Origin of the sequence: Paenibacillus sp. UASWS1643, from assembly GCF_008693195.1 — a bacterium.
Lineage (GTDB): Bacteria > Bacillota > Bacilli > Paenibacillales > Paenibacillaceae > Paenibacillus > Paenibacillus amylolyticus_B.
Genome location: NZ_VXKZ01000114.1, coordinates 1 through 54,536, shown reverse-complemented (window position 1 = coordinate 54,536; position 54,536 = coordinate 1). Strand labels below are relative to the sequence as shown.

Annotated in this window: 74 protein-coding genes and 1 pseudogene (1 of these 75 running past the window's edge); 68 read left to right on the top strand and 7 right to left on the bottom strand. The window is 44.0% G+C overall.

From position 1 onward, the window contains the following. From FE296_RS22390 to FE296_RS22380, 3 genes are all read left to right on the top strand, one after another. Positions 1 to 316, top strand: partial view of a DUF4085 family protein gene (locus FE296_RS22390; protein WP_223868998.1) — the end only. Its footprint begins 548 nt before the window's first position; 316 of the gene's 864 nt are visible here — the last part of the coding sequence; its start codon lies beyond the left edge, outside the window; the stop codon is at positions 314 to 316. 602 nt (positions 317 to 918) lie between these two features. Next, positions 919 to 1,473: an HAD-IIIA family hydrolase gene (locus FE296_RS22385; protein ID WP_150366385.1), complete on the top strand. Its 555-nt coding sequence runs from the start codon at positions 919 to 921 to the stop codon at positions 1,471 to 1,473. A gap of 60 nt (positions 1,474 to 1,533) precedes the next feature. Continuing rightward, the gene (locus FE296_RS22380) at positions 1,534 to 2,397 is read left to right on the top strand and encodes an aminoglycoside phosphotransferase family protein (RefSeq protein ID WP_150366384.1); all 864 of its coding nucleotides are present in this window, start codon (positions 1,534 to 1,536) and stop codon (positions 2,395 to 2,397) included. Between the two features lie 64 nt (positions 2,398 to 2,461). Here the strand turns inward: FE296_RS22380 and FE296_RS33515 are convergent, their stop codons facing one another. Then, positions 2,462 to 2,641: a hypothetical protein gene (locus FE296_RS33515; RefSeq protein ID WP_223868997.1), complete on the bottom strand. Its 180-nt coding sequence runs from the start codon at positions 2,639 to 2,641 to the stop codon at positions 2,462 to 2,464. A 177-nt stretch (positions 2,642 to 2,818) separates the two neighbouring features. Between FE296_RS33515 and FE296_RS22370 the strand changes: the two genes are divergently transcribed. From FE296_RS22370 to FE296_RS22355, 4 genes are all read left to right on the top strand, one after another. Then, entirely contained in the window at positions 2,819 to 3,235 is a 417-nt protein-coding gene (locus FE296_RS22370) for a MerR family transcriptional regulator (RefSeq protein ID WP_124113558.1), read from the top strand. 30 nt (positions 3,236 to 3,265) lie between these two features. Further along, a complete protein-coding gene (locus tag FE296_RS22365) occupies positions 3,266 to 4,237 on the top strand; it encodes an aldo/keto reductase (protein ID WP_150366383.1) in 972 nt (323 codons plus the stop codon). A gap of 401 nt (positions 4,238 to 4,638) precedes the next feature. Continuing rightward, positions 4,639 to 5,028 (top strand): hypothetical protein, encoded by a 390-nt coding sequence (locus FE296_RS22360; RefSeq protein ID WP_223868996.1) that lies wholly within the window; start codon positions 4,639 to 4,641, stop codon positions 5,026 to 5,028. 142 nt (positions 5,029 to 5,170) lie between these two features. Next, on the top strand, positions 5,171 to 6,211 hold the full coding sequence (locus tag FE296_RS22355) for a glycine-rich domain-containing protein (protein WP_150366382.1): 1,041 nt from the start codon (positions 5,171 to 5,173) through the stop codon (positions 6,209 to 6,211). Between the two features lie 136 nt (positions 6,212 to 6,347). Here the strand turns inward: FE296_RS22355 and FE296_RS22350 are convergent, their stop codons facing one another. Beyond that, positions 6,348 to 7,331, bottom strand: coding sequence for a cation diffusion facilitator family transporter (locus tag FE296_RS22350; protein WP_150366381.1), 984 nt, complete (start codon positions 7,329 to 7,331; stop codon positions 6,348 to 6,350). A gap of 291 nt (positions 7,332 to 7,622) precedes the next feature. On the opposite strand from FE296_RS22350, the gene FE296_RS22345 reads away from it, so the two are divergent. From FE296_RS22345 to FE296_RS22305, 9 genes are all read left to right on the top strand, one after another. Then, positions 7,623 to 8,300: a response regulator transcription factor gene (locus tag FE296_RS22345; RefSeq protein ID WP_150366380.1), complete on the top strand. Its 678-nt coding sequence runs from the start codon at positions 7,623 to 7,625 to the stop codon at positions 8,298 to 8,300. Beyond that, the gene (locus tag FE296_RS22340) at positions 8,297 to 9,673 is read left to right on the top strand and encodes a sensor histidine kinase (protein ID WP_150366379.1); all 1,377 of its coding nucleotides are present in this window, start codon (positions 8,297 to 8,299) and stop codon (positions 9,671 to 9,673) included. Before FE296_RS22345 ends, FE296_RS22340 begins: the two co-directional genes overlap by 4 nt. A 67-nt stretch (positions 9,674 to 9,740) precedes the next feature. Continuing rightward, on the top strand, positions 9,741 to 10,871 hold the full coding sequence (locus FE296_RS22335) for an ABC transporter permease (RefSeq protein ID WP_150366378.1): 1,131 nt from the start codon (positions 9,741 to 9,743) through the stop codon (positions 10,869 to 10,871). Continuing rightward, positions 10,868 to 11,545, top strand: a complete 678-nt coding sequence (locus FE296_RS22330) for an ABC transporter ATP-binding protein (RefSeq protein ID WP_150366377.1) — start codon at positions 10,868 to 10,870, stop codon at positions 11,543 to 11,545. The genes FE296_RS22335 and FE296_RS22330 overlap by 4 nt, the downstream gene beginning before the upstream one ends. A gap of 171 nt (positions 11,546 to 11,716) precedes the next feature. Continuing rightward, complete coding sequence (locus FE296_RS22325; RefSeq protein WP_150366376.1) at positions 11,717 to 12,253, top strand: NUDIX domain-containing protein; 537 nt, start codon at positions 11,717 to 11,719, stop codon at positions 12,251 to 12,253. 51 nt (positions 12,254 to 12,304) lie between these two features. Further along, positions 12,305 to 12,805, top strand: a complete 501-nt coding sequence (locus FE296_RS22320; RefSeq protein ID WP_150366651.1) for a DUF4275 family protein — start codon at positions 12,305 to 12,307, stop codon at positions 12,803 to 12,805. 69 nt (positions 12,806 to 12,874) lie between these two features. Further along, a complete protein-coding gene (locus tag FE296_RS22315) occupies positions 12,875 to 13,468 on the top strand; it encodes a DUF4304 domain-containing protein (RefSeq protein WP_150366375.1) in 594 nt (197 codons plus the stop codon). An 80-nt stretch (positions 13,469 to 13,548) separates the two neighbouring features. Then, the gene (locus FE296_RS22310) at positions 13,549 to 14,556 is read left to right on the top strand and encodes a phosphotransferase (RefSeq protein ID WP_150366374.1); all 1,008 of its coding nucleotides are present in this window, start codon (positions 13,549 to 13,551) and stop codon (positions 14,554 to 14,556) included. 18 nt (positions 14,557 to 14,574) lie between these two features. After that, entirely contained in the window at positions 14,575 to 14,868 is a 294-nt protein-coding gene (locus FE296_RS22305) for an RNA polymerase alpha subunit C-terminal domain-containing protein (protein ID WP_150366373.1), read from the top strand. A gap of 19 nt (positions 14,869 to 14,887) precedes the next feature. Here the strand turns inward: FE296_RS22305 and FE296_RS22300 are convergent, their stop codons facing one another. Beyond that, positions 14,888 to 15,832 (bottom strand): hypothetical protein, encoded by a 945-nt coding sequence (locus FE296_RS22300; protein ID WP_150366372.1) that lies wholly within the window; start codon positions 15,830 to 15,832, stop codon positions 14,888 to 14,890. Positions 15,833 to 16,163: 331 nt separating this feature from the next. Here FE296_RS22300 and FE296_RS22295 point away from each other — a divergent pair, with 331 nt between their 5' ends. The 8 genes from FE296_RS22295 to FE296_RS22265 all read left to right on the top strand — a co-directional run bounded on the left by FE296_RS22295 (position 16,164) and on the right by FE296_RS22265 (position 22,639). Beyond that, positions 16,164 to 16,670 (top strand): DUF2569 domain-containing protein, encoded by a 507-nt coding sequence (locus tag FE296_RS22295; RefSeq protein WP_167483513.1) that lies wholly within the window; start codon positions 16,164 to 16,166, stop codon positions 16,668 to 16,670. Positions 16,671 to 16,798: 128 nt separating this feature from the next. After that, positions 16,799 to 17,413 carry a histidine phosphatase family protein gene (locus FE296_RS22290; RefSeq protein WP_150366371.1) on the top strand — a complete coding sequence of 205 codons (615 nt, stop codon included), beginning with the start codon at positions 16,799 to 16,801 and terminating at the stop codon, positions 17,411 to 17,413. A gap of 146 nt (positions 17,414 to 17,559) precedes the next feature. Beyond that, positions 17,560 to 18,216: a pyridoxine/pyridoxamine 5'-phosphate oxidase gene (locus FE296_RS22285; RefSeq protein ID WP_150366370.1), complete on the top strand. Its 657-nt coding sequence runs from the start codon at positions 17,560 to 17,562 to the stop codon at positions 18,214 to 18,216. A gap of 79 nt (positions 18,217 to 18,295) precedes the next feature. Beyond that, positions 18,296 to 18,871 (top strand): GNAT family N-acetyltransferase, encoded by a 576-nt coding sequence (locus FE296_RS22280; RefSeq protein ID WP_150366369.1) that lies wholly within the window; start codon positions 18,296 to 18,298, stop codon positions 18,869 to 18,871. A gap of 5 nt (positions 18,872 to 18,876) precedes the next feature. After that, entirely contained in the window at positions 18,877 to 19,227 is a 351-nt protein-coding gene (locus tag FE296_RS32920; protein WP_190945446.1) for a hypothetical protein, read from the top strand. Positions 19,228 to 19,368: 141 nt separating this feature from the next. After that, positions 19,369 to 20,325: a radical SAM protein gene (locus FE296_RS22275; protein ID WP_150366368.1), complete on the top strand. Its 957-nt coding sequence runs from the start codon at positions 19,369 to 19,371 to the stop codon at positions 20,323 to 20,325. Positions 20,326 to 20,615: 290 nt separating this feature from the next. Continuing rightward, on the top strand, positions 20,616 to 21,629 hold the full coding sequence (locus tag FE296_RS22270) for a phosphodiester glycosidase family protein (RefSeq protein WP_150366367.1): 1,014 nt from the start codon (positions 20,616 to 20,618) through the stop codon (positions 21,627 to 21,629). Continuing rightward, positions 21,626 to 22,639, top strand: a complete 1,014-nt coding sequence (locus FE296_RS22265) for a bifunctional glycosyltransferase family 2/GtrA family protein (protein WP_150366366.1) — start codon at positions 21,626 to 21,628, stop codon at positions 22,637 to 22,639. The genes FE296_RS22270 and FE296_RS22265 overlap by 4 nt, the downstream gene beginning before the upstream one ends. Before the next feature lie 152 nt (positions 22,640 to 22,791). On the opposite strand, the gene FE296_RS22260 is transcribed toward FE296_RS22265, so the two are convergent. The 3 genes from FE296_RS22260 to FE296_RS22250 are packed head-to-tail and all read right to left on the bottom strand — an operon-like array spanning position 22,792 to position 25,664. Beyond that, entirely contained in the window at positions 22,792 to 24,246 is a 1,455-nt protein-coding gene (locus FE296_RS22260; RefSeq protein WP_124113579.1) for a PTS transporter subunit EIIC, read from the bottom strand. 30 nt (positions 24,247 to 24,276) lie between these two features. Continuing rightward, positions 24,277 to 24,783, bottom strand: a complete 507-nt coding sequence (locus FE296_RS22255) for a PTS sugar transporter subunit IIA (RefSeq protein WP_150366365.1) — start codon at positions 24,781 to 24,783, stop codon at positions 24,277 to 24,279. Continuing rightward, entirely contained in the window at positions 24,780 to 25,664 is an 885-nt protein-coding gene (locus tag FE296_RS22250) for a PRD domain-containing protein (RefSeq protein ID WP_223868995.1), read from the bottom strand. The genes FE296_RS22255 and FE296_RS22250 overlap by 4 nt, the downstream gene beginning before the upstream one ends. Before the next feature lie 296 nt (positions 25,665 to 25,960). On the opposite strand from FE296_RS22250, the gene FE296_RS22245 reads away from it, so the two are divergent. The 43 genes from FE296_RS22245 to FE296_RS22035 all read left to right on the top strand — a co-directional run bounded on the left by FE296_RS22245 (position 25,961) and on the right by FE296_RS22035 (position 52,612). Further along, positions 25,961 to 26,671 carry an AAA family ATPase gene (locus FE296_RS22245; RefSeq protein ID WP_150366364.1) on the top strand — a complete coding sequence of 237 codons (711 nt, stop codon included), beginning with the start codon at positions 25,961 to 25,963 and terminating at the stop codon, positions 26,669 to 26,671. Positions 26,672 to 26,744: 73 nt separating this feature from the next. Continuing rightward, positions 26,745 to 27,233 (top strand): cysteine hydrolase family protein, encoded by a 489-nt coding sequence (locus tag FE296_RS22240; protein WP_124113582.1) that lies wholly within the window; start codon positions 26,745 to 26,747, stop codon positions 27,231 to 27,233. A gap of 263 nt (positions 27,234 to 27,496) precedes the next feature. Beyond that, positions 27,497 to 28,018: a GNAT family N-acetyltransferase gene (locus FE296_RS22235; RefSeq protein ID WP_223868994.1), complete on the top strand. Its 522-nt coding sequence runs from the start codon at positions 27,497 to 27,499 to the stop codon at positions 28,016 to 28,018. A 24-nt stretch (positions 28,019 to 28,042) separates the two neighbouring features. Continuing rightward, positions 28,043 to 28,453, top strand: a complete 411-nt coding sequence (locus tag FE296_RS22230) for a hypothetical protein (RefSeq protein WP_150366363.1) — start codon at positions 28,043 to 28,045, stop codon at positions 28,451 to 28,453. Between the two features lie 150 nt (positions 28,454 to 28,603). Next, complete coding sequence (locus tag FE296_RS22225) at positions 28,604 to 29,086, top strand: hypothetical protein (protein ID WP_150366362.1); 483 nt, start codon at positions 28,604 to 28,606, stop codon at positions 29,084 to 29,086. Between the two features lie 48 nt (positions 29,087 to 29,134). After that, on the top strand, positions 29,135 to 29,770 hold the full coding sequence (locus FE296_RS22220; protein WP_150366361.1) for a hypothetical protein: 636 nt from the start codon (positions 29,135 to 29,137) through the stop codon (positions 29,768 to 29,770). 50 nt (positions 29,771 to 29,820) lie between these two features. Further along, positions 29,821 to 30,096, top strand: a complete 276-nt coding sequence (locus FE296_RS32915; RefSeq protein WP_190945444.1) for a hypothetical protein — start codon at positions 29,821 to 29,823, stop codon at positions 30,094 to 30,096. A 139-nt stretch (positions 30,097 to 30,235) separates the two neighbouring features. Beyond that, positions 30,236 to 30,688 (top strand): hypothetical protein, encoded by a 453-nt coding sequence (locus FE296_RS22215; RefSeq protein WP_150366360.1) that lies wholly within the window; start codon positions 30,236 to 30,238, stop codon positions 30,686 to 30,688. A gap of 33 nt (positions 30,689 to 30,721) precedes the next feature. Continuing rightward, a complete protein-coding gene (locus tag FE296_RS22210; RefSeq protein ID WP_411860599.1) occupies positions 30,722 to 31,225 on the top strand; it encodes a DUF4188 domain-containing protein in 504 nt (167 codons plus the stop codon). Between the two features lie 25 nt (positions 31,226 to 31,250). Then, positions 31,251 to 31,763: a hypothetical protein gene (locus FE296_RS22205; RefSeq protein ID WP_124113590.1), complete on the top strand. Its 513-nt coding sequence runs from the start codon at positions 31,251 to 31,253 to the stop codon at positions 31,761 to 31,763. A gap of 201 nt (positions 31,764 to 31,964) precedes the next feature. Further along, complete coding sequence (locus FE296_RS22200; protein WP_124113591.1) at positions 31,965 to 32,411, top strand: LytTR family DNA-binding domain-containing protein; 447 nt, start codon at positions 31,965 to 31,967, stop codon at positions 32,409 to 32,411. Continuing rightward, a complete protein-coding gene (locus FE296_RS22195) occupies positions 32,408 to 32,818 on the top strand; it encodes a hypothetical protein (protein WP_124113592.1) in 411 nt (136 codons plus the stop codon). Before FE296_RS22200 ends, FE296_RS22195 begins: the two co-directional genes overlap by 4 nt. Before the next feature lie 15 nt (positions 32,819 to 32,833). Then, entirely contained in the window at positions 32,834 to 33,232 is a 399-nt protein-coding gene (locus FE296_RS22190; protein WP_150366358.1) for a hypothetical protein, read from the top strand. A gap of 38 nt (positions 33,233 to 33,270) precedes the next feature. After that, positions 33,271 to 33,678: a hypothetical protein gene (locus FE296_RS22185; RefSeq protein ID WP_150366357.1), complete on the top strand. Its 408-nt coding sequence runs from the start codon at positions 33,271 to 33,273 to the stop codon at positions 33,676 to 33,678. After that, positions 33,668 to 34,015: a hypothetical protein gene (locus tag FE296_RS22180; RefSeq protein ID WP_124113595.1), complete on the top strand. Its 348-nt coding sequence runs from the start codon at positions 33,668 to 33,670 to the stop codon at positions 34,013 to 34,015. Before FE296_RS22185 ends, FE296_RS22180 begins: the two co-directional genes overlap by 11 nt. 244 nt (positions 34,016 to 34,259) lie before the next feature. Continuing rightward, positions 34,260 to 34,769, top strand: a complete 510-nt coding sequence (locus FE296_RS22175; RefSeq protein WP_150366356.1) for a hypothetical protein — start codon at positions 34,260 to 34,262, stop codon at positions 34,767 to 34,769. 62 nt (positions 34,770 to 34,831) lie between these two features. Beyond that, positions 34,832 to 35,671 carry a P-loop NTPase family protein gene (locus FE296_RS22170; protein ID WP_124113597.1) on the top strand — a complete coding sequence of 280 codons (840 nt, stop codon included), beginning with the start codon at positions 34,832 to 34,834 and terminating at the stop codon, positions 35,669 to 35,671. Positions 35,672 to 35,710: 39 nt separating this feature from the next. Next, positions 35,711 to 35,896 (top strand): hypothetical protein, encoded by a 186-nt coding sequence (locus tag FE296_RS22165; RefSeq protein ID WP_036610391.1) that lies wholly within the window; start codon positions 35,711 to 35,713, stop codon positions 35,894 to 35,896. Next, complete coding sequence (locus FE296_RS22160; RefSeq protein ID WP_223868993.1) at positions 35,881 to 36,384, top strand: NUDIX hydrolase; 504 nt, start codon at positions 35,881 to 35,883, stop codon at positions 36,382 to 36,384. The genes FE296_RS22165 and FE296_RS22160 overlap by 16 nt, the downstream gene beginning before the upstream one ends. 15 nt (positions 36,385 to 36,399) lie before the next feature. Next, positions 36,400 to 36,969: a phosphoglycerate mutase family protein gene (locus FE296_RS22155; protein ID WP_150366354.1), complete on the top strand. Its 570-nt coding sequence runs from the start codon at positions 36,400 to 36,402 to the stop codon at positions 36,967 to 36,969. A 20-nt stretch (positions 36,970 to 36,989) separates the two neighbouring features. Further along, positions 36,990 to 37,127, top strand: coding sequence for a hypothetical protein (locus FE296_RS22150; RefSeq protein ID WP_190945442.1), 138 nt, complete (start codon positions 36,990 to 36,992; stop codon positions 37,125 to 37,127). Between the two features lie 26 nt (positions 37,128 to 37,153). Next, positions 37,154 to 37,666 carry a nucleoside deaminase gene (locus tag FE296_RS22145; protein WP_150366353.1) on the top strand — a complete coding sequence of 171 codons (513 nt, stop codon included), beginning with the start codon at positions 37,154 to 37,156 and terminating at the stop codon, positions 37,664 to 37,666. Then, positions 37,663 to 38,037 (top strand): hypothetical protein, encoded by a 375-nt coding sequence (locus tag FE296_RS22140; protein ID WP_150366352.1) that lies wholly within the window; start codon positions 37,663 to 37,665, stop codon positions 38,035 to 38,037. The genes FE296_RS22145 and FE296_RS22140 overlap by 4 nt, the downstream gene beginning before the upstream one ends. Before the next feature lie 51 nt (positions 38,038 to 38,088). After that, entirely contained in the window at positions 38,089 to 38,622 is a 534-nt protein-coding gene (locus FE296_RS22135; protein ID WP_223868992.1) for a GNAT family N-acetyltransferase, read from the top strand. A 20-nt stretch (positions 38,623 to 38,642) separates the two neighbouring features. Beyond that, complete coding sequence (locus tag FE296_RS22130; protein WP_190945439.1) at positions 38,643 to 39,308, top strand: Type 1 glutamine amidotransferase-like domain-containing protein; 666 nt, start codon at positions 38,643 to 38,645, stop codon at positions 39,306 to 39,308. Then, complete coding sequence (locus FE296_RS22125) at positions 39,301 to 40,194, top strand: PhzF family phenazine biosynthesis protein (protein ID WP_150366350.1); 894 nt, start codon at positions 39,301 to 39,303, stop codon at positions 40,192 to 40,194. Before FE296_RS22130 ends, FE296_RS22125 begins: the two co-directional genes overlap by 8 nt. Before the next feature lie 25 nt (positions 40,195 to 40,219). After that, positions 40,220 to 40,981: an aminoglycoside adenylyltransferase domain-containing protein gene (locus FE296_RS22120; protein ID WP_223868991.1), complete on the top strand. Its 762-nt coding sequence runs from the start codon at positions 40,220 to 40,222 to the stop codon at positions 40,979 to 40,981. A gap of 1 nt (position 40,982) precedes the next feature. Continuing rightward, entirely contained in the window at positions 40,983 to 41,438 is a 456-nt protein-coding gene (locus FE296_RS22115; protein ID WP_150366348.1) for a GNAT family N-acetyltransferase, read from the top strand. After that, positions 41,422 to 42,420 carry a phosphotransferase gene (locus tag FE296_RS22110; protein WP_190945437.1) on the top strand — a complete coding sequence of 333 codons (999 nt, stop codon included), beginning with the start codon at positions 41,422 to 41,424 and terminating at the stop codon, positions 42,418 to 42,420. The genes FE296_RS22115 and FE296_RS22110 overlap by 17 nt, the downstream gene beginning before the upstream one ends. A gap of 53 nt (positions 42,421 to 42,473) precedes the next feature. Beyond that, positions 42,474 to 43,313: a GNAT family N-acetyltransferase gene (locus FE296_RS22105; RefSeq protein WP_150366346.1), complete on the top strand. Its 840-nt coding sequence runs from the start codon at positions 42,474 to 42,476 to the stop codon at positions 43,311 to 43,313. Positions 43,314 to 43,343: 30 nt separating this feature from the next. Beyond that, complete coding sequence (locus FE296_RS22100) at positions 43,344 to 43,934, top strand: HD domain-containing protein (protein ID WP_150366345.1); 591 nt, start codon at positions 43,344 to 43,346, stop codon at positions 43,932 to 43,934. Between the two features lie 42 nt (positions 43,935 to 43,976). Continuing rightward, positions 43,977 to 44,309, top strand: a complete 333-nt coding sequence (locus FE296_RS22095; protein WP_150366344.1) for an HIT domain-containing protein — start codon at positions 43,977 to 43,979, stop codon at positions 44,307 to 44,309. 147 nt (positions 44,310 to 44,456) lie between these two features. Continuing rightward, positions 44,457 to 45,236 carry a hypothetical protein gene (locus FE296_RS22090; protein WP_150366343.1) on the top strand — a complete coding sequence of 260 codons (780 nt, stop codon included), beginning with the start codon at positions 44,457 to 44,459 and terminating at the stop codon, positions 45,234 to 45,236. Positions 45,237 to 45,367: 131 nt separating this feature from the next. After that, positions 45,368 to 46,048: a zinc dependent phospholipase C family protein gene (locus FE296_RS22085; RefSeq protein WP_150366342.1), complete on the top strand. Its 681-nt coding sequence runs from the start codon at positions 45,368 to 45,370 to the stop codon at positions 46,046 to 46,048. 102 nt (positions 46,049 to 46,150) lie between these two features. Then, positions 46,151 to 46,495, top strand: coding sequence for a hypothetical protein (locus FE296_RS22080; RefSeq protein WP_150366341.1), 345 nt, complete (start codon positions 46,151 to 46,153; stop codon positions 46,493 to 46,495). 106 nt (positions 46,496 to 46,601) lie between these two features. Beyond that, entirely contained in the window at positions 46,602 to 47,087 is a 486-nt protein-coding gene (locus tag FE296_RS22075) for a GNAT family N-acetyltransferase (protein WP_223868990.1), read from the top strand. 340 nt (positions 47,088 to 47,427) lie between these two features. Next, positions 47,428 to 47,793 (top strand): PH domain-containing protein, encoded by a 366-nt coding sequence (locus tag FE296_RS22070; RefSeq protein WP_317889423.1) that lies wholly within the window; start codon positions 47,428 to 47,430, stop codon positions 47,791 to 47,793. Further along, the gene (locus FE296_RS22065; RefSeq protein ID WP_150366340.1) at positions 47,790 to 49,352 is read left to right on the top strand and encodes a PH domain-containing protein; all 1,563 of its coding nucleotides are present in this window, start codon (positions 47,790 to 47,792) and stop codon (positions 49,350 to 49,352) included. The genes FE296_RS22070 and FE296_RS22065 overlap by 4 nt, the downstream gene beginning before the upstream one ends. Before the next feature lie 82 nt (positions 49,353 to 49,434). Next, positions 49,435 to 50,211: a Cof-type HAD-IIB family hydrolase gene (locus FE296_RS22060; RefSeq protein ID WP_150366339.1), complete on the top strand. Its 777-nt coding sequence runs from the start codon at positions 49,435 to 49,437 to the stop codon at positions 50,209 to 50,211. A gap of 109 nt (positions 50,212 to 50,320) precedes the next feature. Further along, positions 50,321 to 50,491 carry a YHYH domain-containing protein gene (locus FE296_RS22055; protein WP_094030640.1) on the top strand — a complete coding sequence of 57 codons (171 nt, stop codon included), beginning with the start codon at positions 50,321 to 50,323 and terminating at the stop codon, positions 50,489 to 50,491. A 233-nt stretch (positions 50,492 to 50,724) separates the two neighbouring features. Next, entirely contained in the window at positions 50,725 to 51,387 is a 663-nt protein-coding gene (locus tag FE296_RS22045) for an HAD family hydrolase (RefSeq protein ID WP_150366338.1), read from the top strand. Between the two features lie 68 nt (positions 51,388 to 51,455). Continuing rightward, positions 51,456 to 51,974, top strand: coding sequence for an NUDIX domain-containing protein (locus FE296_RS22040; RefSeq protein ID WP_150366337.1), 519 nt, complete (start codon positions 51,456 to 51,458; stop codon positions 51,972 to 51,974). A gap of 59 nt (positions 51,975 to 52,033) precedes the next feature. Beyond that, entirely contained in the window at positions 52,034 to 52,612 is a 579-nt protein-coding gene (locus tag FE296_RS22035; RefSeq protein WP_150366336.1) for a hypothetical protein, read from the top strand. A 178-nt stretch (positions 52,613 to 52,790) separates the two neighbouring features. On the opposite strand, the gene FE296_RS22030 is transcribed toward FE296_RS22035, so the two are convergent. After that, complete coding sequence (locus FE296_RS22030) at positions 52,791 to 53,948, bottom strand: glycosyltransferase family 4 protein (protein ID WP_150366649.1); 1,158 nt, start codon at positions 53,946 to 53,948, stop codon at positions 52,791 to 52,793. A gap of 383 nt (positions 53,949 to 54,331) precedes the next feature. On the opposite strand from FE296_RS22030, the pseudogene FE296_RS22025 reads away from it, so the two are divergent. Beyond that, positions 54,332 to 54,536: pseudogene (locus tag FE296_RS22025) on the top strand (hypothetical protein); the annotation flags it as partial.

Below are 54,536 nucleotides of genomic sequence, written 5' to 3'. Positions count from 1 at the left end.
AGCCATTATAGCACAGGGTATTCCCGATGAAATACATAGACGAGTTCAATTTCATGATTGTACAGTGACGGAGCTACTGACAGGGGATGAAGTGGTCATTCGTTTTGATACCCGCGGGGGCTTTACCGATATAAACAAACTTACGCTGGTTGCACCAGAAATCATCAAGCAAGACGGTGGGATTGTAGGCACTTACTGGTTGTATCAAGAGCTGTACCGGATCGATAACGGATATGAGCTTCATGTTCTATTTGATGGAGAGAATATGCCTGAGCTAATTGTTCGCTGTGCTGACATGCATGTGGAGGAAGAATGAGAGAGAGCCCAAAAGGAGGATGGATGGAATGGACCACCAGCACCTTTGGTTATTTATCTACTCCCGTATTTGCCGTGGGCATCGCGTGTTACTTCTTTCCTGATTTTCTATACAACATATTTGTTCTGATGAGATATCGAGAAATTAAACCGAATTGGGAGTTCGAAGATAACCCACCTCATAGTGATATACCTAAACATATCGAAATAATATTAAGAATCCTAGGCACCATTATGGTGATCCTGGGGTTGATATGGTTTTGGTTTTCAGAAGAGTTTTACGAATTATTATTTTGACGTCAAGGAGTTGAGCACCATTTTCGAATTTATCTGGGCTATAGTGATCTCAATTATAAGTATTATTGTAGTTCTTATCTTTGCGGCAATCATACGGTATGCCGTAGATTCATCCAAAACATCCCAAAAGCTGGATCTACTCATCAAAGAAGTACACTATCTTAAAACTGAAATCAAAAAACAGCAACACCATAAGCAGCAAGATGATAGCAAGCATATTATCGATGAGAAAGTATAGGGAAATAATTTTAGATCAGAGGCGAGAGATCCAATTAATATGTTCTCGGTAAAGGAAAGGAACAGACCATGATGAAGCCAAATGGGAATGTACAAGCTGTTTTTATAGACAGAGATGGAACCATCGGTGGTACAGGACATTTTATTCATCCGAGAGATTTCAGATTATACCCCAATGCTCAAGAAGCAATTACGCTTTTGAAACGAGAAGGAATTATGGTGCTGGCTTTTACGAATCAATATCGAATCTCACGTGGAGAAGCAAGTGTTCAGGATTTTGAAGCGCAATTTCGCGAGTATGGATTCGATCATTCCTATATATGTCCGCATGAGCAAGAATGCAGTTGCCGAAAGCCGAAACCCGGAATGTTATTACAGGCCTCAGAGGAACACGGTCTGGATTTATCCAAATGCGTAGTTATTGGTGATGTGGGAGATACAGACATGCTTGCTGCCCATGCTGTAGGAGCGACCAAGATCATGGTGAGAACAGGCTGGGGGGAATCTTCACTAACCCAATTCAGAGACAAATGGATGGAGACCGAACCTGATTATATCGCAGAAGATATTTGGGATGCCGTACAATGGATCATTCATGGAAGGGAATCCGGAAAATATTTTTAGTGTCAGTCAAGAAGAACAAGCTCATTTTGAAATATAATTCAGCGTGTTGAGGAGAACCATATGTTAATCAATCCAACGATAGAAGAGATCCATAACTTATTCGAGATGCATCATATCAACGAAGAAATATCTGAAATTCAACGTTTGTCAGGTACCACCGCTGGACGTGTTTATCGGTTGAGTACAAGTCTGAATAAGCACTATATTTTAAAATCGGATGAACCTGAACAGATTCATATTGCCCAGGAATTTTTGGATACGTATAAGAATTCTTCGTTATTGCCTGAAGTTTTGTTGACTGATCGGGACAACACTTATCTAATTTACTCCTATATCCAAGGCACAACCCATTTCAACCGGGGGCTGAAGAGAGACTGGTTAACACGTCTGGTGAAAGAGATGTTCAATACCTATGTGCGTTCTACAGATACGGAATCTTGGGGCAGAATAGAGTTCCCGCAGAAGACATGGAAAGAATTCAATCAGATTAGCATTCATGAAGCAAAGATGAATATCGGAAGCATTTTAACGACAGATGATTATCATCTGGTTCAATCCAGAGTGGATCGTCTCTTTCTTGAGGAAGAAGAAAAGTTTCTTTTGCATGGCGATACAGGGGTTCATAATTTTGTATACGATCAAAATGAACTCATCGGCGTTATTGACCCTTCTCCAATGGTTGGACCTATCCTCTATGATTTCTTGTATGCTTTTAGCTCCTCGCCGGATGATATCAACACCGGAACCTTATTTGCTACGTTCGAACTGTTAGAACATGTAGATATGGATAAATACAGGTTGATCGAGGAAGCTCTGGTTCATCTATATTGCCGAATTGGGCTGAGTAACAAACATCATCCAGACGATCTGCCTGAATATTTGAAGGCATGGCAGGAATGGAAACGACTATGTCAGGAAATTTGAACAAGCAAAGTTTCTACAGCTATCACGGAATGCCTTAGTTCAGACTAAACGATATCGTATCGGATCAAAGCAAAGGTGGCAAGCGCGCCATACGTGTATATCCGCCTACAAGGAACAATTGAATTATGATCAAGCCCGGGCACTCTATGACACCCAACGATTGAAGTAAGTGAAACAACCCCAGCATCTCCAGGTTCTTTTTCTCCGTATTTCTGCTTTCACCGATCTTCTCGGCATATCTCATCTAATCGTTACTTCCCAGTACTGAAGCGTGTGTTATGTCCTCCATTTGTTAAAAATAGTAATCAGTTAAATTATTTTTTTGAAATTTGTGCTTGCCTTAATGTGAACATGAAGCCTTAGGATGTAAAAGAACCGGCCAAATGCATCCAAAAATGAACATAAAGGAGGAGTCAGCATTATGGCTTTTTCGATAAAAGAAGCTTCCGAGCGGCTGGGTTGTCCTGCACATAAAATTCGTTATTACGAGAAGGAGGGACTGCTCCCTTACATTAGGCGGGATCAACATGGCAATCGGATGTTCGAGGAAGAACATTTGGATTGGATGAGATTGATGTCCTGTTTCCGGGCAACAGGTATGAAGGTATCTACACTGAAACATATGGTTAGTCTGGCACTGGACGGGGATTCAACGATTCCACAACGGAAAGCGATCCTTCACGAATATAAAGAAGAATTACATCGCCGCCAACTTGAAATTGCCAAAGCACTTGCAGCGGTGAATAACAAATTGACCATCTATGAAGACATAGAGACAGGAAAGCTTCCTTCAGAAAGCAAGTTGCTAGACCAAATGGAAAGCATCGGCAAAGACTAGACTAATACTAACGGACGGAGAGATGGAGAAATGAAGCAAAGAGTGCTGGGAAATAGCGATATCGTCGTATCTTCGATTGGATTGGGAATTATGGGCATGTCTCCAGGGATGTACGGGGAAACCAATGATGAGGAGTCAATGAAGACCATCCGCCACGCGCTGGAGATTGGCGTTACACTGCTAGATACAGCAGATGTGTATGGGAATGGTCATAATGAAGAGCTACTGGGGAAAGCGCTGAAAGGACGTCGGGATCGGGCCATTATTGCTACCAAATTCGCGTATACCCCAAAATATGAGACGTTGAATGGTCATCCGGATTACGTGAAAAAGGCTGTAGAAGCAAGTCTTCGCCGGCTGGACACCGACTATATTGATCTGTACTACCAACACAGGGTAGATCCTCAGATTCCGATTGAGGAAACCGTTGGTGCGATGGCTGACTTGGTTAAAGAGGGAAAAGTCCGCTGCCTTGGCTTGTCGGAAGCATCAGCTTCCACTATGCGCCGGGCACACGCCGTTCATCCGATCTCTGCGTTGCAGAGCGAATATTCTCTGTGGAGCCGGGATATTGAGGACGAGATTCTGCCGACTGCAAGAGAACTGAATATTACACATGTTGCATACAGTCCATTAAGCAGAGGATTTATCTCAGGTGAGCTACGGGGATTCGAAGATTTGCATGTTAATGATCTGCGCAGATATATGCCGAGGTTTCAAGGAGACAATTTTGCAAAAAATATAGAAGTTGTGGATAAAATCAAAGAGATCGCGATGGAGAAGGCGTGTACGCCTGCACAATTGGCTTTAGCTTGGACAATGGCTAATCACGCATTGCCGATTCCGGGAACGAAACGAATCAACTATTTGGAGGAAAATGCGAACGCTGCAACAATTGAACTGACACCTGATGACTTAGCTCGCATTGAAAATGTAAGTCCCCAAAATGAGGTCCATGGAACACGTTATATGTTAGAAATGATGACTCAGCTTAATGGGTAAATAATGTCCGTGTAACTTGTTATTAGTAGTGAAGTAGTCGCTCAGTAAAATACAAATATAGAATACAGATAGAGACTCCCTTTAGTGAAAGTCTCTATTTGTATGTATTAATTCTCAATCGAGAGATGCGATGTTTGAAAGAACGAGTGGATTCCATAGATCATATGAAGATGCTACAATGTTTGCGAGATGGTTAAAGAGTGTAGGACCATACGGACTGTTGTATAGCGGACAGGCTGGGGAGTCTAAAAGGCAAAAAAGGGAGTATGATTTAGTGGGATATCCTGTATAATTTAGAGAACAATCATGTTTGCATTTCTGTAGATAATGTAGGATCTACGATTGGAAATAAAGTATCCCTAATATAGGCTCGATTCCACTGTCACTTTGAATACTGGAGTGTGGTCATAATCGTATTAACGTCAGCAATCGTATTCACCGTCTTGATTCTGATCGTGATTCTCTTTCAGGTTGCGTTGGCTGTAGGTGTGCCCTGGGGAGAGTGCGCCATGGGTGGGAAGTTTCCCGGGAAATACCCCGTATCCATGCGTTATGCCTGCATAGTTCAGATCGCAATATTGGCAATCATGGGGATCGTTGTTCTGAGTAAAGCAGGATTGCTTTGGCCTCAGTGGTCTGTTTTTGCAGAGACAGCGATCTGGTTTATCGTTGGGTATTTGGTGTTGGGGACCATATTAAATCTGATCACGAGAAGTGTATGGGAACGAAGAATTTGGGCGCCCGTAACGTTGTTGATGCTGATAACGAGTGTAATCATTGCCATTTCATAACAATGAGCAACAAAGAAATTTACAAAACTAGAGCCCTGGCATGTATGGCCAAAGGGCTCTATTAATCACTGCCGTTCCTCATTTATAATAATGATAGTTTAACCCTACATAGAGAAGATCAACGGAGAGGAGCGGTTTTGTTATGCCGATCTACTACTACCTTGCAGCAGTTATATTAGTTGTAACAGCCTATTTGGTTCGACGTAAGCTCAAGATTTTCCGTCCAGCAGCAGGAAGACGCAGAAAACAGATGAAAGTTACGTACCGACGAGAAAAAGCACCATTGAATCTTGGACTTCGAGAAGAAGTCTTCTATCAGCAAACCATTCTTCAATTGGAGAAGAGTTACAATAAGCATTTTGCAAACAAACTCAAGATCCGAATTCAACAGGAATATCCTCACATGAAAACGCTGGAGTATCGGTGGAAATTGATAGAGCTTAAGCGATATTTCATTATGGCTTCATTACTTAAGCAGGTGCCCATGTTCAGTGATGAAGTTGATGATTTGTGGCATGAGATGCTGATGTTTACGAAATCTTACGCTGATTTTTGTGCAGAATTCATGGGGTCCACGGTACACCATGAGCCGGCAATCACCCGCCGCGAAACGCCAGGAGCACGTGCATGGTTTGACTGGGTGTACTGTCAATTATTCGAATTCACCCCCTACAGTGCTGCAATCTGGGGTGATTTTTTCGCTTACCCATTATCCAGTGATGTACAGAAGCTGATCGCACAGGGAGATCAATCTGAACTGGTGAATGAACTGTTTCATGCAAGACGCATGCAGGAGGACCCTGAAGTTGCTCAGGTGATTACCTACCTGATTGATCAACTACGAAGATCCGCAACTCTAAGTGAAGAAGAGCTATCTCCAGCATCTTCCGGAAGTAGCGATGTAGCTCTGGTCATGGCTAGCGCCATGGTGTATTACTCCATGAATAGTGAGGCGACATATGGACTACACATGGGCCGACTGGAGCAGGAAATTCTTCCACAGGAAAAGGCAGTCTCTGGTTCCTCGTCAAGCAGTGGTTGCACAAGCAGTTCCAGCTGTTATACGGATCAATGTACGGACAGTAGTAGTTCCTCGGGAGGATCCGAATCATCCTCGGGATCATCTTCTGACTCTTCTTGCAGCTCATCCAGCTGTTCATCTTGTGGTGGTGGCGGAGATTAATGAAGTATGCAAGCCAGGGTGTGTTCATCAAGCCGTAGGACAGGTCATAAAATTATAAAATTAAAAAAAGGGCGTTCCCTTCACCGGGGAATATGCCCTGTTTTCGTTTAGAAACAACTAATATTTATTACCCATCTCAATGGTGATGGTGTACGTGAGCATCAGGTGCGTCGCCTTTGACGGTACATAGTACCGAGGTGTCATGCAGATGTTTCTCAGACTCCACTTGGAGCGTTACATGTTTGATTTCTTTATGCTCGAGCATATGTTCAATCTTCTGCACCAGGATCTCGGATGCATAGACATCCATCGTTCCATCTACGACGATATGAGCAGTCAGCGCGTTCAGGTTACTGGTAATGGACCAGACATGCACATCGTGTACGCCTTTGACGCCATCCACTTGTTTGATGGTCTGCACCAGCTCATTCACATCCACATTGGCCGGTGTACCTTCCATTAAGATATGCAGAGATGATTTGGTGACATAGAACCCACTACGCAATACGAGTGCCGCGACAATTACACTTGCCAGTGGATCGGCCCAACCCCAGCCAAAGAACATCATGAGCAGTGCTGCAGCAATAGCCCCAATCGATCCCAGCATGTCGCTGATGACATGGAGATAAGCACCGCGCATATTCAGGTTGTTTTCCGTATCGCTACCACGCATCATGATCCAGGCCACCAGAATATTGACGAGCAAACCAATGACGCTGATGATCAGCATGCCTACGGTTGCGACTTCTGGAGGGTTAATGAATCGACCAATGGCTTCGTAGAAAATGTAGAGTGCAATGGCGATTAACGTGATTCCGTTTAACGTGGCAGCCAGAATTTCAAATCTTCTGTAGCCGTACGTTTTGCCGGTATTCACTGCTTTTTCACCAAACGTGAACGCCAGCAAAGCGATCCCGAGTGCAATGGAGTCGGACAACATATGGCCTGCATCCGAAATAAGTGCGAGACTGTTGGTAATAAATCCACCAATGGCTTCAACGATCATATAGACGGTAATAATAATGAAGGAAAACAGCAGTACTTTCTTGTTATTGGTGGTGTGAGCGTGGTTGTGTCCATGATCGTGCCCATGGTTATGACTGTGTTGATGTCCAGACATATGAAATCCTCTCCTTTGGAGCGAGGCTCCGTTATGTAATATGAATTCTAGTGTGGCTATAAATGAATCTTTAGCGATGGTTACCCACTAACAAATGAATATATGAGCTCTTGTTCATATGTTATGGTTTTATTATAGTTGCGCCTCATAGTAGTGTCAACCAGATTTAAGGAAATGTAAACATACCAAGGTATCTCCGTGCACGTGCTGGCGAATGAGATTGTTTTTGTGCTACCATCTGTGCAGGATCATAGTGAGATGTTCTCGCTACATAGAAGGGCGGACAACGATATGAAACATCTGCTGCTGGCAGACGATGATGCGAATATTCGAGCACTCCTGCGGCATGTCATGACTAAGGAAGGGTATCGGGTTCATGAAGCGCAGGATGGACTGGAAGCGGTCAGACTGATGCAAGAAACACCGATCGATCTGGCGATCCTTGATGTGATGATGCCAGGCATGGACGGACTGGAGTTATGTGATTACATTCGGCAGCATTACGACATTCCAATTATGTTGCTGACGGCACGAGATCAGCTATCCGACAAGAGAGACGGTTATCTGAAAGGAACGGATGAATATGTGACCAAGCCGTTTGAACCTGAAGAATTGGTCTACCGGGTAAAGGCATTATTTCGCCGCTATCATCGCACGTCCAGCGATATCATCCGTATGAACCGGATCGTGATCGACCGGAACAATGTGGAGGTTACGGACGGGCAATCCATTCTCTTTTTGCCAATGAAGGAATTTGAATTACTCTCACAGCTTGCCCAGTTTCCGGGCCGGTTGTTCTCTCGGGATGAACTCATTCGACTTGTCTGGGGAGCAGATTACGAAGGAGATGACCGTACTGTTGATGTACATATTAAGCGACTCCGTGATCGATTTGCCGATTATACGGATGATTTCGTCATACAAACGGTCCGGGGCATTGGTTACAAGATGGAGGTGAAAGCACCGTGAGGACCTTGTACGTCCGGGTATTCCTCATTACGATTGCGGTGATTATGGTCAGCGGCATGCTCGGGTTTCTTTTGTCCAACATCTACTATCATGCGAAGCTCAAGGAATTCAATGATGAGAAGTTGGTGGGCATTGCGACGCAAATGAAGCAATTTGTGGAGCAGCAACCGGATACAATGGAGCAATATTTGAACAATGCCGCCGATCTTGGATACGAAATCTATGTGACGGATGGGAAAGGCAACGATCAATTCTACGGCCGCGAATTCCGTGAGAAGGACTTGGACAAGCAAGCGGTAGATCAGGTGCTGCGGGGTGAGGTATACCATGGCGTCGCCCAGTTTCCAAGCAAACCGTTTATTACCGGGTTCTTCGATAATCAATTAAGCAATACCGTGGGTGTTCATCTGCAATTGGACAATGCAAACTTTGCCCTCTTTATGCGTCCGGATGTAATTCTGCAGTTCGGTGAGCTGCGTATCTTTTTTGCCCTGATTGGTGCATTTACCATAGGCATTAGTATCTTGATCTTTCTGATCAGTACCCGTTATCTGGTCAATCCGATTGAACGTCTGTCCGAGGCGACCAAGCGGATTGCACAAGGAAAGTATAATCTGAAATTGCCTACTGCACGGCGTGATGAGATTGGTCAACTGGCTCAGCATTTCATGACCATGAGTCGTGAATTGGAGAGAGTGGATCAGGCGCGGCAGCAGTTTGTATCCAACGTATCTCATGAAATTCAATCGCCGCTGACCTCCATTCAGGGGTTTGCCCAATTGGTGGCAGATCGGGATCTGCCTGAACAGGAACGGGAGCACTATGCGTCGATCATTGAGGAGGAGAGCCGTCATCTCTCCTTGCTGAGCAAGCAGCTACTTCTCCTGTCCTCTCTTGAACAAGGCAACGAAGATCTGACCAAAGTGAAGTTCTCTCTGCGGGATCAATTCCGGCAAGCGGTTCAGGTGCTGCAATGGCAACTGGAAGAAAAAGAACTGCTGCTTCGGATTTCGGTGCCCGAATCCATCCAGCTGATTGGCAATGAAGTGCTGCTCATGCAAGTCTGGATGAATCTTCTCGGTAATGCGGTGAATCACCTTCCACAAGGAAGAAGCATCGAGATTCATGCCGAGCAGATGGATAATCAGTGTGTGATTCAGATTCGGGATACAGGGGACGGCATTGCTGCGGAGCATCTGCCTTTCCTGTTCGATCGATTCTACCGGGTGGATCGTGCGCGGGAACGTTCTTCCGGCCGAACCGGGCTTGGACTTGCCATTGTGCAGAAAATTATTCGAATCCATGACGGTACAATTGAGGTCGCCAGTTCGCCTGAGGGAACAGTCTTTACCGTGACCCTTCCGCAGATGTAATCTGTTATTCATTTGCCGTTCATTTTCGCCTCCTATACTTGGATTATCAAGAGGGAGGTCACACAACATGTACTTGGCTATTCGGGAAATGAGGTATGCCAAAGGGCGGTATGCCTTAATTGCTACAATCATGGTGCTGGTTTCATTTCTGGTACTGTTTGTTACAGGTCTTGCACAGGGGCTCGCGTATGATAACGCAGCTTCGGTCAAAAATATGGCAGCAACCCATTTTGTGCTGGAACAGGATTCGAATCATCGGTTTACCCGGTCACAAGTGGAACAGAATCAGCTTGATCAAGCTCGCTCCGTGGTGGGGCAAGAGAACGCTGAACCGCTCGGTGTGAAAATGACAACCGTCAGTCCAATCGGCGACACAAAGAAGATTGATGTCACACTTTTCATGGTGAACCCGGAAGGTTGGCTTGCTCCAACGGTTACCGAAGGATCTTCGATTACAGATCAGACCAATGGTCAGGTTGTGGTAGATCATAAGTTGTCTGAATCTGGCGTAACGATTGGCACTGTTCTCGTCGATCAAGCTTCGGGAACGGAGTGGACCGTCGGTGGATTTGTGCAAAATGAGTCCTTCAGTCACTCCCCAGTGGTTTTCCTGAATGAACAGGAATGGCTTACGCTTCAAGGAGGTTCACGAACTTCGCAAGGTTCGGCCGACACTAAAGCCAATGCTCCGGTATACAATGCCATTGCGATCAAGGGTGCTGGCGAGCAGGTCGACAGTCTGAGCGCTGCATTGCCGAATACGGAAATCATCACGAAGTCAGATGCTGTATCGGCTATTCCTGGTTATAAGGAAGAACAGGGATCGTTGCTCATGATGATCGCTTTTCTATATGTCATCTCGGCGTTTGTACTTGCGGTATTTTTCTATGTCATCACGATTCAGAAAACGAGTCAGTTCGGCATATTGAAAGCGATTGGAACTCGGAATGGTTATCTGGCGGGTAGCGTTTCTTTACAAGTCTTGGTCCTGTCCGTCGGTAGTCTGGTCATTAGCGTACTGTTGGTTCGACTGTTTGAGTCCATTCTGCCGGCATCAATGCCGTTTCAATTAGGTTTGTCCACCCTCGCACTGACCTGTGTATTGTTCATCCTGATGTCTATGGCGGGTTCATTATTTTCAGTGTGGAAGGTTACCAAAATTGATGCGCTTGATGCGATAGGGAGGACAGCAGCATGAGAAACCGATTGGTATTACAGGGAATTACACAGAGCTTTGAAGATGGCGGCAGCAAACGCACGATACTGGACAAGTTGGACCTTGAGGTTGCCGAAGGGGAACTTGTAGCTGTGATGGGGCCTTCCGGCTCGGGTAAAAGTACATTCCTGTCCATTGCCGGGGCACTTCTTGAACCAACGGAAGGACAGGTTCTACTGGATGGAGCCTCTATCATGGGCAAAAGCAAACAGGACATATCCGATATGCGACTACAGCAGCTAGGTTTTATATTTCAAAGTGCCAATCTCATTCCTTATTTAAAAGTAGAAGAACAACTCATGGTCGTTGCAAAGCTCGCCGGAACGGATAAAAACAAAGCGGAGAAACGAGTGGATGCGCTGCTGGATACGGTAGGTTTGACTCATCGGCGTAAGGCGTATACAGAGAAGTTGTCTGGCGGAGAACGTCAGCGGGTCGCCATTGCGCGGGCGTTGATGAACGATCCGGCTGTCCTGCTCGCAGATGAACCGACAGCTAGCTTGGATGCGGAGCGCGGACTGGATATTGTCGGCATGATTGCACGGCTTGTGAAAGAGCAGGGCAAGAGTGCAGTGATGGTTACGCATGATGAGCGGATTTTACCGCTCTGTAGCCGGGTTCTTTTTTTGGAAAAGGGAAAACTGGTGCAGCATTAGACGATTAGGTGAGTTTGTGAGGAACGGAACGATCTGATGTGGTTAAGGACGAGAAGAAGGTCATGTATTCCCTCAAGGGGAAGATGGCCTTCTTTCTTCGTTTTCATCTATAATTGGGAGAGAAGTATATAGGTGAGAGATTTTATTTTAGATAGAGAGGATCGGTTGCGGATGAGTAGTTTGAGTGGGGAATTATTTCCGGCGCTGAGTACGTCAATTCATTGGGGGATTATTGAGGCAGAGTTCAGATTAAACGACATCGTGGATGAAAAGCTGGTGAGTAATATTAGTATCATTCCGTTTGTCGGGGATCAATGTGTCGTCTTTCAACTGGATAATGGAGACTGGGAGCTGCCTGGAGGGACGCTTGAAGCAGGTGAGCCGTATATGGACGGACTGAAGCGCGAACTGATGGAGGAACTTGGGGCAGAAATGCGCTCCTATCAGATTTTTGGTCAATTCTATTGCACATCCAGTGCGTTGGAGCCGTATCGACCGTATATCCCGCACCCCCATTTTGTAAGAATCATCGGTTATGGAGACGTTAAACTTGTTGCTGATCCGCTGAATCCAGAGGATGGCGAGCAGGTAGTTGCGGTGGAGGTAGTAGAGATTGATGAAGCAATTCGGAGGTTCCGGGCACAGAACAGATACGATATTGCGGAGATGTACCAACTGGCTTATGTACTGCGAGAAGAAGCTAAATAGTGAGAGGCAATGGTTAGGTATTCTAATTCCAGATAACTTACGGAGGTAATGATGGTTCGAGATAAAATTAATGAGTTGCTGGATACTTTACCCGAAATGGAACTGAACCAAGCATATTGGGGGATTGAGCGTATCCATCAGGAATATATGTTCAAGAAGAATTTGCAGGATAAAGGGGTTGTTGTCTCCGAACTGTACGAGGAATCCGAATGGATTGTACAGCAATGGGACAGGGCATTCGCCAATAATATCGATGATGTGGTCAAAGAGTCTATCCATTATAGCCAGTACAAGTGGCATATGTTCAGTTATGAACAACAGAAATGTCTGACACATGATGAAGCACGAGATGCTTTCAATGCCGAGCCGAAAGATGAAGTACATGTGATGTATGAAAGTGGTGGTTGGGTGCTTTTATACGAAAACGCGAATCAGGTCATTGCAGCGGATTTTGATTCGGAGCAAGATATCTATATCTTCGACCGGGCGTTTACATGGACGTACGTGTATACGCATGAATCCATGTGTGGCCCTTATTTTTATAAAATATAATAAGCATGATTTTGAACAAAAAAAGGGTAACAACGTATTGAATAAACTTTGCCTTGGGAGTGATATCTAATGCAGGAACTTTTTAAGAAGATCATCAATACAGAAGTCAAACCCGTATTTGCCAAACAAGGCTATTCCAAGAAAAATCTGAATTTCTACAAAACGGATGGAAACCTCACATATAAGTTCAACATTCAAAGAGCAAAGTATAACACCAGTAGTCAAGTCCAGTTTTATGTTAATTGTGGTGTTCACTCTAACGAACTTGCGGAGTTGCATTCCGTTGGATTAAATGGAGACATATTGGAGTTCGTATCTCATTTCACCTGTCGAATCAGAGAAATAGCCCCTGCCGCTCCGGCCCACTATACCTTAACGCCTGATATCGATCCAGACGCTTTATCGAAAGAACTGGTGTCGCATTTGGAAGAGGGCATTTCATTCCTGCACTCGCTAACAGGGGCCAGAGATATAGTCCATTATTATATGGACAAGACAGCGCTACATTTAAGCGAAGTAACCTTCCGCTTCCTGCTAAAAGCCGGCGATACGGAAGAAGCCAAGGATTATTTACAGCAACTGCACGCCAAATACGGAGCCGAAAAGCGCTGGGCGATATTAGAAAAGAAATATACAGCCGTTTTTGCCGAGTACGGAATGTAATCTTTGATTCGACAAATAGCCCAAATGAGGATTTCCAAAGGCGAGGGATATGATCAATACAAAATGAATGGGGATAACATATGAGCGATACTCAATATACTTTAAATTTTGAGAAACTGTGTAATGAATTACAGCTTGGTGAATTGATCAGTTCGCCCAAACCAATCTCAGGTGGACTTCTTCATCGAATGTACGCCCTTGAAACGACGCAAGCTAATTATGCAGTTAAGGCATTGAACCCTCAGATCATGATAAGACCTTCTGCTGTGCAAAATTATATTGATTCAGAAAAAATAGCAAACGTGGCAGCTGAACATATCCATGCTCAACCTGCAAAAAGGTTAAAGGGTGCTTCTATGCATAACATTGATAATCAATTCTATCTAATATTTGATTGGATTGAGGGTCAATGTTTGAAACAAGATGAAGTTACTATCAATAACAGTTCTCTGATGGGAACGATCCTTGCAGGTATCCATAAAACGGATTTTAGACAACTAGAATTGGATAGTTCACAGGCGACTAATTCTAAAAAAATAGATTGGATGTTTTATCTGAACAAAGGAAGAAATGAGAATTCGGAATGGATTAAGATTTTGGATTCCAATATGGATAAGCTGTATGAGTGGAGCATGAAAGCTAAGAATTCATCTTCAATGCTAGCATCCAATAATGTTATTAGTCACAGAGATCTGGAGCCTAAGAATGTGATGTGGAGACAAGACATACCTATTATTATAGATTGGGAATCGGCAGGTTATATTAATCCGATGCATGATCTGGTAGAAACCGCTGTGTATTGGTCAGTAGATAGCTCAGGAAATATCAATAAGGAAAAATTCTTAGCTTTTATAGGTGGATATAAGAAGCGAATGGGCAGTCTAACAGCCAATTGGGAAGTAGTTCTGGATCATGGTTTTGCTGGAAAGTTGGACTGGCTCGAATATAGTCTTAAACGGTCACTGTGGATTGAATGTACGGATATAGAGGAACAATTAGTAGGAACATCACAAGTCATTTGGACTTTACAGGCTTTAGAACAATACGAAATCATGATTTCAGATATGAAGAACTGGTTGCATGCTTAATTCAGGAGAGATGCCCACATGGAAAACGATAAAGGAACACTCAGAACATGCGAACAAGGACATTCGTATTATAAAAAAAGTGACTGCCCAACCTGTCCGACGTGCGAAGCTGAACGTAAACCGACAGAGGGATTTCTAGCCTTGCTGTCCGCTCCTGCCAGACGTGCCTTGGAGAATGAAGGGATTACAACACTACAGCAACTTGCGGAGTACACAGAGAAAGAAATCCTGAAGCTGCACGGAATCGGGCCATCTGCCATACCTAAACTGCGAAACGCTTTGGAAGAAGAGGAATTATCTTTTAAGAAATAACCCTCTTGACTCCTCTCCTTTAATCCAAACCAGAATCGGAAGTAATCTCCTCCATCGTTACCCGATACAACAAGTTACCTTCACTGAGTAGCAGACGATGTTGGCGAAAATCCTGCCGTGCCTGCTTGAAGGGCCGACCATTTTCATTTAATAAATCAATCTTCTGCCCTTTGCTCAATCTTCCGGGCTTCTCCATTTTTTTTAGCACAAACGTTCCATGTTTACCGTACCCGGCATCGAATAAGAAATGATAACCATTCGTGCTGAAGCCGGAGGAACCGGAGATGTTTGGATTCATCAGAGTTACATTAGGTTCACTAGTGCCCCCTGAGATACAACCGAGTTCAAAATCGGTATAGAAGTAGAACCAGACCTGCTTCTCATTCACCACATTGAGTGCGTAACAATCGGCAATGTCAGCTTCACGATTTTCATACAGTTTATTGCCATGTTCATCCCAGGCCAGCAGACCACATGATCCAATCGGATCGCTCCAACCGTAGTTACCAAAAACCCCTTCATCGAAGTAACTAGTCCAGATCGTTCCCTTTTCTGTGACCTGTACACTCTGAATACCGTCTCCCAACAAAAACTCGCGAATTGTACTTCCGTCTAAATCACACACTTTGGCGTTTAGATCAACCTGTTCATTCCCATAATTCGCACACCGTGCTCCGACCAGCAGCAAATGATCATGTAATGGTTGTACGTAATGATAATTGAACGTCTGTCCCCAGATGACAACTTCCTCGATAGTTTGGTCAGTCACAATAAGCACTTTGTACGTATAGCTTTGATTCAATTTACTTTGGACGAACATACCTTGTTTTCTTTCGGGGATCTGATTCATCAACAGCACATAGACAAAGCCATCCCCGCCCCACTGGGTGGAAACGATATCGAAGCCTTCGACATAATTTGAAATATCGGCAAAAGGCAAAAGGTTTACTTTGGGATTGGACATATCCTATCCTCCTTCGTAGTCGAATGCAGAGTCACCATCTGCATCTGTATAAGAGGATTATGACGTACGTGTACTTTACTGAACATGGCGGAAGTATAGCGAAGGTCTTCTTTGGCTTTCTTGACACACGTAGTACAATAAGGAAGTTGTGTAAAATTCTATATAAGAGGAGGATGGAGAGGTAGCTATAAGAAGAGTGTGAGAATACATACAACGCACGTGTAGTAAGGGGAAAGAAGTACCCGTAGATTTGATTTGTATGAGTACGATTACGTGGAAGACTCATCTCTGAAAAACTAAAAAACTAAAATGTATAAGGAAGTGTTACGAGGTGGAACCACATATTCAAGAGCAAAAGACAGACTACCGTCCACTAGGCGTATCGGGCTTGGGTGGTTGGCTGATTCTCGTCCAGATCGGATTATTTCTTACGTTGATTTTCCTGGCGCTCCAATTGGTCCTGTATTGTTTGCCCATGCTTACAACAGAGACTTGGGAGTTGCTAACTTCGGAGCAATCTGAATATTATCACCCGCTATGGGGACCGGTCGTTATTTTTGAAACGGTATATAACGCACTGTTTTTAGTGTTTAGCATATATACTATCATTGCTTTGTATAGTAAAAAATCGATCTTTCCTCGTCTTATGATCATGTTTTATAGTGTTAGTCTAGCCGTTAGTGTCATTGATTATTTATTGTTGCTTCAGATTCCGATGGCGAGAGAACTTGAGGATGGAAACTCGTTAAGAGATATTGGCAAGTCGGTACTTACTTGTGCGATCTGGATTCCTTACTTTATCAAATCAGAGCGAGTTCATAACACATTTGTAAGATAAATGGGTTGCAGGAAATGCCCGATCTCGGATAGAAGATATCAGAGGTCGGGTTTATTGTATATATGCCGGGCTAGTCATACAGTGTAAAGGTATATTGTCCATTATAGAAGTGAAAAGGACGAGAGATCTTGAAAATTTATCTGGTAAGGCATGGGATGGATGAGGAAGGGTATCGAGGCGGATGGAGCGATCGTGGACTTACGGAACAAGGAATCAATCAATCCAGGAAACTGGGAGAGCATTTGCATCATCATGCTGACGCGTACAACATACATACGATTATTAGCAGTGATCTTCCTCGTGCAGTACAGACTACACGGGAAATTGAGAAGAGATTAAACATGCAGGCTAGCTTAATGAAAGATTGGCGGGAGATGAATAACGGAGATTTGGCAGGCATGCTCCATAAGGATGCTGAAGAACATTACCCAGGGGTTTATTTCAACACCCTTGAGATGGATTCCCCTTTTCCGGGAGGAGAAAGTCCAAGGGATTTTTATAACCGGATATGCACATCTTTCGAGAGCCTTCTTAGAGATATAGAGGAACAAACAGTCAAGTCCAATGTCCTGTTAATTACTCACGGCGGAGTGATTAATATTCTGTATTATCTGCTTGAGAAGAGGGAATGGAGTAATAAATCCAGCTTTTATCCCATGGACAACACCAGTGTACATATCGTTGAAAAGGGAAGGTATGGTTGGAAACTTAGCAACGTAAATGGTTTGAGTCATCTAGATTAGTCGTTTGATAGGTCTAACGGAATGGGTGAACCATTAATATCTCTTGGGTATTTATTTTGGAGAAGACAATGATTTGCTTACAGCGGAAGCGGAGAGTAAAGGATAAAAATAAACGGATAGATTAAATAGAAGATGGAGGCGATGACATGAGCGATCAACCAATTGAACTGCTACAACGTTTGAAGTCTTTATCCGGACCATTTCCAATCTGGGATACGGGGCAGTTGCCGGAGCAACCCGGGAAGCTATTTTTGGAGTGGTTGAGATTGGCGGTTGAGAACGAAGTGAAAGAACCTCATGCTATGACAATCTCCACCGTGGATCACGACGGTTATCCTGATGCGCGCGTGTTGATTTTGAAAAACGTAATCGACGAAACGTTTTATTTTGCCTCCAGTTCGGAGAGCCGAAAAGGACAGCAGTTGAAGGAGAATCCTCATGTCGCTCTGACATTCTACTGGCCTTCACTTGGAAGACAGATTCGGATAAGGGGAATTGCCGAGGATCAGGGAGATCAAGCGGGTGCTGATGATTTCCGCAAAAGGTCAGCTGGAGCGAGAGCAGTTGCCATGACAGGGCATCAGAGTGAGGTTTTGGATAGTGAGGAAGTGCTGGATAGTGCCATTGAAACTCAGAAAGAACGCATCCAACGTGACCCCGATGTCGTTACACCTCATTGGCGTTTATATGCCGTGAATGCACAAGAGGTGGAGTTCTGGCAGGGAGATTCAAAGCGTAAGCATGTGCGAGTCCAATATGTGATGCAAGATGGGCAGTGGAAGACACGCAGATTGTGGCCTTGATTTTATTACAGATGAGTAGGCAGCGCGGATCGAGCGGTTATGTATTTCTTTTCTTAACAATCTCAGGGAGGGCGAATCTATGAAAACAATTGAAAGTTTCTTCGAACCATTTCCGGTATTGGAGACAGAACGGACGATACTCCGGCGGCTTACCTATGATGATCTGGATGATATGTATAGTTATTGTGTTGTACCTGCTGTCTCGGAGTTCACTACCTGGGACGCGCACAAGAGCAAAGAAGATACCAAAGCTTTTTTGGATTTTGTCATGAGCCGGTATGATGTGAATTTAATAGGCCCATGGGGCATTGAAGATAAACAAACCAAGCGGCTGATTGGTAGTTGTAACTATCTAGGGTGTGATAGCGATAACAGGAGAGTCGAGTTGGGATATGTGTTATCTGATCAATATTGGAATCAAGGCTACATGACCGAAGCGGTGAAACGAATCATCCAATTTGGATTTGACGAAGTGGGATTGGAACGAATCCAGGCTCAATGTTTAGTGAAGAACACGGGCTCCGCGAAAGTCATGGAAAAGGCCGGCATGCAATTTGAAGGTGTGCTGAGGAAATACATGAAGGTAAAAAATGAGCTTCAGGATCTGAAGATGTATGCCATTGTAAAAGAAGACTTCTATACTCGTATTAAATAAAGAACGTGTTTTGGGAAAGGGCGAGCGAGGTTGAGCAAAGGAATCCTGTATCTTATGTTATTCATGACTTTTTTAAGCAGCTCAGAAGTGGCGAGGTCTTCCAACAATACGGCAAAAAAGCTTTTATAGATACTAAAAAGGGAAAAGTACAAAGTATTACATATGTTATGGAGAAAAATAAACAAGGCAATTACCATGTCATACCGTCCTTTGATCATGCAATATTGGAAGGAGGATTTGAGAACATGAAAGGGTTGTCCATGAATTTTGATCACAAAGGTCGTGTCTCATTCATCATGCTGGCGAGCCACGAGTTTGCCTATAATCCTGAGTTCAACGTGGATGACATACAATAGAGGAATTATTTCATTACACTATATCCCACCTTTACAACAACAAACGTACATAATGTCATATCGTCAACCGTGTGCCATCCGCTATACTCTTCAAGTTATCCAAACGTGGATTGAATGAAGGAATCGGGAGGTACAACAAAATTGATAGCCAAAAACAAATATAAATCACTCGAACTGGAAACACCCGGCATATATGAGCTGGAAGGGCTTGAAGTGGGAGTGACATCGAACTGCAATTATAAATGTGACTATTGCTGCGCCTACAATCGGGATGATGGAGCATGCATCGGTAGTCAGGAAGTTATCCGTATTATTAGTGAGCTTCCTCGTCTCAAGCGCGTGCGATTGTCCGGGGGAGAAGTTACTTTGAAATACCAGGATTGTCTGGAGATCGTGACGTATTGTGCGGCACATGGCATCGATACACAATTGAACAGCAATGCCAGTCTGCTGACAGAAGAACGGATTCTTGCTTTGCGCGATGCGGGCTTGTCCAACATCCATATCTCGTTCAACTATACGGATGCAGAGGCCTATGCTGCGTACTACCGTGTGCATCCTCGCATGTATGAGAGACTGGAACAGAATATCCGTTTGTGCACGGAAGCCGGTCTGGAGACGGTACTGGAAACGTTACTGTTTGAAGGTAATCAAGCGAATATGCAGGCCATTAGCGATAAGGTATATGATCTGGGTGTGCGCATCCATGAGATCCAGAACAGCATTAAGATGCCGCATACGGACTGGAGCCAGATTGTATCCAAAGAGTCTCTTGTTCGATCTGTAACGGAATTAATTGAGCATAAAAAGCCAGATACAACGCTCTATTTCACCTGTATGGATCGGTTCGCTGAACAGTTGAATTTGCGGGAGCAACCGGGCGTGTATTTCTCTAATTGCGTGGATGGCACGAAACAACTTCACTTGCACGGCAACGGAGATATTCTCATATGTGAGTTATGCCATCCTGTTGTAATTGGCAACATCTATAATGGAACGTCGTTGAAGGATATCTATACCCAGCAGCCGCCGGCGTTAACAGAATTCCTGGAGAAGCTGCCTTGTCCTGCGTACGATGCCCTTTTTGCAGAGGCATAACAGGAAGCTCTGATGAAGATATCTGTATTAAATAAAAATATGCACTACGATAGAAGTGACTTTAGGGCTCTATAGATTGAAAATCAAGGTGATCTGATTTCCTCAATGGGAAAACGGATGGCCTTTTTTGATTGAACTATTCAGTTACACAATAACAGCGATTGGAAGGTTGTTCTGTCATCGTAGTGTCAGTGTGAATATTCTTTAGTTCAAGTTATTTAGTTTCAGATTCATTTAAGCTACCCGGCCTAATATGGCCTTAAGAACTTAGATGAAGAGGTGAGCTTCACATGATGAAGATGTATCAGAAACCAACCCGGAAAGACCCCCATAAAAGACCGATCTCCCCAAGAAAGCGCAGATGGCTCATCATCACACTTGTCCTTGTGCTCGCAGTAGGTGGAATCCTGTACAGCTTGGCTGACCGTTACCTGATCCGGCATGTGCAGGTGGTGGTAGCGGATGAGAACACGGCAACGGCAGCAACGGGCAACACGAATGATTCCACCAGTACTCCGACCACCGCAACTAAAGTGAATGCAACGTCAGATGATTGGAATTATTCGAGTGATGATATGGAGGTCCATATTGATAAGGTACAGTCAGGTTCTGGCTCGGATCAGATCACGTATTATGTCGCTGATGTTCAGCTGACGGATGCAAGCAGTCTGCGAACCGCGCTGGCGGACAACAGCTTTGGAACAAACATTACCGAAAATACATCAGAGATTGCCGCAGCCAACAATGCGATCTTTGCCATTAACGGTGATTATTACGGATTCCGTGATGATGGTGTCATTATCCGAAATGGAACATTGTATCGGGACAGTCCCACGCGGGATGCACTTGCCCTATTCAACGACGGAATGATGAAAACATATAACGAGAACGAGATTTCTTCCTCGGAGTTACTGGCCGAAGGTGCAACCAATACACTATCCTTTGGACCGATTCTGATTCAGGATGGCGAGATTGTTAGTGATTTTAGCAGTGTGAAAATTGACAATAACTTCGGCAACCGCTCCATCCAGGATGCGAATCCAAGAACTGCGATTGGCATGATTGCTCCGAATCATTACGTTTTCGTGGTAGTGGACGGACGGCAGGACAACAGTCGTGGCATGACCTTGGCAGAACTGGCCGATGTCATGAAAGGCCTTGGAGCAACCGAAGCCTACAATCTGGACGGCGGCGGTTCATCCACGATGTATTTTATGGGCAGAGTCGTCAATAATCCGCTGGGGCGTAACCAGGAACGTGGCGTAAGTGACATTTTATATCTGACGGAGGGACAAGGATCATGACGATATTAATTCCATCCTATGAACCCGATGTGCGTTTGCTGAATCTCGTTCTGCAGTTACAGACATTTAAGATTGGACCTATTGTGATTGTGGATGATGGCAGTGGCCCGGGTTACCGTGGGATTTTCGAGACGGCAGAAGCCTATGGCTGTACGGTCCTGACACATCCCGTCAATCTGGGGAAGGGTAGGGCGTTGAAGACAGGCTTTCAGCATATTAAGGAGTACGGACCTCAGGGCGGTGTAGTGTGCGCGGACAGTGACGGACAGCATCTGCCACATGATATTAAGCGTATCTTCGAAGTGCTGCTGGCACAAACGACACCCGGAATTGTACTTGGCAGCCGTCGCTTCAGTGGTAAGATTCCAGCACGGAGCCGTTTTGGCAACACCGTCACACGGGCAGTTTTTTCGCTCACGACAGGTACCAAAGTATATGACACACAGACAGGTCTACGCGGTTTTCCTTACTCGATGCTGGATTGGCTGAACCAGATTCCCGGTGATCGGTTTGAATACGAGATGAATATGTTGCTAACGGCACACAAGGAAGGGTATGGAATTACTGAGGAGTTTATCGATACGGTGTATCTGGATCACAATGAGTCCTCCCATTTCCGCCCGTTGGTTGATTCGTTCCGGATCTATAGGCCAATCCTGATGTTCAGCACATCTTCGTTGCTGTCTGCTCTAATTGATTTTGGACTACTATTCGTCATTCAGTATTTCACGCATAATCTGTTTCTGTCGGTTGTCGCAGCAAGACTGTGCAGCTCCATCTTCAACTACACGATGAATCGGAAGTACGTATTCTCCGCTGGACGAACCTCTAAGGTTCGGCAGTCTTTGCCCAAATACTTCTCACTTGTCCTACTGGTGCTGTTATTAAACTACGGTTTATTGTATTTTTATAATGAAAAATTAATTATCCCGCTAATCGCAGCCAAGCTGTTGACCGAGGTATCCATCTTCCTTTTCAGCTATTGGGCGCAGCGCAGATTTGTCTATTAACACAGAGAGAGTGGGCATACAGTTTGCTCTCTTTTTTTCAATCAAAACCGCTTCAAAAGAATATCCTGTGCTTCTTGGTTAACAAAAACGGCCGAGAACAGGGGTAAAAATACCCTTGTTCTCGGCCGTTTAAACTCACAGGAGGACGAGCGTTACATCAGCTTCTTAATCTCATCCTTCAGGATTTCAGACTGAGTGCCGAAGATAACCTGCACAGCTCCACCACCGAGTCTCATGACGCCGGAAGCGCCAAGCTGTTTGAGTGCCTGATCGTTGACGGCTTTGTCGTCCCTAACAACTAGCCGGAGGCGAGTGATGCAGGCGTCAATGCTCTCGATATTATCTGTTCCCCCGATCTCGGCAAGCACCTTGCCAGCCTTGGTGTCGGCAGACGCTGCCACGGCGGAAGCATTAGTGGGGGCATCGGCATCATAAGCGTCATCCTCGCGCCCCGGCGTTTTCAGGTTGAACTTGATAATCATGAACCGGAACAGGAAATAATAGACGATCGCAAATGCGAGTCCGACCGGGATCATGAGCAGCGGATTGGTCGACAGCTTCATGTTCACGAGGTAATCGATTAGACCTGCAGAGAAGGCGAAGCCCAGCTTAACATTCAGCAGGTACATGATTAGGGCCGCCGCACCGGTAAGAATAGCGTGCACCACATACAGTAGAGGCGCCGCGAACATGAAGGAGAACTCGAGCGGTTCGGTAATACCCGTTAAGAACGAAGCCACCGCTGCGCCGATAAAGATCGAAGCGACCATTTTACGCTTTTCAGGCCGGGCTGTATGAATCAAGGCTAGCGCCGCCGCCGGAAGAGCGAACATCATAATCGGGAAGAAGCCAGACATGAACATGCCTGCCGTAGGGTCTCCGTTGAAGAAGCGGGTCAGGTCGCCGTGCACGACTTCCCCGGCTGCATTGGTATAATCTCCAATCTGGAACCAGGCGATGGAGTTGAGGACATGATGCAGACCAAGCGGGATGAGTAGGCGGTTGGCGATCATAAACACCATGGAGCCAACGCCGCCAAAACCTACAATCCAGGCACCGAAAGCGCCGATGGCATCCTGAATCGGGCTCCAGATCATGCCGAACAGGATGGCCAACACCAGCATGGAGCCGGCGGTGACCATCGGCACAAAGCGTTTGCCGGAGAAGAAGCCGAGCCAGTCAGGAAGCTTGATATTATGGTATTTTTTATACATATAGGCTGCAAGCAGTCCGGCAAATATCCCGCCCAATACGCCCATATCCAGCTTGACATCGTCAGGAATATAGCCGAATACACCTGGAACGGCTCCCAGAATCCGCGTTAGTACCATATAAGCGATCAGGGCGGAAAGCGCGGCGACCGCATCCCCCGCCAGTCCGATTGCCACCCCAATGGCGAAGATGAGCGCAAGGTTGCCGAAGATCGCCCCCGCTCCCTCATTCAAGAATGGAACTACATACTGATTAAGAAATCCCCCGATCACGGGACCGAGTGGAATGTCCTTTTCGTAATTAAGAAGACCGAGGCCTTGAAGAATACCTGCCGCAGGCAGGGTTGCTACAGGAAGCATCAGGGATTTTCCCAGCTTTTGCAGTGATTTCAGCATATTGTTCTTCCTTTCTTTTTTTGATTTAGGTTATTTGGACAAGCTGACTTTCATGATCGTTCCCATGCCTGCTTCTACGCTGCCATACTCCGGGTGCGACTCCCACGGCTGTTCAGCCGCATTCGCAACGATGACAGGGGTGATGACCGGATAACCGGCGGAAGCGATCGCATTCAGGTCAAATTCAATCAGAGTCTGACCGATAGTGACTTGATCCCCGGTCTGCACTTGGGGTGTGAAACCCTGTCCTTTCAGGCTGACAGTATTCATACCGATATGCAGCAGTAGCTGCAGCCCGGAAGCATGCTCAATCATTACGGCATGGTGCGAATTGATCAGGTGCACCACAGTGCCGTCGATAGGGGCGACCAGCCTGCCTTCCTGGGGAATCATTGCAACTCCCGGTCCCATAAGTCCTTGAGCGAACGCTTCGTCAGGCACTTCTTCCAAACTGACGCAGGTTCCGGTGAGCGGGGAGGCGACGGATATTGTTTCAGATGTTTTGGCAGATTTGTTGTTTTTCCATTTCCAGATCATTGTGTGTTGTCCTTTCTGCTTTTGGTTTTGGCATGGGTTTGAAAAAGCCGGTATAAATGCATGGCGAGAAAAGCCGTTTCTTCCTCGGGCACTTCTGTACCCAAATCCTCGGCCATTACAGCGCTCAGTTTTCTGGCCAGCTGGTATTCGGACGTATATTCATTTTTTACATATTGTGCGAAGGTGGGGGCCGTCATCGGCTGCTGATACAGGCGTTCCATGGAGAAGCGCAGGTGTATCATGAGTCTTGCCTGGCTAAGGCTGCCCTGATCAAAGCGAACGCCACCCTCCTCTTCAATAATCGACTGAAGCTTGCTGATCACATTGGATACCTTAACCAACTGTCCGACAGGGACGTGATTTACGGAGGAGTACACATGGTATGTCAGGAACCCGGCCTCATCCTCCGGTACCTCTACGCCAAAGGCCTCTCCGATCATGGCTGCCGCTTCCGAGGCGATTTCGAATTCTTTCGGAAAACTGAGCTTTGTCTCCGTAAGAAAAGGATTCAGAATCTCCATCCCGTTGCGGATACGATATAAGGTGAACTGAATATGACTCGGAAGAGCAAGGTAGATCTTGTCATTCAGCTTGCCGGGAAACTGATCAGCGATGAGACGGATAATTCGGTCAGAGATGTCGATGACATTGGGGTCCAAGTCCCTCATCAGCTCCTGCGCCTGCCCCCACTCCTCCCGGTCTTCCAGCCGGAATCTTTTCTCAATCCGCGGATCATCAGCCTGAACGGTGCTTTCCACCTTGAACGCAAATCCCAACCCTTTGCCAATCAGTACGTACTCCTTGGTATTCTGGTGCGACCGGGCCAGAACAATATTACTGCCGACGACCCGCTCCACCTGCAGAATCATTTCTTTACTCACGGTTCACCGCCTCCTCGTTTCTAAAGTTAACGCTTTCATGCCTCCGGAACGCAAAAAGAGCCAAGAAGCGAGTATAGTTTACTGTTCGCTTCTTGGCTCATGCCCTCTGGGGTGGTAACACGCCAATTCATTTTATGTTTTCATCAGAACGTTCTTCCTACATAATATATAGCGGATCTGCCACCGTCAACCATAATTTTGTCATCCAACTGTTCGTCGTTTAATATAGGGAATGTGTAAACGAAAAGGTACCTGCCGTAGTTGGAGCCAAATCTAACATGAATAGGAGTATGCCTATGTATCTTCGAAGTGTGGAACTCCTGTCGGCCAAGGTCGAGAATCGGGACCAATATCCTTTTGACATCCCCGCGATCCGGTCCTTGGAACGATTGGAGATCACGAATAACGTTACTTTTTTTGTAGGTGAAAATGGTTCAGGGAAATCTACGCTGCTGGAAGGCATCGCACATCAATGTGGCTTCAATACCGCAGGGGGTGGCAGGAATAATACCTATGAGACACATGCTTCGGAATCCTCGCTCGGGAATTATCTCAGGCTGGCCTGGTTGCCCAAAATAACGAATGGTTTCTTCATGCGCTCTGAATCGTTCTATCAATTTGCATCACATGTCGATGAGATGCCGGAATCGCTTCCGTATTATGGCGGGCGTTCATTACATGAACAATCACATGGGGAGTCTTTTCTCAGTCTGTTCGTCAACCGCTTTAGTTCCAAAGGCATCTATCTGCTCGACGAGCCCGAAGCCGCATTGTCCCCAGCAAGGCAGCTCTCTTTATTGCGGATTCTTCATGATCTGTCAGGCACTTCGCAATTCATTATTGCGACGCACTCACCCATTTTGCTGGGGTATCCGGGGGCAGAGATTTTAAGTTTTGACGATAACCATATTCAAGAGGTAGTCTATGAGGATACCGATCACTACCAGATTACCCGCAGCTTTCTGGAGAACCGTGACCGGATGCTGAATGAATTATTTAAGGATTAAGTTAAGTTATCCGTGTAAACAAGGGAAGATATTGAATCATGCGACATTAAATTTATTGTTGAGGAGAGATTGGATGAAAGTAGGTTTGCTGATTGTTGATATGCAAGAGAGTATTGTGCGGAAAAAGATGGACCAGACTTCGATAGACCATGCTTGCGAGTACATTAATCATGTTGCAGGTGTGCTGCGCACGAATAATCATGTGGTCATTCACGTACAGGATGTGGAAGGGATGGAAGAGGCAGCGCCAGATGAGTATCGCATTATTCCCGAGGTGGATGTGAATGAGAAGGATATCACGGTTACCAAAGAAGCTTCCAATGCTTTCTGGCAAACTGATCTGGAGCAAGTGTTGAAGAGTCACGGAATTGAATTGGTAATTATCGCAGGTTTTGCTGCAGAGGAATGTGTTCTATTCACCTACAACGGTGCGATGGAGCGAGGTTTCCGTCCGGTGATGTTGCAAAATGGAATTCTAAGCACCCATCACGAAGCGGTGATTTCAACGTACAGAGATCGCAATGTGATCTCATATCCTGTGGTTGATTATCTAATCCATTAAGGGTTGGCTACATGCCAGAGGATACTTGGTGGTGGAAAATAAAGATAAGATCAACAATTGGACTCTGTAGGGAGTCTTTTTTTTGTACATATGTGCATGTTGACCGTGAATGTATGGTTACTCTATGGTTTAAGCCAAACTTTGCCTATATCTGCTAGGGTTGAAACGATATATTGAGAAACAGGGCACAGCAAGCTCGTTGTGGATATCGGGAAAGTCGTGTAGCGATCACTAACCAACTCATAAACTAAGGGAGATGTGGAATGAAGATGAATGTACAAATTACACGTATTTTGACAGAACAAAAGGAATTGTTTCTCAACCTGTACAACTTGTACTTATATGATCTGTCTGAATTTTCTGGCGAGGATCTACTTAAAGAGGGGAAATATGATCCAACGAACACCTATCTATATCTGGAACGCGATGAATTACATCCGTTTTTGATTAAGTATGAAGGAAAGGTTATTGGATTCGTACTGGTGTGCTCACCTCCATATGTGCCGAAAGGTGTGGATTATACCGTGCAAGAGCTGTTCCTGGTCAAAAAGTATCGCGGACAGGGACTGGCAGCACAAGCGGTTGGCTTGGTTTTTGCTCAATTTGAGGGTACATTCAAAGTAGAACAGCTTGCTAATAATGCGGCAGCAGTTTCATTCTGGGAAAAATATTATGAGCAGCATCAGATTGAATATACGGAGTCTGAATATCACATTGAGATTGACAACATCGCTGGCAGCCACCGGATTTTGTCCCAGACTTTTGTGCGTGGAAGAGCGAAATAATATGTAACTTAGAAGGTGATTAGCTTGTTTATTATCGTAGCAAATAAGGGGAAGTTGAAGTGGATTTCTGGTGTGTTTCAGGCAGAAGAGGTAGCTAGACAGTACATGGATCTCATACCTGATGAGCTTAAGGTGTACCATGAATTCATTCAGATAGAGAACATCACATATCCTTTTTATATTATAGAGCGTCAGGAATCTCCATTTAGGTTTCTCGATAAAGATGAAGTGATTTCACTTTTCGATCATACGGATATATCAGAGGACGAAGATGAGGTGCACTTCAATATCTACACGGTGGATTCAGATTATAGACCGAAGAAACCTGGAACAGATTATATGGGAGCACTGAGGCATGATCATGTGACCAATGAATCTATAGAGATGTACCGAGAAGAAGGAACAGTGTTTCTGAGTAGACGAAGGATTTTATGAATGTAAGGAAGTTTTTATCACGGTCCTATTTTACTTCTCCTGATTTGGGAGGTAGATAGGACCTTTTTCAATTTCCATTTACCAATACATGGGTTATGATGAATTAAGAGGATTCTATGGGAGTGGGCGTGTAAGGGGGCGCATGTAGGTATGCCAAAGCATCATTTTGTTATCGAAAACAAATCGCAAGTAGACGGGAATATTCATACCTCCTACTCATGGGATTCACAAGGGAGAATACATGGAAGTGGATTAACCACAGAGAATCATGCGACCTTGGAAGACGAATTCATTGCGTACATCTATGATTCCCTTCGATGGTTGAATACATGGAATCCATCCACCTGTATAAGTTGTAGTGGGCTGAACAACTATGGAATAACCGTTATTGAAGAGCAGGATGCTTTGTTGAAATTTCATCAACTGATTCGAGCCTGGATGGATCTATTCAGCCAAGCGACTGATCCGATTGTTCTAACAGGGAATTACAGTATTGATGGAGGGGAACAGAAGGGCTACTACGAGAAACTCGTGTACAACAAAGTTGAATTAATCAACGAATTAAACAAGCTTGCGAACATGGCAAAGTACGCTGAGGCAAATGGGAAATGCATTGTGCATTTTGGAATTTGAAAGTTAACTCTTATAAGATCCAATTTACAATAGAAGGGAGTTTTTACATTGCCTTGGCCTATGGTTCATTTTGCAATTGCATCCGAATTGATATCAGATCCATCCCCTGAATTATTATTGGGAAGCCTCGCTCCAGATTCCATCCATGTAAGAACTAATCTTCGTACCGAAAAGGCGAAAACCCACCTCATGCCAGAGGCAGGAAGGTTCGCAACAGACGAAGAACTTAAAGGATTTTTTGAGTCCAACAAGAAGTTAGCTTATAGTGATCCCAAATTCATGCACTATCTGTGCGGCTACATCGCCCATATCTATACGGATCGCGTGTGGACATTCGATATATATCCTGCATATGAAGTCCAGCCCAACGGAAGAAGCGTGTATACACAGGATGTCACGAAGTTAGAGTTTATGATTCTACAGAATTGGAACAGGGCCAGCGATTGGTTAAATGAGCTGAATGTGGGGAGAGCATTTGATCTAGGCGGATTGCTGGAATCTGAGGTGTACCAGTATAGAGGAGAGAAACTTGAGTTTTTAGTTAACCCTGACAACGAACCTTTGGGTGATTTAAATATTTTATCCATGGAAGTTATGGACAAGTTCATACATACAACAGGATTAGCGCTAAAACAATTGTATGCAAAATGGAATGTGTATAATGATTTACGCAGCACTGTGTAAGCAAGGGAGGGATTTACCTGAAGGTATACAGGAAACAAGTACGCAAAATTGTGGTGAATGATACACTGTTCCTGTACGTTGTGGATGAGCAAGCTTACGATATCGTCATTCGGGTTTATTCGAATGCGCTTAAATCTACATTTGTAGAGTTCAATGTTGCTTGGGAAGATACATGGGATATATTCGTCTATGAACCCAAACTGATATCCAACCTTATTCAATATGCTATAAAACAAGGGTGGGGCTACCAACAGAAGAATAACAAAATGAAATTTAACAACGCGACCAGCATTGTAAGAGTTTTAATGGCAGAGAAACAAACATGATCAAAAGGAACGTGGACACAAATTGAAAGCACGTCTCCTGCTCCACAACTCACCTAATTTTAAATTAGAAGATATATGTAATGAAAAGGCAGGGTCACCTGTTATACTGCATCATAGAAACACATAAAGGAGTATGGCTATGGACATCGTAATGACGCTTGAACCGCACGGATGGCTGGATTTCCTGGTTCAACCTGATCAGGGAGAACAGATAGAGATTCCGGTTTCTTTTTTGTCGGATGTGGTGGATGAGATAGCACGTCAAATCGTTGCATTGCACAAAGGAGCCACGGAGGTAACCATGACCATGCAGACAGAACCTGGAGAATATCGCTTCTGGATCAAGAAACGTTCGCAGGTAATCGTTCAATTCATGGTGTATGAGATGAGTGATAACTTTAGCACGGAAGCCATTACAGAGGGGCGATTGCTCATGTCTGAGGAGTTATCCTTGGTCAAGTTGACTAAGCTATTTTACAGAGAACTGAGCAAAATGAAGGAATTGGGACTGGAGGAATATCACAAACGGTGGAGTTTTGATTTCCCTCTGAATGCCTATGAGCGGATAGGAAGGGTTGTCCAGATCCGATGAAATTGAATGTTTTTGACGAGAAGGAGGAGTGACGTGGTCAACATACATAAGGGCAGATACTCAGCTCAGATCGAGGGAGAATTTATTGTTTTTATCATCGGAATGAGGATTAATCGTATGTGGGCTATACACAAATGGCTGCCTGTCTTTAAGTCCATGGGCCCGATGATTAAAGAACTGTATACGAATCCGGAGACCGGATTTCTGAGTACAGAGTATTTTATAAGCTGGCGTGGGGTGACGTTACTACAATACTGGCGCTCTTACGATGAATTGGAGAAATACGCACGAGGTGGAATTCACATGGAAGCTTGGAAAAGATTCAACCGCTCCATTGGTACTGACGGAACAGTAGGGATCTATCATGAAACATACAAGGCTCAGTCGGGTTCCTTCGAGACCATATACGCCAACATGCCCAAATTCGGATTAGCTAAAGCTTCTGAACATGTACCAGCGACAGGAAAGATGGAGACATCCAGACGCAGAATGGGCGGAGAGAATGACCCGGCAGTGGAAGCGCCAGAGAATCCATAAAGTGGTGAATAGAGAGGAGAATGTTATGAAGGCTAGTGTGCGAGCAGAAGATATACATTCAAAGCAACTCAGCTGGTTATGTATTGAACCGATGCTAGTTTCTGTACGGGGCAGAGATATGGCAGCCAAAACAGAGTTATACCGGCAGTTACACGAAGGGCAACAAGCTTTATTTCTGTTCTATTCCTATCACAATCACACGAAGAGGCTGGCAGAATTTTATTGGTTTTCGGCATATAATATCATTGAGATCAAAAGTTGGAATGGAATAAAAAATGGGATGCGCTTTTTTCATTTAGATGAGATGGTGAGTGTACTGGATCAGATCGAATGCCTGATTACGGACCACAATAGAGTGGATGAAGCGTGGCGTGAGGTGCTGGCAACGGATCTGGAGAAGGACCCGATCTTGCTTCAGAGAACAGAGGTGTTGTATGCGAACTATCAGACCGTGGCGCAAGCAGCTATTGTACACATGAACGAGATGATCTTGCAAAATAAGGAGATGTATCTAGAGATAAAGCCAGGGTTAAGGTAGGTACCTTGATAATTAAAATGAACAGCTCATGCCTTGAATGTGTTGGATGAGTACATAGACGAACTGCTCCTACGGAGTGGTTCTTTTTCGTATCTATGCAGTGATGATGCAACAAACTTGCAAAATCCTGCAACAAAACGCAATACAGTGGGATTGTCGTAACTATGCTTGTAATATGAGTTGTGAGAGGAGGGCCAACACATGAAAGTCATTTTTGAAGAGGACACGACAGTTGAAAAAAGGTTAGCCAAGGTCATAACACATCCGGCGGAGAAGTCGAAGTGGGACCGTATTCAGAAGGCAATCTGTGAATCGGAAACTCAATTAACGGTCATCCATGCCAAGAATAATCGCAATATACAGATCCAATTGAGTTCGGTGGTTGCCTTTGAATCAGAGGATCGGATGTGCGGTGTCCGGGTGATCTCAGGTGAGAAGTACTTGTTTAATAAACGTCTGAAATTTGTAGAAGAGGATCTGGATGACATTCATTTTGTGAAAATCAATAATCAAACGATCATCAACACACGGTATATCACCGCATTCTCTGCAACAGACCATGCTCGGATTAAGGTAGATCTGAGTGATAGCTCCAGTTACTTTGTCAGTCGATTTTATATTAAAAACTTTAGGGGGAAATTATCATGATAACTCAACTTAGACATTCTTTTTTTCAAGTATTCACTATAATGACGCTATGGATCACGCTCTTGGCAACAATATTCTTTGGTGATCTGCCCATTCAGGTGTCTTATTTATGGAACATAGTGGGTATTGCTTTCATTGCAGCTGTGTTGTTTGGAATGATGTATAACATGCTGTGGAACTATTTCACATTAAAACCGGTATGGAATATTGTCATCTCTTCCACATTCAATATTGCGGGAGGTATGGCGATGGTATGGTTGTTCTCGGTAGATATGTTCCAGTTCATCGCTCCCTGGTTCCCCGGCATGTGGTTGCTATCTATCGTGCTGCACGTCATCGCTTTTTATTTTTATGCTAGAATGGATAGCAAGAAAAAAGCGGAAGAGTTAAATAACATTCTCAAGTAGGTAAGGGGAACAAATATGAACGAGGAAGAAATGTTGCAGTTGTACGGGGTGGAACCTGATGAGGTACACCGGGAGGCCATCCGACAGCTGCTTCAGCAAGAGATTGAGAACCGAAAGTCAGAGGATAACGAGGTTCTGAGACTGTTGTGCATCATGTTATTCTGTATTGGAAATGTGGAGGACACCACGCTGATCTGGCAAGCCAAACTAAAGAATCAGGATACGGGCAGTTATATTGATGTGCAGTTATTATGTGGTGCAGGGTATGAGGAGACATTGTTTTACCTGGAAAATATGGACGGGGAACAGGCGCACAAGGAGTTGCTTTACCTTAAACAGTGCGAGCCGTATGACTTTGTTGATTTTTCCAAAGTGGAATGGGTCTCGAACTATAAGCGATATTACGGTGTTTGAGAATAACGAGCTAACGGACATTTGGAAGGAGGGGGAGTATGTCAAGCTTGCATGACAACATCATATTAAGCTACGAAGTGGATTTAGAGAACGAAAGGATCAGGATGCGTACTCGTTCAAATCATGATGTGCCGAAAAATATGGATGTTTTATTCTCTGGTGTTATGGCCCATGCGTTTGATACACCGCTTCATGGCAGCATTATTTTGGATCTGGATGAGTGGGATCTAGAACATTTTATCCCATATAATCGCGAGTTATTGGAATCGGGGAAAGGTCAAGGCTGGCCTGTCAGTTATGATTCCTATGACGAATTGCAAATCCGGCTGATCGAGGAGAAATACAAGTACATGGTGATCTCATCTTCGTATGGACTGAGTGGTTGGGTTTTGGCGAAGAATGTAGAGATTTCTGTTCAAGGAACAGGTGAACAGGATGAAACATGAGCACACGCAGCATGGTAGCAAGAAGGGCGTAGGACTAAGAACGGGCATGGTTGTGTTGGTTGTTCTGTTCATTATTCTGGTCATGACCAATCCAAACGAAGAGAAATTTGTTGCATGGCTCGGAAGTGAACATGATATCCATTCTTCGTATAATGTGAATGAAGGCAGGATGTTCACGCAGACGATCGACGGTGCGGAAAAGACACTTCACTATAAAGGTGGACATATACGGCATATGGGGATCTTTTCAACATATAGTTACCTTTTCTTGGATCATGAAGGAAAAGAGGTCCAGATAGAAGCGGTCGGCATAATGAATATGCTATTTAATAGATAGGAAGATTGATTGATTGTGTGACAGTTACAAAATTTGGACGGAATTTCTGCTTATATTCGCGCTCTTTGCATGAGGTAACTCGTGCAGAGAAGCGTGTTTTTTGCGTGCAATGGGAGAGAAACAGAGATGGATTACTTCGTTTATTCGCAAATTCCACATTATGGGTTATGATGTACCTTGAGAGAAAATTTTACATACATAGGAAGTCATATTATGTAGACGATTGCTGATTGGAGGACGGAATATGAAAAAGTTAACTGTAGTTTCATTATTATTTCTACTTCTAATGGCCTGTCAGAATCAGGAAAACACTGAAGATGCACAGCAATCATTAGATTCCTCGGCTCAAAGTGTCACAGAAAAAGAGGTACAACAGGATGAAGAAATATCGGCATCCCAACAGAAGGAAGAGATAACACCAGAGTATCTAGATGAAACAAACTATACAGGGGACAAATTGGAAATCGTCAAACTTATGAATGCCCGTCTGCGTTATTTATACGAAGAGGATGAAAAGCGATATATGAATCTTTTTGATCCACAGTCTCCTATATCAGGCATGGGAGGATACAAAGTTCTCAAGGTTACTTCCATGAGCGATATAACTATACAGGAGCAAAGGAAGCTCTACCAAGCAGTGGTAACGGTTAACGAGTTAAAAGAGAACAACGAAGAGTATAACAATACGATGGTGTTTTGGAAAAAGAAAGAAGATGGCGATTCTGCGCAATGGGTTATTGCAGATATTGATTAATAACATAGTGTCTGACACATGGAAATTCCATATCTTCACACATCATAAAGGGGAATGTAATGATGACAAGGCGATTAATACTGATTGAAGGATTACCGGGTTCAGGCAAGTCAACGGTTGCCCAAATGGTATCCGAAATTTTAAAGGGGCAAGGCAAGGAGGTACAACTATTTCAGGAAGGAAATCTGGATCACCCTGCTGATTACGAGGGCGTATCTTTTTATTATGCTGGAGACTTTGAGGTTTTATTGAAAACGTATGAAGAATACAGAGAGATTCTGGAAAGCAATGTGACTGCCCATGGCGATGGTTTTCTGATTCCTTATCGTAAGATGAAAGAACAACGGGGCATAGAGTTCCCCAGTCACGTTGTACAGGATATTTTCAGCCGGGATATTTACGAAATTCCTTTTGCGCAAAATGTGAAGCTGATCACCGAGAAGTGGCAAGATTTCACCCAAAACGTGTTAAGCACGAATGATGACTGCATCACGATATTTGAGTGTTGTTTTATCCAGAATCCACTGACCATGGGTCTCGTAAAATGCAATCACTCCAAAGAACAGAACGTGCAGTATGTATTGGAACTGGGGCGTATCATTCATGCTCTGAATCCGCTTCTCATCTATATCGATCAGAAAGATATATCCTATACCTTTGATAAGGCGGTTAGTGAAAGACCCAAAGAATGGTCAGAGGGATTCATTCATTATTATACGAACCAGGGTTTGGGGCAGGCACAGGGTTATCAGGGTGTTAAGGGTACGGTACAGGTTTTGCAGGAAAGAAAGAAGCTGGAGTCCGAAATCTATGAGTTACTTCAAATGGATAAGGTATGGCTGGATAATTCGGATTATGACCGCGAGGCTTGTAGGCACAAGTTAGAAAAGATTTTGCAGTAACCTTAATTAAAATACGAATACATACCGGAGGTTAGTTTTATGACATTTTATGGAGTAGCCTTAATTGCAACAACCGCAATCTTAATTATTATAGGTGTTCGAAGCAAACGGAAAGTAATTCTTAGATGGGGCATAGCCAGTTTAATTTTATTGCTCGTACTCATCATTCCCTCATTCATCATGGGATTCATGGATGGATTTGCTGATGGATGGTCAGCGAGATGACCACTGCAGATAACAATAATGTATCGTATGACCAAAATAACAACAAATTCAACTTCCGTGTGGCAGGTATTGTGATGGATGCGGGAAGAGTTCTTTTGCATACGACTGAACAGGATGATTTCTGGAATCTGCCCGGAGGTCGGGTGAAATTAAACGAGACAACAGAAGCGGCTATTGTGCGAGAGATGATGGAGGAACTGGGTGTTCAGGTAGAAGCGCAAAGGCTCGCATATGTTAGTGAAGATTTCTTTGAATATGATGGCCTGAAATATCATGAAGTTGGTTTTTATTATATCATCACATTGCCGGAAGCCCATAAGCTATATAGTGAAATTGAATTCAACGGTCTAGAGGATAACGGTAAGTTAATCTTCCGATGGTTTTCCTTGGACGAACTAGAGCAGATGGAAGTATATCCTGTGTTTTTGAGAAAGGAATTGACTAATCTCTTTGATGCAAAAGGCATCAAACACTTCATTCAGAAATAGAGGAATAGAGGGCTTATGGACATTACATTTATTCGTCATGGTCATGGCGAACACTTGATGGATTACCCAAACCAATTAGATTGTCTGCATCCGGGCCTCACTGAATTGGGAAAAATTCAGGTCATAGCGTTGCGTAAACAAGTCGTTTTTGCGCCTGAAGACGTCATTTTGGTTAGTCCAACGAAACGTACTATTGAAACAGCACAACTCCTAATCCCTAACAAAAATCTTGCGTTCTTCAGCCCACTGGTTGGCCCAAGAATGTTTCCTCAGAATTCAGAGTTTGTTCCTTTCCTCTGTGATCAGATCTATTCCAAGGAAGAGCTCAGCCATCAGCATAGTGACATAAGATTGGTTGAGCTGGGGATGGATTGTTGGGAAGAAAGTATTAATCAGATGGATGCAGATCGGTTCCAGATATTAGGTGAAAAGCTTCTTGAGTGGTGCAGGCAACAGAGCAGGAATACGTTTATCATTTCACATGATGGTACGATATCGAACTACAGGATGTTACTCGGAGAACAAGGGATAACCAAAAGTGATTTTCTTGGTGAAGCAGGGCAGTACACAATTCGAAACGTTTAACGATTAAAGGAGATCATGTCATGATACATTTTCCTAATGTAGAGACTGAACGTCTGTACCTCAGAGAATTAACCTTAGCAGACCGGCAGGATGTGTATGAACATTTCGCTGAACCGGATGTAACCCGGTTTATGGAGAAGGAATCTGTTTGTAAGTGACTAAAACTTGCTTAGGGGGATATTCAATGAAGTTATCGGATTATGAATATTTAACTTTGGCTATGGAAGAAGCAGAGCAATCACTGATTGAAGGAACGTATCCGATTGGTGCGATAATCGTTGATGTAGATGGGAATGTCGTAAGTAAAGGCAGGAACAGGGTCTACTCTGCGTGCGATCCCACCGCACATGCTGAAGTGGATGCCATTCGTCGGGCCGGACAACATTTGCTGGATGTAGAGAAGAAGAGATACACGAAGAACGATCTGACACTCTATACTACCTGTGAACCTTGTCCTATGTGTTCCTGTACCATACTAATGTCGGGTATTAAAAAGATTGTATGGGCAGCAGATGATGAAGAGTATGGAGGGCTTCGACGGTTCAAGGAAGGACCTCATTTTATCCATATGTTTGATACGCTATCCTGTGTAGCGGCTCCCTATCTGGATTTGGAAAATAGACAAAGAGCATTACTTGCCAAATGGAACATAGGTAGAGGAGTGCTTCATACAGAGTGGGAGATTCCAAAACAATGAAATCTGTAACGCTCTCTATCCTGTTATCCAGTGTCGTTTTGGGTATCTCCTTTATCATTGGCTGCACAATTTTAACGACTCATGAGAGAAATAGTGAACTCACTCAGGCAGAAGAACAAGTAGTACCAAACGATAAAGTATTATTAACGATGCAAGAAACTGCCGAGTATCTGAGTATGACTGAAGAACAGGTGATGAGTATTATTAAGGCGGAACAAGGGAGCTTTACCGTTTCAGGTTTCTTTGATGGGAGGATGTTTCCGTTCATTAAGGTTCAGAATCAATTTTTTGTTAGTAGAGTGGAGTTGGATTTGTGGGTTCAGGAAGCATCTGCAAGTCACAGAAGATATATTAATGGGCAAATGCAGTAGTCCTATGGGAACGATGGCATAATCCAAAGGAGATGAATCCACATAGAATTCGTGGGAGAGAAGGTAAGAATAACAACAGTCACAGAGCAGGACCTCGACTTCATATGTCAACTTGAATGTGACACAAACATATGGAGCTTTGAGGAAACTGTTGAAACGGATGAGGAAAAGGTCCGTGAGAAATATCGCAGCCATTTTGCTGTCGCAGATGAGAGCCCATATGCTTATGATTTCGTTATACGGCGCATGAATGATCCAGAGGAAACACCCATTGGTATCGTTCAGATGTGGAGTTACGTGGATCACCGAAAAAGCTGGGAACTTGGTTACGGTGTGCTTTCAGAATACTCAGGTAGAGGATACGGGAGTGAAGCTACCCGACTTTTGCTACAATTTGCATTCCAAGAGTTACAAGCTCATAAGGTCGTCGGCATGTGTAATTCACAAAACGTTCGCTCAGCAGCACTGATGCAGCAAGTGGGTATGACACGGGAGGCCGTCTACCAGGAAGAACTATGGTGGAACAATCAGTGGACAGACCAGTATTTTTTCTCGATTTTGGATAGAGAGTTTAAGCCAATCTAACAGGTATGGGAGGAAATAAGATGACTACGTTGGTTCTGCTAAGTGATTTGGTATTCAAATCTAACGATAAATTGGATCAGAGAATACGAAGCTTATTTAACAGTGAACAGCCTTCCATTGGATATATCCCTTCGTGCTCCGACCCGGAGCGGAAGTATTTTGAACACACTAGACGTTACTACAATCAAATAGGAATAGATAACATTCAATATTACGATCTTGATCTGAAGTATGAGGAGAGCACATTTGGCTCTATTTTCGAGTGTGATGCAATTCATCTATCCGGCGGAAATACGTTTTATTTTCTAAGTTTATTACAGAAGAGAAATGTGCTTGGTTTACTACATTCCTATGTGAAGAGTGGCGGCATGCTGATCGGGGTCAGCGCAGGAAGTATTCTGACGACACCTACGATAGAGATAGCGGGGTATGGGGAAGATGCTGATGAAAACGAAGTAGATCTGAAAGATATGAAAGCACTGGAACTCGTTAATTTTGAGTTTGCACCGCATTGGGACGGTTCGGAAGATAAACTAAATGCATTAAGAGAATATACTCATGTTCACCGTACAGCGGTCTATGCGTGCCAAGATGGAGGTGGGGTTGTAGTTGATGGTGAAAGCGTAGAGTTATATGGAAATGTGCGTCTCGTAGATGGCAAAGAAAGTGGGTCAAGTGATGAGTAATATTACGGTCTATCATTATGATGCTTTCTCCACAGTTCCCGGCCAAGGTAACCCGGCAGGAGTGGTTTTTGATGCGGATCATTTAAGTGAGACGGAAATGCAGCAGATCGCTTATAAGGTTGGTTTTAATGAAACTGTATTTGTGTTGAACTCTGAAGTAGCTGACGTCAGATTACGTTATTTTACACCGGGTCATCAGATTAATCTGTGTGGTCATGCCACAATGGCATCACTGTATGGTTTGAAGACGCGTGATATGTTGAGTGACAAAGAGTTAATCACGATTGAAACCAATGTAGGCATATTACCTATACGATTTGAGCACAATGCCGGCACCATTTACATGGAAATGAAACAGGATCAGCCGCAGTTTATACCGTTTCAGGGGGATATCGAGAAGCTGGTAAGCGCCATAAACCTAACTCTGGATGATGTCGACCATTCTACGCCAATCGTTTATGGAAGTACGGGAACCTGGACGTTATTAATTCCGATTCGTGACTTGAACTCTTTTATGAAAATGAAATCGGATTCTTCCCTGTTCCCAGAAATTTTAATTGAGAATCCCAAAGCTTCCCTGCATCCCTTTTGTTTTGAAACCCGCGATTCCGATGCCATGATGCATGCCAGACATTTTTCATCACCTTACTCAGGTACGACGGAAGATCCAGTGACTGGAACAGCCTCGGGTGTGATGGGTGCTTATTATTTAACCTATATGAAACCGGAGATCGATGAGGTACAGTTTGTGGTAGAACAGGGGCATGAGATTGGAAGAGATGGAAAAGTTCAAGTGAGTGTGATTCGGGATGGTGAGGATATGGATGTCAGAATAAAGGGGACAGCTGTATTTGTGCGTGAACTGAATGTTGAATTGGATACCTGATCTATACATAAGGGAGTTGCTTCTGTTGAATGAAAAGACGGTTTTAGATAGCGTTACTCGTGTCTTGAAAGAAGAATTAACGAATGCCTTGGTGGGAATATATCTACACGGTTCCATGGCCATGGGATGCTTTCATCCAAATCAGAGCGATATCGATATATTGGTCGTTAGCCGGGAAAAGCGAACTGCCGATACCTATCGAAGGATTGCAAAAAAGCTAATGCATATTGAAGATGAGATGCACATTACGAAAGGCTTTGAACTCAGCATTGTACTCGAATCTACGATTGTAAATATGGCATACCCTACTCTTTTCGAATTTCATTATTCTGCTTATCACCGAGAGAAATATCGAACGGATGAGCAATATCTATGTGGTGGATATGAAGATCCAGATCTGGTAGCACATATGGCGGTCATCTATGATCGAGGCATTGTGCTGGATGGTAAACCCATTAAGGATCTGTTCCAACCGGAAAATCGTGAACATATGATTGCTTCAATTACATCGGACGCGAGTTCAGCTATAGAAAAAATTGTGGAGAACCCAGTCTACTATGTATTGAGTCTGTCCCGGGTCCTTTTATACGTGAGAGATTCAGTCATTCACTCCAAACGAGAAGCAGGAGAATGGGCACTTACAGACCTTCCTTCAAAATACACGGATGTCATCTCACAATGCCTTGCGAAGTACAATGGTGATCTGGAGAATGTGAATTTGAGTAAAGCTTTACTTCTGGAGTATGCGGAATATATGTTGAATCAGATCCAAGCGAAGGGAGATTAACATGTTGCAAATTATTGATATTCGGCAGAAGCTGGACGTGCTGCAAGAAGCAGTGCAGTATTTCTGGAAACATTGGGGTTCGGAATCAAACTTCCAGTTCTATCGGGATTGTATAGAGCGTTCTGTGGAGACAGATAGTGATGTACCAAGGTTTTATGTGATGCTGGACGGAGACCGAATTATCGGTGGGTACGCTTTGTTACGAAGTGATCTGAATAGCAGGCAGGATCTCTTTCCCTGGTTTGCGTGTCTTCATGTTGATCCAGAATATCGGGGCCAGAACCTAGGTAGACAACTCCAGACCCATGCATTGAATGTGGTGAAAACAAAAGGGTATGACAAGCTGTATTTATGTACTGATCTGACTGATTATTATGAAAAAAATAACTGGGCCTATATTGGTAAAGGATATCTGCTTGATGATGAAGAGACGAGCATCTATGAATATAAGATTTAATAAAATCATTTCTCATTATTTCGAAGATACCGAGTATACCTTGGGAGCCGTTCCATTTGGGTTGACGAATACGACCAAAATTCTTGAAATACATGGACAGAGGTTTATCGTTCGTATCTACAACAGACATCTCAAAACGATGGATGGTATTGAACTTGAATGTAAAGTGACAGCGTTCCTTGAAGGCACTCATTCCTCGTTTCAGGTCCCACTCTTTCACAGGGCTATAGACGGACAAAACTATTTATTATTAGAAGACGGGACGCTTGCGTCTATTACTAGCTTTTTGGAAGGTACTGTACCTCAATTGTCTAGCGTAGACAAATCTAAGAAGTTTGGGCAGTTGGTGGGTGAGTTTTCGACACGAATGCAGGGGTTCCCAATAGGCAAGCAAGTTTGCAGGGGGAGTTCATTTACTAAAATGTACGAAATTCATCCATTAGCTAATCATCAATCGATTAAGGCTTTTTACAAAAATTCACCTTTTGAATTATCAGTCTCAAAGGTTACCTTTTACCAGAAAATGATCACAGAAATTAAGAGTTCTAATCTGCGGTTAGAGATATTACCACAACAGTTGGTTCATCATGATTTGTTGATTTATAATTTGCTGGCTCAGAATGAGGAGATCACAGGCGTACTGGATTTTGATTTTATTGGTGTGGATGCTGCTTTTATGGAATTTGTAATTAGCTTCAATCATGTGGTTCAGGAATCCCAAGGGTCAATGGAAATGATCGAGTCCTTTCTTCAGGGATATGGCAGTGAACGCAAGCATTCAGCGCTTGAGTTTAGTTACTTACCTTTACTTACACAAATCTATTATATAGCAGTACTTCATTTCTATATTGGTCAGCATTATGCCGGAGCAACGAGTGAACACAACTTCACGTTTATGATTGAACAGTTTGAGAGAAACATGAATTGGCTGGAAAAGCATAATCTTAGGATTCAAGAGTTGCTTAATAGATACTTGGTCTGATTACACGCTTGATGTAATAATTCCTGAGCTGCCGTTATAGGAGGAATGAACCTATGATTACCGAGATTAATAAACAGGAGTTTCATAAAGTAAAACATCTCACGGATTCGTGTCAGAATATTGAAGTCAAGGCGGTGGCGTCTGGCTTGAACCCAGGACGGATCTATGTAGATGATGCAGAGAATATAACAGCAGCATTAATTTGGATACATGGACAATCTGGTTTTCAGTTGATCGGAGACTCTCGAAGTGAACCCTTTCTAAATGAATTGAAAGAGTACATGCGGGAACGTATTGAACCTGAATTATTGAACTTACATATTCATGCTGTGGAAATTGGTGTGGTGGATGAAACCTGGGAAGATGTTCTTCAACATATCTCCGGGAAAAGAGATATCTCCAGTGATATTCAGCATGTATTCAAGTTGAATCCAAATTCGATAAGTCAGCAAGTACCTATCGATATATATGCTTCTCAGGAAGAAGAAGTCAGAATTCTCAGAATAGATCAAGTACTATTAGGAGAGAAAAGATATAACAATTCTCCATTCCTGAAAGATAAAATCTCTCACTTTTGGACGACAAGAGATGATTTTTTACAACATGGATTTGGCTACGTTATAGTGCATAACGATGATATCGCGAGTGTTTGCCTGTCGGCATTTATTGCAAATCAGACACATGCGGTTGATATTGAAACGCTTGAAGACTATAGAAGAAAAAATTATGGTGCGATGGTGGCAAAAGCGTTTGTAGAAGAATGCAACCGTGTAGGCATACATCCATATTGGGATTGTTCCCCGGACAATACGGGTTCAATCCGTCTGGCTCAGGGTGTTGGTATGTCACTGGATTTTAACTATAGAGTTTACTGGTATGATCTATCCACGTAGACGGGTATCAGATATGAAGGAGGATGTGTTGTGAGCGAATCATTACAGGATCAGATTCACTTTCTAATTGAGATTGATAAACTCAAAACAATTGAACGAAAGACGAGAATTATGCATGGTGAGAGACTTGAAAATGATGCGGAGCATTCCTGGCATCTGGCGATGATGGCCTTGGTTTTGCAGAGTCACGCCAACAAAAATGTGGATATGCTCAAAGTCATTAAGATGCTTCTCGTTCATGATCTGGTTGAGATCGATGCCGGAGATACCTTTGCCTACGATACGGTGGGACACACGGATAAATATGATCGTGAACTCAAAGCAGCTCATCGACTGTTTGGAATGTTGCCTAAGGCACAGGCTGAAGAACTACTCCAGTTATGGTTGGAGTTTGAAGCAAAACAGACGCCTGAAGCGCAATTTGCCTCCTCTCTCGATCGATTGCAGCCTATTATCCACAACCATCAGAATGAGGGAGATACATGGCAGAAATATAACATTACAAGTGAACAGGTGTTAAACAGAAACCGTGAGATTGCGAACGGTTCCGAGACATTGTGGGAATATGCGCAGCAGCTTATTCAGAAATCCGTGGATCAGGGGATTTTGACCAAATCATAGGGATACGTTTTAACCTACGCACTTTGAAGATGGGGGTGAAGCATGATGACCGAGGATTTTTATTGTGATGAAGTGCTCAGTGGTAAAACAAAAGTAGATATTGTTTTGGAAACAGATCAAGCACTAGCCTATCACCATACCCGACCATACTACGAACACCATATCGTGGTGATTCCCAAGATACATATTCAGTCCTTCATTTCAGAAGAGGAAGAGAATAATGATGAGCTGCTTATTGAAATGATGCGGGTCATTAAAAAAGTAGCTGCTGACATGTTAGCTCAGACAGGCTCATCAAAGATTATAACTAACCTGGGCAGTTATCAGGACTCGAAGCATCAACATTGGCATATAGTCAGTGGTGAACGAACTTAGGAAACTGTATATCTGATTATAAATCTTCCACCTTTCTAACGTTCACCATCTCATACTCGAACAGAATTATCATTTTTCTCTCAGTGTTTTATCTTTTCTATTCTAGTATGATTAACGCATCATCCCAGTAAAGAGAGGGTTAATAACATGGAAGCTTTTTTAGATCAAATTAACGAGTTAAACGAGCTTCAAAAAGACTTGGTCAGCATACATCCTTTGTTTGCAGAACATTATCCAGTGGTTGTAGCCTATGAAGCTTTATTATATATCTATGATTATTCGTCCAAAACGCAGCAATATGAGTGGGTGAAGACGGTACCGGACGATTTATATATTCCAGATGAGTGCCTTGCCGCAATGCCGGTGCATCATATGAACGGACGAATGTGTGCGATTGTAACGGATGCAGCGTTCAAAGATCTGGAGCAGAAAGTCTATCTATTCCATGAATATGTTCATTGCTATGTATATGAGAAATATGATGAGCGGATCGTTAACCGTCTCCAGATTAAGCATAAAATGGACCAACTGAAGCGTGTGACATGGGAACTGGATTATGAGTTTCCCTATGAAAATGAAGTCGTTGTGGAGCGGATTAACTCATTGTTGTCTGCGTTGAAGACGAAGGACCTAACGGAAGTACAGACAGCTAGAAAGGCACTCTTCCGGTCATTAAATGAAGAACAAGCCGAGTACTGGAGCTGGTTGGAGTGGAACGAGGGTTACGCACGTTATATTGAGAATCTGATTCGGGCAAAATTTGGGCAGGAAAGCAATCATTTTGGAGATACTGCTCCGTTTAATCGTCTAGTATTCTATGAATGTGGATCGGAATATATTAGTCTGCTTGTGAAGGAGCACCCGGAGCACCATACGGATCTGGAGCCATTGTTTGATCGAATGCAAGTGGAGAGAATTCAGGGATAATCACGCATCTACGATGAAAAAGGTGGAGATAGCAGAGTCTCACTATTCAAGTGATCTGTACGCTGCATCAGTAGATATTTCTTTTTTTCTAATTATTGTAGAATACTTCCCGATAAAAGGAGATCAACTCTATGCCGTTACCTATGGTTCATCTCAATATTGCTAATCGGATTGCAGACTCGCTGCAAATGCAGGCTGATCAAGGTTCATTCTATCTGGGGAATATCGCCCCGGATTCCATCCATATGCGTGAAGGTACAACCAGAGATGATAAGGAGTACACCCATTTCAATCCAAAGGATGAAGGAGATTACACTGGACGACTCAAGGAACTCTACTCATCTTATATAAAACAACGTACCGATGAAGGATGGAAGTGGTTTGTTCGTGGGTACTTTATACATGTGATGACAGACTATTACTGGTTCCGGAGTGTGCATCCTGAATTCGTCGAACGGGTCAACAAGGCAGACTTGCCCATAGACACGAGTAGATCCAAAGAAGAGCTGGCGCGTTTATACTATCAGGAGACGGACCAGATTGATTTCAATCTCTATCGAGGTACAAGTTGGTGCGAAGAGGTATGGCGGGTGCTCAACAGCTCACTGGGTTATAACATGACGGATCGTTTAACTGCCGATGAGATTGTACGCTGGCGGGACCACACGTTTTCTTTTCTTAATGGGGAAGAACCGGGAATTACTCCTGAGTTCATCACGGGTGAGAGAGTTCAGGTATTTGTGGAAGAGACCGTAGAGCGACTGATTGTTATGTTGTCTTCATGGGACCCGGAGTTACGTAACTTGATATGAATATAGATAGTTAGTGAAGTTGAGTCATTTCATTATATACTGTATTTATTACTTCTCTGCTCATTACTAGTTTATTAATACTAAGTCAGGGAGGCATGCAGTATGGTGAGATATGTAGGAGTGTTGCTCATAGTCGCCATTGCCACGTTCATTGCAGGGTGCAGCAAACCGAATGAATCGAACGCGGAAGAGGGACTTCCTATGCTGATCACTTTAACGTGTAATCCCAACCTTGCCTTGGAACCATGCCAAGATGTTGAGATTGATCGATCTGACGAGATTCGAATCATGATGGAGGCCATACATAAGGCAGAGCGTATGCCGGGTATTATTGATTATGGTACGCAGTACAACATGAGTATTAATAATGCAGATGGTTCGGTTACACGGTATGATTTTTCATTAGGAATGGATCCCAAGATGCAAGGCCCTGTTAGTAAACCATGACGACACGCATACTGGATATAGCATTCCTCTTGAGGATGCGAATCAACTAAGAAGACTGATTCAGAGACGTACTGATTAAGAAGGTATATGGAACGGAGAAGAACCTGTGGATGACAAAATTACCATTGAACCATTGACGAAATCAGATGCAGATGGAGCGTATCAGGTGTTCGAGGCAACCATTCCCGCAGCATTTGATCAGGAGGGAATAGGCTCGCTTCTGGATGATATTCAGGATGAAATAACACACAAAAAAGCGATGATTTACACCGCATTGCAAGCAAAGGACAACATCAAAGCAAGTGTATTTTTCCTCATCGCCAAAATGGGAGATGTTATTGTAGGCACAATCTCGTATGGACCGTGTGGTAAAGAGATTCGAGAATGTACAGAGGGCCGGCTGAACGATATCGGAGAACTGGGTAGCCTGTATGTGTTGCCCGAGGTTCAAGGACAGGGGTTGGTTCGGCGCTCATTCTTGCACTGGTTGCTGAACTGCAACGGCTGGGAATTCAGCAATTCTGTCTGGATAGCGGCTACCAGATCGCACAAAAGAAGTGGCAACGCAAATTCGGTGAACCCTATGTCGTAGCGAAGAACTATTGGGGTGAAGGAACAGACCATATGGTGTGGTTGTGTGAAGTACAGGATTTTTATAGTAAAATGAAATGAACAAAAGAGATGACGACCTGTATTGTATAGGGGTCATCTCTTTATCTTTTTGCATCGATCGTGAACGATTGTTCGTACAGTGTATCATGTGTGTTTTTATGTACCTGAGGAAAAAAGGAGTGAACATATGTCAATCCAGTGGAATACACCCGAGCAACGGCTGTCCCCTAATGCGGTAAACTTGTGGAGAATTAGCGCCATCATATGGAATGTAATAGGTTTCCTGATCCTTGCCGTACTGTTAATACTCGACTCCATCTATGGATGGAAAACGTGGATTAGTTGGATTTTGTGGGGGGGTTACGGCCATATCTGTGCTCTATGCGGTGTGGGATATTTTCATCCAGCCTGCATGGTTATACAAGCATTGGTACTATGATGTGAATGAGGAGTTCTTGCAACTGAAGCGTGGGGCGCTAACCAAGGTACATCAGATCATCCCCATGGCGAAAGTGCAATCGGTTACCACAAATCAGGGACCTTTAATGCGAAAATATGGACTCTATTCCGTATCGGTTGGCACGATGGGTTCATCGCATGAAATCCCCGCATTGCCGGAGGAAGTCGCGTTTGCACTCCGTCATCAGATTGCGTCCTATGCGCGGATTAATGAGGTGGATGAATGATCGATATGAAGCGACATCACCCATTAACCATGCTGTGGAGCTTGTGGAAACTGGTGAAGAATTCGTTCGCGATTATCCTGTTTTTGTTTGTCTTCCGTCAGGGCTCAGATTCTCAATGGCTCTTTTATGGAAGAATTGCCTTTTATGTCGGTATTTCCATTGGCATCGTGTCGATCATCTGGAAGTGGTTTACCTCTCGTTATACAGCAGATGATACGGCCTTTCATATCTATAGTGGTGTGTTCAACCGTACTAGAAGAACTATTCCGTATACTAAAGTCCAGAATGTGAATCGTCATACGACTGTGTTTCATCGGTTGTTCCGCGTGACGTCGATTCGATTCGAGACCGGGATTAAGGGAGAAGATGCTACCTTTCAGTTACACGTTGTTTCACTTTCCGAAGCGGAACAGCTGGAGAAAATTGTAGCAGGTCATATGGCTGAAGAAGCAGAAACAGCAGGAGCAACAGAGGAACATGATACGTTGGATGCGGTTCAGACTATGGAAGAGAGAGAGGCGCAATCCGAACCTTTTATAACTGATGAAGTCATGTCTCTGCCTGCAAAAGAAAAACAGGAACGGGTTGTTCATTATCATTCCACCCGCAAGGACATATTCAAAGCATCCTTTACCTCGCTTAGTTTTCTCGTACTGATTCCGGTCCTGGCTACGCTGTATTCCTGGGTGAAGGACTTCTTCCCTGATGAAGAAGTAACGGAAAGTTTGTTATTAACCTGGCTTGATTCCTGGTGGATTGCTGGTTTGATGATTTTAGTTTTATTGATCATATCTATTGCTCTGGGCATAGTCAGAACCTTCGTAAAGTATGGCAATTTCCAGATCACCTCGGATGCCAAGCGGATCTATATCACGAAGGGCATGATGGAGCAAACGTCATTTTCAATCCTGAAAGAACGAGTCCAGGCCGTCAAAATTACACAGTCTCTGATGAAAAGGCTGCTTGGATTAGCCGAAGTGGAATTGACTACTGCAGGTAGTCTGGGAGAATCCGATCAAGAGGTGAACTCACTCTATCCATTCTTGCCTGTGAAGCAAGCCTACACCATGATTGAGGAGATTCTACCATCCTACCGGGTCACACAGGAGATGGAAAAACTTCCGATAATATCATTATGGTTGCGCCTGCTCAAACCAAGTTGGGGATGGATCATAATCACGGGTTTACTGTGGTATTTCAAACCATTCGTGTTTGGACAGAAGCATGCTTGGTGGATGATTTCCGCGATTCTACTCGTGTGGATTGCAACATGCAGAGTGATGGACTTTTTCCATACCAGATACACTCTGAATCAGAATTTCATTCAACTTCGAACCGGTGCGCTCACTTCAACCCTCTTCATCTCCAAACGGGAGAAAGTTATCGAAGTGCAGATCACCCGTAATGTGTTACAGCGTTGGTTCGGTGTGGCGTCCATTCATACGGTAAACCGTGCCAAGCCTGTTCTACATCATCGCGCACATGACATCCCCCTGGATACGGCGGAATCATTTCAATTATGGTACATGGGACGTACCCAAGATGTTCAGACCCGTTAATTGCAAGAGCAAGTGCAGGAAGACCAAACAAGGTTATTCTGTGTTTGCTCTTTTTAATTGAAGACAGAGGAGGAAGAACATCTTGATGAAAGCTGTGTTCTTTGATGTGGACGGTACATTGCTGAGCGAAATAGATCGGAGTTTATCACCGCGTACAGCTGAGTCGATCCGGGAGTTGATTCGTAAAGGCGTTCAAGTCGTACTCGTCACAGGCAGACCCTATAATTTATGCGAAGAATTCAGAAATCTCGGAATCGATACGATCATTTCGGCTAATGGAGCATTGATCAAAGCATGTGATGAAGTGATACATAAGTCTGTACTTTCAGCACAGATGGTTAGAGCATTTAGTGAATTTGCCGAGTTGCATGGGCACAGTATTTCATATTTTACAGAGTCATTTGAGACGAACGGGTTGTGTACAGCAGATGGTCGTGTTACTGACGCCTTAAGAGATACGCTTGGACTCATGGATTTCCCACAGAAAATCAGCACGTTGGAACAGGACGTATATTGCATTTGCTTATATGCGGATGAAGCGGAGACGGAGAAATTCCAATCCAAATTTCCTTCCCTACGATTCGTGAGATTCCATCCGTATGTAGTGAATGTGCTGGAAGCGAGCGAAGTCAGCAAATCTATAGCTGCAGAGAATGTTCTCGACTATCTGAAGATATCCAGAGAGGATACAATGGCCTTTGGCGATGGGGAGAATGACGTGGATCTCCTAACGTATGCGGGAATCGGAATTGCGATGGGAAATGGCGGAGAACGGATTAAACAAAGCGCCGATTATGTCACCCTGCGGGCAAGTGAAGATGGGGTCACCCATGCATTGAAGCAATTTAAGATTTTATGAGAATGTACAGATGAAATAGATAAAGGATATCCCAATTGTGGATTTTCATGTAAAATGATATAGCATGTATTAAGCCCTAAAGCATAGGGTGTTGATCGAAGGGTGACTTATGAAAAAGGTTGTTATCGTAATCTTGTCGCTTGTCGTACTTGTTGGTGTATCCTCTTCCGCTTATGCTCATCCAGGCAGACTGGATAAGAACGGTGGACATAACTGTTCAGCCAAATCCAAACAAAAGGGTCTGTGCACGGGTTATCACTATCACAAAAAGAAAAAATGAGAATGAGCTTTACAAGATAAACCCGGCCATCATTTAATGTATGGTTGGGTTTGCATGTGTACCATTGATTTAAAATGATGGAGGCGGTTACACCATGCAGATACAGGAGATATCGGTATGGAATCATGACGAGCGCTTTTTGAATGCAGAGTGACCGATAAGGTTGTTGGGATTTAGAGAAGTGACGAGTATGGAGAAGATAACGCATGCACTGGAATTGGGGGAGAAGGAAGATGGATCATATTAAAGCGGTTATTTTTGATTTGGATAATACAATTCTGAACAGGACGATGACCTTTGGCGGCTTCACGCAGCGTTTAATCAAGACCTATTTTGGTCACCTTGAGTCAACCGAAGATATAAGTAAACGAATTATTGAACTCGACCAGGATGGTTATAAGGATAAACCCCTTCTGTTCAACGAGTTGCTGCATGAACTGCCTTGGGCAGAGCATCCGCCACATGCAGAACTGATGGAGTTCTATGGCAGAGAGTATGTGCGAAGTTCAGTTCTGATGGAACAGGCGCGAGAAGTCGTTCAGCATCTGCGGGGGAAATACCAAACCGGGTTAATCACCAATGGGCAGACCGATATTCAGTATGGAAAAATCGATCAACTCGGTATCCGGGAGGATTACGACCATATTATTGTTTCAGAAGAGGCAGGAGTCAAAAAGCCCGATCCACGCATATTTCAGCTTGCGCTTGATCATTTCGGTCTAAGACCAGAGCAATGCATCTATATTGGTGATCATCCGATTAACGATATTGAGGGGGCAGCAAGCGTAGGCATGAGCACCATCTGGATGAAGGTCAACCAGCCGTGGCAGGACAGCATTACGTCGGGTCCTTTACATACGATTGAACATCTAAGTGAGTTAAAGAAACTGCTTTAGAAGACGGTTATAGAAGTAAAATTTAATATCACAGTCTGGAAAGCGAGGAACATATGGAGATTAGACAGATGGCTACAACATTTTTGAGCAATGGCTCAGACATGCTGATGATGAAGAAGGCGGGTAGCAGATTGTTTGATTTTGAATTCTGGGGTGGCATTGGCGGACATTTGGAACAAGGGGAACTGAACGCACCCATGACCGCCAGCTATCGGGAGATTGAAGAAGAGACCGGATTCAAGTCAGAGGATGTCGAACACTTTCGGCTTCGATATATTCTGTTGGAGGTTAGCGGTGGTGAGATTTGGCAGCAGTTTGTATATTTCGGAGAGACGAGGCATCGACATTTTGTACCCTCGGATGAAGGGGAACTGTTCTGGATACCGCTGGATGAGGTGCTTGATTTGCATGCGTCTATTCTGGTCATAGCGACGCTCAGGCACTATTTACAGTATCCGGGAAACGAACAAATCTGGATTGGTAACGTGCAGAACGGAACAGACCCAGAGGGCACTCCACAGGTAATATGGAACAGAATGCAAGAAACGATATCATTTGAGCCAAGGAGTGTCTCGCAAATTCTCTAGAATTTACATCAATATATGATTGGAAATAGTATGCAACTTCATAGGAGGAGGACTCTACGATGAATCCCCAACCTCAGCGACCGAAAATCCAATTGTTCAGAGGAATAGTACTGCTGATACCAACGATCCTGCTCTTATTTGTGCTATTCCAACTGTTCCCTTATACAGGAATCATGGTCATAATCGTGTTTCCTATCATTATTTTGATGAATGCAGCCCTGATCTACGCCATATTGAAAAAAGCAGGTAAGGATCACGTTCGAATAACCAAGCGTAGATATGCACTATCCTTATTGGTGACGACGGGTGTGGCAGTCGCACTTTTTCCTCAATCATCGGGGACACATATTGTGGTCCAGGCCATAGATGGCTTCAATGCTATCCGGCATTTGGAAGGCGTCACCGTAGATGATCTCAAGCTGAAGAAGGACAAAAGTGGCTATGTTATCGGAGATTCGAGTGAGAGATATGTTGCAGCCTTATATAAGTTTCGACAGGAGATTCCTATGGATGGGTCATTTCACATCTATGAGAGAGATGGTAATCCAAAGTTTGATCCAGTGATTACTGAAGTGGGGCAGATTCCCGAGAAATTGTCAGGTTTTCATAAAGTCATGTGGTGGGTCTTGGGACTATAAAATTACGGGTACCCTGATTTCTGTTCTGGTATCATACCTTAACGATCAACGTATCGCTGTTCAGGCTGGTCACAGCAACGTGTATATGCTGCGGCAGCCTGAACGTCGCGAACCGTATTAGTTTGCATAAACTGAGTAAGTTGACATAGGTTTCTGTAGCAAGTACATCCACTCAGGACTACGCTGTAATAATTCGATCTTTCGTTCGTCTGTTCCGATGTTCTATAGCCTCCTCATAATCCCCGATCAGTGTATCAAAAATATGCTCCCACGACCGCTGCTCAGCCAGCTTTCTGCCCTCCAATCCCATCATTCTCAATTGATTCTCGTGATCTCCCCAGAGACATATCTCCCAAATCAGTGCATCGGCCTGACCTGGCTCGAACAATACACCATTGCGGTGGTGGGATACCAGATCCTTTACACCTCCGGCATTGGCCGCTACCACAGGAAGTCCTGAAGCCATCGCTTCCAGCACCACATTGCCAAATGTCTCCGTAGAGGAAGGAAACACAAACAGATCTGCCGAAGCATACATAACAGCAAGTTCTTCGCCATGCATATAGCCTGTAAAGGTGACATTTGGTGGGGTTTGCGAACGCATTTTGGGAAGAGATGGGCCATCGCCAACGATAATCCAGTGTACACGGCACTGCATTTCCTGGGGTAGCTGCTGCATGGTAGTCGTGAGTGTAGCGATATCTTTTTCCGGGGCAATGCGTCCAACGTAGAGTAGAATAAGGGGAGCGGTGATGTGGTATCGTTCACGGATATCCGAGCTGCGTTTATCAGGGGAGTACAGGTTGCAATCAATCCCGCGAGACCAAAGTTTCAGACGCTGAATGCCTTGGGTTTGCAGGGTGTTTAACGTTTCCTGTGATGGAGTTAGGGTTGCTTCACAGGCACGGTGGAACCACTGGATATACTTCCAGTAGAGAGGAATCATACTTTTCAACCGGTAGTATTCGAGATAACGATCGAAGTGGGTATGGTAGGAGACAACATGCGGAAGATGGTATTTGAGCGCATACCTCAGACCAAGCAATCCCATATTAAAAGGTGTGGCGATATGCAGCAGATCGGGTTGAAAGGTTTGTAGCTGCTTGTGAGTGTCTGCTCTGTTGGGTAGAGCAATGCGGCATTCGGGATACAGAAAAAAGGGGATGTTGGCAACCGATCTGACTTGAGTCTTTTGGCTTCCTTCAATGATGGAGTTCGGAGTAAACAGCAGATGTTCAATTCTTCTGCGGTTCAGATGGTTACTCAATCGGTGGAGCGTGCCAGCAACACCATTGGTTTCCGGAAGATAGGTGTCTGTGAACAAGGCCAGGCGCATCATTACCCCTCCCAAGACTCGTGATGACAAGATCATAACAGCGGAACATTTTCCAGAGGTCAAGTGCACGTTAACTTGACGATATTCCCTGTAAAATGACTTCGCCACCAACATGTAAACTTCCATAACTTCAACTTGTATAGCTTATTCTGCTATGATGTAATAACGTGTCGGCGTAGTTGAACTTGAAATTTAAAGGGCAGAAACAAACTGAAGAAGCGGAGCATTCGCCTTTATCACCGGATTTTCCCCTTTAATAAAGGGATTGAAAAAATCTGGGGATAACAGCGATCGGAAGTTTATTCTGACCGCGTAGTGGTCCAGTGTATAAACATTCGTTCGTTCAAACTATTCAGACAGAGAGATACAGGAGGCAGAGAAAGATGAACAAGTTACAAGAAGAATTGCAGGAGTTGTTACCACTTGAGCAGCTTGAAGAGATGTCAGGTGAAGAAGTGGTGGGGAGTGTTGCCATGGACCTTTACCGGGCTGAATTTGCGACGATTCGAGAAAGTGGGCAGGAACTTCCGCAAGTACTGCGAGATATCATTCTGATCATCGATCTGGATACCGAGCTGTCCATGAACG

What these genes read in the sequence shown, in the direction of transcription:
- FE296_RS22170 (WP_124113597.1), top strand. Translation starts at nt 34,832, where the DNA reads ATGACAAGGCGATTAATACTGATTGAAGGATTACCGGGTTCAGGCAAG.
- FE296_RS22255 (WP_150366365.1), bottom strand. Translation starts at nt 24,783, where the DNA reads ATGATCTGGAAATGGAAAAACAACAAATCTGCCAAAACATCTGAAACA.
- FE296_RS22280 (WP_150366369.1), top strand. Translation starts at nt 18,296, where the DNA reads ATGAAAACAATTGAAAGTTTCTTCGAACCATTTCCGGTATTGGAGACA.
- FE296_RS22180 (WP_124113595.1), top strand. Translation starts at nt 33,668, where the DNA reads ATGAAACATGAGCACACGCAGCATGGTAGCAAGAAGGGCGTAGGACTA.
- FE296_RS22305 (WP_150366373.1), top strand. Translation starts at nt 14,575, where the DNA reads ATGGAAAACGATAAAGGAACACTCAGAACATGCGAACAAGGACATTCG.
- FE296_RS22095 (WP_150366344.1), top strand. Translation starts at nt 43,977, where the DNA reads ATGATGACCGAGGATTTTTATTGTGATGAAGTGCTCAGTGGTAAAACA.
- FE296_RS22195 (WP_124113592.1), top strand. Translation starts at nt 32,408, where the DNA reads ATGATAACTCAACTTAGACATTCTTTTTTTCAAGTATTCACTATAATG.
- FE296_RS22115 (WP_150366348.1), top strand. Translation starts at nt 40,983, where the DNA reads ATGTTGCAAATTATTGATATTCGGCAGAAGCTGGACGTGCTGCAAGAA.
- FE296_RS22125 (WP_150366350.1), top strand. Translation starts at nt 39,301, where the DNA reads ATGAGTAATATTACGGTCTATCATTATGATGCTTTCTCCACAGTTCCC.
- FE296_RS22090 (WP_150366343.1), top strand. Translation starts at nt 44,457, where the DNA reads ATGGAAGCTTTTTTAGATCAAATTAACGAGTTAAACGAGCTTCAAAAA.
- FE296_RS22035 (WP_150366336.1), top strand. Translation starts at nt 52,034, where the DNA reads ATGAATCCCCAACCTCAGCGACCGAAAATCCAATTGTTCAGAGGAATA.
- FE296_RS22165 (WP_036610391.1), top strand. Translation starts at nt 35,711, where the DNA reads ATGACATTTTATGGAGTAGCCTTAATTGCAACAACCGCAATCTTAATT.
- FE296_RS22345 (WP_150366380.1), top strand. Translation starts at nt 7,623, where the DNA reads ATGAAACATCTGCTGCTGGCAGACGATGATGCGAATATTCGAGCACTC.
- FE296_RS22240 (WP_124113582.1), top strand. Translation starts at nt 26,745, where the DNA reads ATGAAAGTAGGTTTGCTGATTGTTGATATGCAAGAGAGTATTGTGCGG.
- FE296_RS22190 (WP_150366358.1), top strand. Translation starts at nt 32,834, where the DNA reads ATGAACGAGGAAGAAATGTTGCAGTTGTACGGGGTGGAACCTGATGAG.
- FE296_RS22110 (WP_190945437.1), top strand. Translation starts at nt 41,422, where the DNA reads ATGAATATAAGATTTAATAAAATCATTTCTCATTATTTCGAAGATACC.
- FE296_RS22265 (WP_150366366.1), top strand. Translation starts at nt 21,626, where the DNA reads ATGACGATATTAATTCCATCCTATGAACCCGATGTGCGTTTGCTGAAT.
- FE296_RS22065 (WP_150366340.1), top strand. Translation starts at nt 47,790, where the DNA reads ATGATCGATATGAAGCGACATCACCCATTAACCATGCTGTGGAGCTTG.
- FE296_RS22215 (WP_150366360.1), top strand. Translation starts at nt 30,236, where the DNA reads ATGGACATCGTAATGACGCTTGAACCGCACGGATGGCTGGATTTCCTG.
- FE296_RS22080 (WP_150366341.1), top strand. Translation starts at nt 46,151, where the DNA reads ATGGTGAGATATGTAGGAGTGTTGCTCATAGTCGCCATTGCCACGTTC.
- FE296_RS22150 (WP_190945442.1), top strand. Translation starts at nt 36,990, where the DNA reads ATGATACATTTTCCTAATGTAGAGACTGAACGTCTGTACCTCAGAGAA.
- FE296_RS22175 (WP_150366356.1), top strand. Translation starts at nt 34,260, where the DNA reads ATGAAAAAGTTAACTGTAGTTTCATTATTATTTCTACTTCTAATGGCC.
- FE296_RS22270 (WP_150366367.1), top strand. Translation starts at nt 20,616, where the DNA reads ATGATGAAGATGTATCAGAAACCAACCCGGAAAGACCCCCATAAAAGA.
- FE296_RS22355 (WP_150366382.1), top strand. Translation starts at nt 5,171, where the DNA reads ATGCCGATCTACTACTACCTTGCAGCAGTTATATTAGTTGTAACAGCC.
- FE296_RS22325 (WP_150366376.1), top strand. Translation starts at nt 11,717, where the DNA reads ATGAGTAGTTTGAGTGGGGAATTATTTCCGGCGCTGAGTACGTCAATT.
- FE296_RS22260 (WP_124113579.1), bottom strand. Translation starts at nt 24,246, where the DNA reads ATGCTGAAATCACTGCAAAAGCTGGGAAAATCCCTGATGCTTCCTGTA.
- FE296_RS22225 (WP_150366362.1), top strand. Translation starts at nt 28,604, where the DNA reads ATGCCAAAGCATCATTTTGTTATCGAAAACAAATCGCAAGTAGACGGG.
- FE296_RS22045 (WP_150366338.1), top strand. Translation starts at nt 50,725, where the DNA reads ATGGATCATATTAAAGCGGTTATTTTTGATTTGGATAATACAATTCTG.
- FE296_RS22200 (WP_124113591.1), top strand. Translation starts at nt 31,965, where the DNA reads ATGAAAGTCATTTTTGAAGAGGACACGACAGTTGAAAAAAGGTTAGCC.
- FE296_RS22145 (WP_150366353.1), top strand. Translation starts at nt 37,154, where the DNA reads ATGAAGTTATCGGATTATGAATATTTAACTTTGGCTATGGAAGAAGCA.
- FE296_RS22370 (WP_124113558.1), top strand. Translation starts at nt 2,819, where the DNA reads ATGGCTTTTTCGATAAAAGAAGCTTCCGAGCGGCTGGGTTGTCCTGCA.
- FE296_RS22070 (WP_317889423.1), top strand. Translation starts at nt 47,428, where the DNA reads ATGGATGGAAAACGTGGATTAGTTGGATTTTGTGGGGGGGTTACGGCC.
- FE296_RS22140 (WP_150366352.1), top strand. Translation starts at nt 37,663, where the DNA reads ATGAAATCTGTAACGCTCTCTATCCTGTTATCCAGTGTCGTTTTGGGT.
- FE296_RS22245 (WP_150366364.1), top strand. Translation starts at nt 25,961, where the DNA reads ATGTATCTTCGAAGTGTGGAACTCCTGTCGGCCAAGGTCGAGAATCGG.
- FE296_RS22085 (WP_150366342.1), top strand. Translation starts at nt 45,368, where the DNA reads ATGCCGTTACCTATGGTTCATCTCAATATTGCTAATCGGATTGCAGAC.
- FE296_RS22185 (WP_150366357.1), top strand. Translation starts at nt 33,271, where the DNA reads ATGTCAAGCTTGCATGACAACATCATATTAAGCTACGAAGTGGATTTA.
- FE296_RS22040 (WP_150366337.1), top strand. Translation starts at nt 51,456, where the DNA reads ATGGCTACAACATTTTTGAGCAATGGCTCAGACATGCTGATGATGAAG.
- FE296_RS22365 (WP_150366383.1), top strand. Translation starts at nt 3,266, where the DNA reads ATGAAGCAAAGAGTGCTGGGAAATAGCGATATCGTCGTATCTTCGATT.
- FE296_RS22380 (WP_150366384.1), top strand. Translation starts at nt 1,534, where the DNA reads ATGTTAATCAATCCAACGATAGAAGAGATCCATAACTTATTCGAGATG.
- FE296_RS22130 (WP_190945439.1), top strand. Translation starts at nt 38,643, where the DNA reads ATGACTACGTTGGTTCTGCTAAGTGATTTGGTATTCAAATCTAACGAT.
- FE296_RS22105 (WP_150366346.1), top strand. Translation starts at nt 42,474, where the DNA reads ATGATTACCGAGATTAATAAACAGGAGTTTCATAAAGTAAAACATCTC.
- FE296_RS22300 (WP_150366372.1), bottom strand. Translation starts at nt 15,832, where the DNA reads ATGTCCAATCCCAAAGTAAACCTTTTGCCTTTTGCCGATATTTCAAAT.
- FE296_RS22285 (WP_150366370.1), top strand. Translation starts at nt 17,560, where the DNA reads ATGAGCGATCAACCAATTGAACTGCTACAACGTTTGAAGTCTTTATCC.
- FE296_RS22350 (WP_150366381.1), bottom strand. Translation starts at nt 7,331, where the DNA reads ATGTCTGGACATCAACACAGTCATAACCATGGGCACGATCATGGACAC.
- FE296_RS22205 (WP_124113590.1), top strand. Translation starts at nt 31,251, where the DNA reads ATGAAGGCTAGTGTGCGAGCAGAAGATATACATTCAAAGCAACTCAGC.
- FE296_RS22155 (WP_150366354.1), top strand. Translation starts at nt 36,400, where the DNA reads ATGGACATTACATTTATTCGTCATGGTCATGGCGAACACTTGATGGAT.
- FE296_RS22335 (WP_150366378.1), top strand. Translation starts at nt 9,741, where the DNA reads ATGTACTTGGCTATTCGGGAAATGAGGTATGCCAAAGGGCGGTATGCC.
- FE296_RS22315 (WP_150366375.1), top strand. Translation starts at nt 12,875, where the DNA reads ATGCAGGAACTTTTTAAGAAGATCATCAATACAGAAGTCAAACCCGTA.
- FE296_RS22235 (WP_223868994.1), top strand. Translation starts at nt 27,497, where the DNA reads ATGAAGATGAATGTACAAATTACACGTATTTTGACAGAACAAAAGGAA.
- FE296_RS22160 (WP_223868993.1), top strand. Translation starts at nt 35,881, where the DNA reads ATGGTCAGCGAGATGACCACTGCAGATAACAATAATGTATCGTATGAC.
- FE296_RS22310 (WP_150366374.1), top strand. Translation starts at nt 13,549, where the DNA reads ATGAGCGATACTCAATATACTTTAAATTTTGAGAAACTGTGTAATGAA.
- FE296_RS22385 (WP_150366385.1), top strand. Translation starts at nt 919, where the DNA reads ATGATGAAGCCAAATGGGAATGTACAAGCTGTTTTTATAGACAGAGAT.
- FE296_RS22330 (WP_150366377.1), top strand. Translation starts at nt 10,868, where the DNA reads ATGAGAAACCGATTGGTATTACAGGGAATTACACAGAGCTTTGAAGAT.
- FE296_RS33515 (WP_223868997.1), bottom strand. Translation starts at nt 2,641, where the DNA reads ATGAGATATGCCGAGAAGATCGGTGAAAGCAGAAATACGGAGAAAAAG.
- FE296_RS22030 (WP_150366649.1), bottom strand. Translation starts at nt 53,948, where the DNA reads ATGCGCCTGGCCTTGTTCACAGACACCTATCTTCCGGAAACCAATGGT.
- FE296_RS22320 (WP_150366651.1), top strand. Translation starts at nt 12,305, where the DNA reads ATGGTTCGAGATAAAATTAATGAGTTGCTGGATACTTTACCCGAAATG.
- FE296_RS22055 (WP_094030640.1), top strand. Translation starts at nt 50,321, where the DNA reads ATGAAAAAGGTTGTTATCGTAATCTTGTCGCTTGTCGTACTTGTTGGT.